Annotated in this window: 50 protein-coding genes and 3 pseudogenes; 33 read left to right on the top strand and 20 right to left on the bottom strand. The window is 43.9% G+C overall.

All coding sequences use genetic code 11. The annotated features are described in order from the left end of the window. Positions 1-16: 16 nt before the first annotated feature. Positions 17-451 carry a hypothetical protein gene (locus E3K36_14730; protein MCF6156457.1) on the top strand — a complete coding sequence of 145 codons (435 nt, stop codon included), beginning with the start codon at positions 17-19 and terminating at the stop codon, positions 449-451. A 5-nt stretch (positions 452-456) separates the two neighbouring features. Then, positions 457-645, top strand: a pseudogene (locus E3K36_14725) (restriction endonuclease subunit M). Between the two features lie 404 nt (positions 646-1,049). Here the strand turns inward: E3K36_14725 and E3K36_14720 are convergent. From E3K36_14720 to E3K36_14705, 4 genes are all read right to left on the bottom strand, one after another. Next, positions 1,050-1,490 (bottom strand): hypothetical protein, encoded by a 441-nt coding sequence (locus E3K36_14720; GenBank protein MCF6156456.1) that lies wholly within the window; start codon positions 1,488-1,490, stop codon positions 1,050-1,052. Positions 1,491-1,546: 56 nt separating this feature from the next. Next, complete coding sequence (locus tag E3K36_14715; protein MCF6156455.1) at positions 1,547-2,557, bottom strand: methyltransferase domain-containing protein; 1,011 nt, start codon at positions 2,555-2,557, stop codon at positions 1,547-1,549. 181 nt (positions 2,558-2,738) lie between these two features. Continuing rightward, a complete protein-coding gene (locus E3K36_14710) occupies positions 2,739-3,632 on the bottom strand; it encodes a complex I NDUFA9 subunit family protein (protein MCF6156454.1) in 894 nt (297 codons plus the stop codon). A 203-nt stretch (positions 3,633-3,835) separates the two neighbouring features. Continuing rightward, positions 3,836-6,433: a helicase gene (locus E3K36_14705; protein ID MCF6156453.1), complete on the bottom strand. Its 2,598-nt coding sequence runs from the start codon at positions 6,431-6,433 to the stop codon at positions 3,836-3,838. Positions 6,434-6,683: 250 nt separating this feature from the next. Here E3K36_14705 and E3K36_14700 point away from each other — a divergent pair, with 250 nt between their 5' ends. Continuing rightward, positions 6,684-7,829 carry an alanine--glyoxylate aminotransferase family protein gene (locus E3K36_14700; GenBank protein MCF6156452.1) on the top strand — a complete coding sequence of 382 codons (1,146 nt, stop codon included), beginning with the start codon at positions 6,684-6,686 and terminating at the stop codon, positions 7,827-7,829. Positions 7,830-8,070: 241 nt separating this feature from the next. Here E3K36_14700 and dprA read toward each other — a convergent pair whose 3' ends face one another. The 7 genes from dprA to E3K36_14665 all read right to left on the bottom strand — a co-directional run bounded on the left by dprA (position 8,071) and on the right by E3K36_14665 (position 14,055). After that, positions 8,071-9,171: a DNA-protecting protein DprA gene (gene dprA, locus E3K36_14695; protein ID MCF6156451.1), complete on the bottom strand. Its 1,101-nt coding sequence runs from the start codon at positions 9,169-9,171 to the stop codon at positions 8,071-8,073. A 282-nt stretch (positions 9,172-9,453) separates the two neighbouring features. Then, entirely contained in the window at positions 9,454-10,533 is a 1,080-nt protein-coding gene (locus E3K36_14690) for a 3-dehydroquinate synthase (protein ID MCF6156450.1), read from the bottom strand. Between the two features lie 215 nt (positions 10,534-10,748). Further along, complete coding sequence (locus E3K36_14685) at positions 10,749-11,258, bottom strand: hypothetical protein (GenBank protein ID MCF6156449.1); 510 nt, start codon at positions 11,256-11,258, stop codon at positions 10,749-10,751. Positions 11,259-11,546: 288 nt separating this feature from the next. Then, positions 11,547-11,771, bottom strand: coding sequence for a DUF433 domain-containing protein (locus E3K36_14680; protein ID MCF6156448.1), 225 nt, complete (start codon positions 11,769-11,771; stop codon positions 11,547-11,549). Between the two features lie 394 nt (positions 11,772-12,165). Next, positions 12,166-12,534, bottom strand: coding sequence for an ASCH domain-containing protein (locus tag E3K36_14675; GenBank protein ID MCF6156447.1), 369 nt, complete (start codon positions 12,532-12,534; stop codon positions 12,166-12,168). 48 nt (positions 12,535-12,582) lie between these two features. After that, positions 12,583-13,338 carry an HNH endonuclease gene (locus E3K36_14670; GenBank protein MCF6156446.1) on the bottom strand — a complete coding sequence of 252 codons (756 nt, stop codon included), beginning with the start codon at positions 13,336-13,338 and terminating at the stop codon, positions 12,583-12,585. A 207-nt stretch (positions 13,339-13,545) separates the two neighbouring features. Beyond that, positions 13,546-14,055 carry a hypothetical protein gene (locus tag E3K36_14665; GenBank protein MCF6156445.1) on the bottom strand — a complete coding sequence of 170 codons (510 nt, stop codon included), beginning with the start codon at positions 14,053-14,055 and terminating at the stop codon, positions 13,546-13,548. Positions 14,056-14,071: 16 nt separating this feature from the next. On the opposite strand from E3K36_14665, the gene E3K36_14660 reads away from it, so the two are divergent. Then, positions 14,072-14,365: a hypothetical protein gene (locus tag E3K36_14660; GenBank protein MCF6156444.1), complete on the top strand. Its 294-nt coding sequence runs from the start codon at positions 14,072-14,074 to the stop codon at positions 14,363-14,365. A 380-nt stretch (positions 14,366-14,745) separates the two neighbouring features. Here the strand turns inward: E3K36_14660 and E3K36_14655 are convergent, their stop codons facing one another. Further along, entirely contained in the window at positions 14,746-14,958 is a 213-nt protein-coding gene (locus E3K36_14655; protein MCF6156443.1) for a hypothetical protein, read from the bottom strand. Positions 14,959-15,156: 198 nt separating this feature from the next. Continuing rightward, complete coding sequence (locus tag E3K36_14650) at positions 15,157-15,471, bottom strand: hypothetical protein (GenBank protein ID MCF6156442.1); 315 nt, start codon at positions 15,469-15,471, stop codon at positions 15,157-15,159. Between the two features lie 26 nt (positions 15,472-15,497). Between E3K36_14650 and E3K36_14645 the strand changes: the two genes are divergently transcribed. The 16 genes from E3K36_14645 (at position 15,498) to E3K36_14570 (ending at position 34,231) form a co-directional block, all read left to right on the top strand. Then, positions 15,498-16,835 carry a glutamate--tRNA ligase gene (locus E3K36_14645; GenBank protein ID MCF6156441.1) on the top strand — a complete coding sequence of 446 codons (1,338 nt, stop codon included), beginning with the start codon at positions 15,498-15,500 and terminating at the stop codon, positions 16,833-16,835. Between the two features lie 113 nt (positions 16,836-16,948). After that, positions 16,949-17,512 carry an RNA 2',3'-cyclic phosphodiesterase gene (gene thpR / locus E3K36_14640; protein ID MCF6156440.1) on the top strand — a complete coding sequence of 188 codons (564 nt, stop codon included), beginning with the start codon at positions 16,949-16,951 and terminating at the stop codon, positions 17,510-17,512. Between the two features lie 28 nt (positions 17,513-17,540). Then, positions 17,541-18,632, top strand: coding sequence for a recombinase RecA (gene recA / locus E3K36_14635; protein ID MCF6156439.1), 1,092 nt, complete (start codon positions 17,541-17,543; stop codon positions 18,630-18,632). A 9-nt stretch (positions 18,633-18,641) separates the two neighbouring features. Next, positions 18,642-21,302, top strand: a complete 2,661-nt coding sequence (gene alaS / locus E3K36_14630; GenBank protein ID MCF6156438.1) for an alanine--tRNA ligase — start codon at positions 18,642-18,644, stop codon at positions 21,300-21,302. Positions 21,303-21,592: 290 nt separating this feature from the next. Further along, positions 21,593-21,820: a 50S ribosomal protein L32 gene (gene rpmF / locus E3K36_14625; GenBank protein MCF6156437.1), complete on the top strand. Its 228-nt coding sequence runs from the start codon at positions 21,593-21,595 to the stop codon at positions 21,818-21,820. Between the two features lie 4 nt (positions 21,821-21,824). Beyond that, entirely contained in the window at positions 21,825-22,841 is a 1,017-nt protein-coding gene (plsX, locus tag E3K36_14620) for a phosphate acyltransferase PlsX (protein MCF6156436.1), read from the top strand. A gap of 45 nt (positions 22,842-22,886) precedes the next feature. Then, entirely contained in the window at positions 22,887-23,876 is a 990-nt protein-coding gene (locus E3K36_14615; GenBank protein ID MCF6156435.1) for a ketoacyl-ACP synthase III, read from the top strand. Between the two features lie 5 nt (positions 23,877-23,881). Beyond that, positions 23,882-24,823: an ACP S-malonyltransferase gene (gene fabD / locus E3K36_14610; GenBank protein MCF6156434.1), complete on the top strand. Its 942-nt coding sequence runs from the start codon at positions 23,882-23,884 to the stop codon at positions 24,821-24,823. Between the two features lie 23 nt (positions 24,824-24,846). Beyond that, the gene (locus E3K36_14605) at positions 24,847-25,080 is read left to right on the top strand and encodes an acyl carrier protein (GenBank protein MCF6156433.1); all 234 of its coding nucleotides are present in this window, start codon (positions 24,847-24,849) and stop codon (positions 25,078-25,080) included. Continuing rightward, positions 25,081-26,325 carry a beta-ketoacyl-[acyl-carrier-protein] synthase II gene (fabF, locus tag E3K36_14600; protein MCF6156432.1) on the top strand — a complete coding sequence of 415 codons (1,245 nt, stop codon included), beginning with the start codon at positions 25,081-25,083 and terminating at the stop codon, positions 26,323-26,325. Positions 26,326-26,422: 97 nt separating this feature from the next. Then, positions 26,423-27,433, top strand: a complete 1,011-nt coding sequence (gene lpxD, locus E3K36_14595; GenBank protein MCF6156431.1) for a UDP-3-O-(3-hydroxymyristoyl)glucosamine N-acyltransferase — start codon at positions 26,423-26,425, stop codon at positions 27,431-27,433. A gap of 17 nt (positions 27,434-27,450) precedes the next feature. Continuing rightward, positions 27,451-29,277: a glutamine--fructose-6-phosphate transaminase (isomerizing) gene (glmS, locus tag E3K36_14590; GenBank protein ID MCF6156430.1), complete on the top strand. Its 1,827-nt coding sequence runs from the start codon at positions 27,451-27,453 to the stop codon at positions 29,275-29,277. Between the two features lie 5 nt (positions 29,278-29,282). Next, on the top strand, positions 29,283-30,653 hold the full coding sequence (locus tag E3K36_14585; GenBank protein MCF6156429.1) for a DNA recombination protein RmuC: 1,371 nt from the start codon (positions 29,283-29,285) through the stop codon (positions 30,651-30,653). A 206-nt stretch (positions 30,654-30,859) separates the two neighbouring features. Further along, positions 30,860-31,090 carry a hypothetical protein gene (locus E3K36_14580; protein MCF6156428.1) on the top strand — a complete coding sequence of 77 codons (231 nt, stop codon included), beginning with the start codon at positions 30,860-30,862 and terminating at the stop codon, positions 31,088-31,090. Positions 31,091-31,515: 425 nt separating this feature from the next. After that, the gene (locus E3K36_14575; protein ID MCF6156427.1) at positions 31,516-32,760 is read left to right on the top strand and encodes a hypothetical protein; all 1,245 of its coding nucleotides are present in this window, start codon (positions 31,516-31,518) and stop codon (positions 32,758-32,760) included. 289 nt (positions 32,761-33,049) lie between these two features. Further along, positions 33,050-34,231, top strand: coding sequence for a hypothetical protein (locus E3K36_14570; protein ID MCF6156426.1), 1,182 nt, complete (start codon positions 33,050-33,052; stop codon positions 34,229-34,231). A 494-nt stretch (positions 34,232-34,725) separates the two neighbouring features. Here E3K36_14570 and E3K36_14565 read toward each other — a convergent pair whose 3' ends face one another. Both E3K36_14565 and E3K36_14560 read right to left on the bottom strand, forming a co-directional pair. Then, positions 34,726-35,286 carry a hypothetical protein gene (locus E3K36_14565; GenBank protein ID MCF6156425.1) on the bottom strand — a complete coding sequence of 187 codons (561 nt, stop codon included), beginning with the start codon at positions 35,284-35,286 and terminating at the stop codon, positions 34,726-34,728. A gap of 130 nt (positions 35,287-35,416) precedes the next feature. Continuing rightward, entirely contained in the window at positions 35,417-35,869 is a 453-nt protein-coding gene (locus E3K36_14560; GenBank protein ID MCF6156424.1) for a hypothetical protein, read from the bottom strand. A gap of 328 nt (positions 35,870-36,197) precedes the next feature. On the opposite strand from E3K36_14560, the gene E3K36_14555 reads away from it, so the two are divergent. The 11 genes and pseudogenes from E3K36_14555 (at position 36,198) to E3K36_14505 (ending at position 45,600) form a co-directional block, all read left to right on the top strand. Beyond that, positions 36,198-37,061: a hypothetical protein gene (locus E3K36_14555; GenBank protein ID MCF6156423.1), complete on the top strand. Its 864-nt coding sequence runs from the start codon at positions 36,198-36,200 to the stop codon at positions 37,059-37,061. A gap of 258 nt (positions 37,062-37,319) precedes the next feature. After that, complete coding sequence (locus tag E3K36_14550; GenBank protein ID MCF6156422.1) at positions 37,320-37,961, top strand: hypothetical protein; 642 nt, start codon at positions 37,320-37,322, stop codon at positions 37,959-37,961. 611 nt (positions 37,962-38,572) lie between these two features. Then, complete coding sequence (locus E3K36_14545; protein ID MCF6156421.1) at positions 38,573-38,920, top strand: hypothetical protein; 348 nt, start codon at positions 38,573-38,575, stop codon at positions 38,918-38,920. A gap of 134 nt (positions 38,921-39,054) precedes the next feature. Next, positions 39,055-41,460 carry a tetratricopeptide repeat protein gene (locus E3K36_14540; protein ID MCF6156420.1) on the top strand — a complete coding sequence of 802 codons (2,406 nt, stop codon included), beginning with the start codon at positions 39,055-39,057 and terminating at the stop codon, positions 41,458-41,460. 142 nt (positions 41,461-41,602) lie between these two features. Next, positions 41,603-42,541, top strand: coding sequence for a bifunctional methylenetetrahydrofolate dehydrogenase/methenyltetrahydrofolate cyclohydrolase FolD (gene folD / locus E3K36_14535; GenBank protein MCF6156419.1), 939 nt, complete (start codon positions 41,603-41,605; stop codon positions 42,539-42,541). Between the two features lie 28 nt (positions 42,542-42,569). Next, positions 42,570-42,762, top strand: a pseudogene (locus tag E3K36_14530) (hypothetical protein). 1 nt (position 42,763) lies between these two features. Next, positions 42,764-43,035, top strand: a pseudogene (locus tag E3K36_14525) (type II toxin-antitoxin system RelE/ParE family toxin). A gap of 159 nt (positions 43,036-43,194) precedes the next feature. Further along, positions 43,195-43,371, top strand: a complete 177-nt coding sequence (locus tag E3K36_14520; GenBank protein ID MCF6156418.1) for an antitoxin — start codon at positions 43,195-43,197, stop codon at positions 43,369-43,371. Between the two features lie 167 nt (positions 43,372-43,538). Next, positions 43,539-43,805, top strand: a complete 267-nt coding sequence (locus E3K36_14515; protein ID MCF6156417.1) for a cytoplasmic protein — start codon at positions 43,539-43,541, stop codon at positions 43,803-43,805. A gap of 76 nt (positions 43,806-43,881) precedes the next feature. Continuing rightward, entirely contained in the window at positions 43,882-45,270 is a 1,389-nt protein-coding gene (locus E3K36_14510) for an FAD-binding oxidoreductase (protein MCF6156416.1), read from the top strand. A gap of 132 nt (positions 45,271-45,402) precedes the next feature. After that, the gene (locus E3K36_14505; protein ID MCF6156415.1) at positions 45,403-45,600 is read left to right on the top strand and encodes a hypothetical protein; all 198 of its coding nucleotides are present in this window, start codon (positions 45,403-45,405) and stop codon (positions 45,598-45,600) included. Positions 45,601-45,845: 245 nt separating this feature from the next. On the opposite strand, the gene E3K36_14500 is transcribed toward E3K36_14505, so the two are convergent. The 5 genes from E3K36_14500 to E3K36_14480 all read right to left on the bottom strand — a co-directional run bounded on the left by E3K36_14500 (position 45,846) and on the right by E3K36_14480 (position 51,331). Then, positions 45,846-46,028 (bottom strand): hypothetical protein, encoded by a 183-nt coding sequence (locus tag E3K36_14500; GenBank protein MCF6156414.1) that lies wholly within the window; start codon positions 46,026-46,028, stop codon positions 45,846-45,848. A gap of 371 nt (positions 46,029-46,399) precedes the next feature. Then, positions 46,400-48,190, bottom strand: coding sequence for a DUF4445 domain-containing protein (locus E3K36_14495; protein ID MCF6156413.1), 1,791 nt, complete (start codon positions 48,188-48,190; stop codon positions 46,400-46,402). A gap of 269 nt (positions 48,191-48,459) precedes the next feature. After that, positions 48,460-49,491 (bottom strand): MtaA/CmuA family methyltransferase, encoded by a 1,032-nt coding sequence (locus E3K36_14490; protein MCF6156412.1) that lies wholly within the window; start codon positions 49,489-49,491, stop codon positions 48,460-48,462. Positions 49,492-49,568: 77 nt separating this feature from the next. After that, on the bottom strand, positions 49,569-50,621 hold the full coding sequence (locus tag E3K36_14485) for a uroporphyrinogen decarboxylase (GenBank protein MCF6156411.1): 1,053 nt from the start codon (positions 50,619-50,621) through the stop codon (positions 49,569-49,571). After that, entirely contained in the window at positions 50,618-51,331 is a 714-nt protein-coding gene (locus E3K36_14480) for a cobalamin-binding protein (GenBank protein ID MCF6156410.1), read from the bottom strand. The genes E3K36_14485 and E3K36_14480 overlap by 4 nt, the downstream gene beginning before the upstream one ends. 1,402 nt (positions 51,332-52,733) lie before the next feature. On the opposite strand from E3K36_14480, the gene hutU reads away from it, so the two are divergent. Continuing rightward, entirely contained in the window at positions 52,734-54,407 is a 1,674-nt protein-coding gene (gene hutU, locus E3K36_14475) for a urocanate hydratase (protein MCF6156409.1), read from the top strand. Between the two features lie 136 nt (positions 54,408-54,543). Beyond that, positions 54,544-54,873 (top strand): 4a-hydroxytetrahydrobiopterin dehydratase, encoded by a 330-nt coding sequence (locus E3K36_14470; protein MCF6156408.1) that lies wholly within the window; start codon positions 54,544-54,546, stop codon positions 54,871-54,873. Positions 54,874-55,244 lie beyond the last annotated feature (371 nt).

Below are 55,244 nucleotides of genomic sequence, written 5' to 3'. Positions count from 1 at the left end.
CAAATCGGGAATGTAAATGCCAGCAATATCGGTACGACCGGTTTCAACAGCTGGCACGAGGCCTGTTCCAGGGATAACGAGCAGGTTGATCAGCTTTGCCAGCTCTGGGCTCTCCGCGTATTTGCGGGGCAAGCAAAAAGAGCATTTTTTGGCGCTCTATCTCAATGCCCGCAAGCAGTTGGTTCATAAAGAGACTATCTCCATTGGGACGCTAACAGAAACCCTGGCGTATCCGCGCGAGGTCTTTGAGCCGGCTATTCGTCACCTTGCATCCTCAGTTATCCTTGCGCATAACCATCCGTCAAAAAACATGGAGGTGTCAGAGGCAGACATGAAACTCACAGAAAAACTGATTCAATCAGGAACCATTCTTGATATTGAAGTGCTGGATCATATTATTACCGACAACGGCTATATCAGTTTTAAGGAGAAAGGAGTACTTTTTAGATAAAAACTATGCCACAGCTTGAAAACATTGAAGCAATAGAAAAAAGGCTCTGGAGCGCCGCGGATACCCTCAGGGCTAACTCCAATTACGCCAGCAATGAATATTTTATGCCGGTGATGGGTCTGGTATTTTTGCGTCATGCCTACAGCCGGTATCTGGTGGTAAAAGATGACATTGAAGCCAGTTTGCCGACCAAAAGGCCCCAGGGGCTTACCCTTGTACGGCATGTCGATATGGATGCTGCCACCCAATTCTTCATGAAACGCATTACCAGAACCGTTGACAGAACCTTTGCCGCCTTGTTCCTTATATCGTTTCAGCCACTTAGAAAGCCAAAATCTACTTCTTTGTACCATCCCGAGTATCTTATTGAAGCCGTAACCTTCTTCATACAACTGAATCGCCTTACACCGCTTCTCATATTCTTTTTGATCCTTCACCGCCGATTTCTCCTTCCAAAAGTTTTTGGAAGAAGTCTAGACGATTCTTACCGAGTTTTCGATGTTATGATATTTTTTAAGTTATCGATGTTATGACATAAACCCCGTAATCACCAACGATCGGTTTCATGAGTTGTGTCTGGTCAACTGTATCTTTTGAATCAGACTCCAGGATTAATGTCTTCTTGCTTTACACCGATAGCCGTGGCAACCTTCTCCAGGTTTTCTGCCTCGGCGACTGCATCAAAAACCTTTCCCCCAGCTAAAATAAGTTTACTTCCCGGTATTTCATTGTGGAGCCTTACGCCTTCTATCAGACGAACTAACGACGCATCAGAGATCTTGCTGGTAACAGGAATGTTTGGGTCGGAAGTGTGTCCTCCGCCCAAAACAACGATCCACTTTACTGAAGATATAAGGTCGCTGCCGGGTGTATCAGATGTTGCAGTTATGCCAAGTGGTAGATAATGATGCTCTAACGGTCTTAAAAGTATGTTTGGAATACCCCTGTAACTCAGGATTGCAAATAACAGTACTCCAACTGTAACGATAAATTTTCCAATCCTTTGTTTTCGGGAAAACAAAAGTAGAAATAATCCCACAATCAATATTCCCTGGCATAAAGGAACAGGACATAATAATTGTGCAATAATCTTTTTTAAGACAAACATTTCTTACCAATTATCAAGGTTGAATTGGATTCTAAATCTATCCTCTTTATATCCTTAAAGCCGCTCTTTACAAGCCATTCCCGATATTCAGACTCACTGTATGATGCCCCCTCCTGTGTACCAATGAGCATGTTAAGGCTGAAGAGGGCTGCAAATTGTGGATGTGTCCTGGTTTCGTCCAGCACAAATTCATGAATAATAACCTGACCGCCTTCTCTTAAGGCATCCCAGCATTTCCTGAGGATCATAGTGTTGTTTGCGGGATTGTATATATGTAAAAGGTTTGAGGCAAGGATCGCATCGTAGGTATTTTCCCCAAAGGTGTCCCCCAGGCAATTGCCCGCTTGTGTGCTAACACGGTCTTCCATATCTGCTGCCGTAATAAATTCCCGGGTGAGTTTGATCACGTGTCCTAGATCAAAGACAACGGCATGCAGATGCGGATTAGCCTTTGCAAGTGCAATGGCGTAAGTGCCGGGGCCACCGGCGATATCAAGCAGCTTCTTTGATCTTTTTAGATCAATTTTCCTGCAAAGTTCCTCAGCTTTTACAGAGGCTATATTATGCATTGCCGTAATAAAGTCCCTGAGGTCATGCGAGTCGACTTCTTCAGGCAAGTCCTTCAATGAAACAGGCTTCCCTGTTTCGATGGTTTCCCGAAGCATTGCCCAGTTGTCCGTCATGTTATGGAAATGGTGGATAAAATCTCCTAGATAATGTGGCTTTCCTTTGATCAGGTAAGGATCCGATAGGTGAGAATTTTTGTAAGAGTTTTCCTCTTTGGCCAGTATTTCAAGGGAAACGAGTGCGTTGAGGAGCATCTCGGTTGCCCGTTCATTGGTATGGATGGCCTGAGAAATTTCTTTGGCGGTAAGCCTGCCCTTGTTAATAAGCGTAAATATGTCAAATTCGACAGCCGTAAAGAGTATCTGGGATTTCCAGTAACCACAACTGAGTTGCAAGAGGTAATCAACATCTGAATAGTTCGGATGGGTCATTGTCGTATGAAATATCCTTTATCGTATTACTGTATAAAAACTTCTTTTTTTTAAGTCTTTTGGCAATAATCTCATTTGTTTACCCGGCAGGCAGTAGGCAGTTGCCAGTACGCAAAAGTGGTGAACTTTACCGCCAACTGCCTACTGTCTACTGCCTCTTTTTGATTGCATATCCGCTGGGCTAGACGGTAAGGTACCTGGTTATCCCTGGTTTAAAGCAAACGGGTTCGATCCCAAAGTGTTCGAAAAATGGTTTTTCGTCACAGGTATTACCCTCCAGTAACATAATAATTTGCTCTTTTGTAATGGGGAAGGAGGGTAACCAATCAAGCATTTCTGCTGTCAGGTTCATGATGAATACAGGGATGTGTAGCTTGTGCGGTGGTACACAGAGGACGTCACCAATGATATCAATGATTCGATTAAACTCAATCTTTTCTGGCCCGCCCACATTAAAAGTCTTGCCAATGGCATCTTTTTGTTCTATCGATTTGATAAAGCCCATCGAAACATTTTCCACTGCCACGGGTTGCATCTTATATCTTCCGTTGCCTATTACGGGCACAAATTGTTGGGTTTTTAGCATACCAGCAAACAGATTGACAAATTTATCTCCTGGCCCAAATATAATTGATGGACGAAAGATCGTGTAGTCAAGCCCACTGTTCCTTGCAAATTCTTCCGCACGAAACTTGGTTTGTTGATATTGGGTCTTGCCGTCCGGACGTGCCCCCAGTGCGCTCATCTGGATGAATCGCCTAACCCCCTGTTCTCGGGCTGCCCTGACAAGATTTGCCGTCCCCTCGTAATGCAATCTTTCAAAGGTAATCCCCTTTCCGGGGAACTCTCTGATAATTCCAACGAGGTTAATAACAGCATCACATCCGGCTAATTTGCCAATTAAACTGCTTGCATCTGTAATATCACCTTGTACACTCTCAACATCTTTGTAATGCGCAAGCTTTTGTTCGGAATCCTGTCGAACGATGCATCTGACCTGATATTTATTTTCGAGCAAATTCTGAAGTATTTGTTTTCCAACAAAACCTGTACTACCTGTTAAAAATATCTTCATTGTCTATTATTCCTTAATCTGGATAAAGCAAACCCAAACGAGTTTTTACAATAAAATTTAAATTCCAAATTCAAATCTCAAATAATTTCCAAATTTCAGTTCCTGAACTCTTGAGATTGTCAGAAGCAAGTTCTGCAGGAATGGATTTTCGAAATTTCAAACACCTTATGTATCACAGTCATTAGGAATTTGTTCATTCGAATTCATTCGATATTTGGCACTTTCCCTTCCTGATGGGAGGGAGTAACACTTTTACCTAAAAACAGTCTCATTTCTTTAAAAACAACATCGCCTTTATCCTTGATGTACCTAACGTCCGGAAGTGACTGAAGAAAAATATGTCCATACTTTTTGGTAACTACTCTGCGATCAAAGATTACCACAACCCCCTTGTCCTCGCAACTGCGTATAAGCCTTCCAAAGCCCTGTTTAAATTTAATTACTGCCATCGGTAAGGAATAATTGTAAAAGGCATCACCACCAGCCCTTTCAATGGCCTCCGCCCGTGCCTCAATAATAGGTTGCGTAGGCACCTTAAAGGGTAATCGGGTAAGAATGACACATTCCAGTGCATCACCCTTGACATCGATCCCCTCCCAAAAACTGTCCGTGGCGAAGAGCACTGACGTCTTGTCCTTCTTAAAGGTTTCTAGAAGGTTGTGACGGTTATCCATCCCCTGTTTCAAACAGGTATAACCGAGATGTGTAACCTGCGGTTCTAGCCTTCGGTAGAGGTTATCAAGAAGACTGTAAGATGTAAACAGGATTAATGCGCGTCCTTCTGAAATTTCTACGGTCTTCAAGATATTCTCTTCGAGGGTCGAAACATAACTCGGCTTGTCAGGTTCTGAAATGTCCGTGGGGATGCCAATCATAGATTGTCTCTTGTAGTCAAATGGAGAATCTAAGATTAATTCGGACAAGCGGTCTTCTGGAATTTGATGCAAACCAATACTGTCTTTAAAGAATTTAAAAGTCCTGCTGATCGCCAGGGTGGCCGATGTCAGTAATATCGAGGTATAATTATCATACAGGCATGCCTTCAAATCATGAGAAATAGAGAGTGGCGCTGCGCAAAACCGAATAACAGGCCCCCCTCCGTACTTTTTGATTTCCATCCATTTGCAAATCTTTTCGTCCCCCGTAATGAAAGAAGCAAGATCGCTTGCTACCAATTTCAGACGCGTCTTGCAGGATACAATATCTATCAGCACGGATGAAAGGATATCCTGTGACTTCCTGGAGAGTTCTCCGAACTCATCTAACAGCGCTCTTAATAATGAGACGAATTTAAGAATGCCCACGCTTAATGTCTTGAGCCCGGCCTCTATAACATCTTGCCACAGGGCGGTAGAAATCAGGCTTTCCGTGATACGTAATTTGGTCTCATTTTCTTTAGGATCCTCTCTGTGAAAATTTTTATTTCTCGTATACACGCTTATTGCCCTGGAGATGTTTTCAAAGATTTCTTGAACAGTATCATAGAGATGCTGCCTTGCCTCCAGGATTTCTGTATTGATTCTGTCGTTAATTTCCGCGGCAATAGACTTGTCGTGAATCGAACTCATTTCTTTGAGTTTGCTTTTAAGGTACTGCAAAAGGCCTTTTCTACTATCCTTTATGTTGATCAATCTTCCCAAAAGCTTTATTATTCGTAGCCTCGAGATTGTACAGCTCAGATTCGCTGTTGCCACATCTTCAAGGTGGTGTGCCTCGTCAATAATGATTTTCTTAAAGGGTGGCAGGATGGCTACCGTGTCGTAACCCTTTGTTTCCTTACGTACGATCAAATCAGCCATCAGGAGATAATGATTTACTACCAACACATCGGCGCTGGCCGCTTTTCTCCGGGCAATATAAAAAAAGCACTCATCATAAAACCGGCACTTTAATCGTGTGCACTGATCGGCCTCTGACTGTATTGCTTCCCAGACGTCGTCCTGTGGCACAAAATTGAGGTCTGCCTTGCTCCCATCCCGTGTCTTTGTTGTCCACTCTAACAGGTCGTTCAGTTGCTGCCGATCTTTGTCCTCAACCAATGTGCCGCCCTCAGAACGTAAAGTATACACCTTCCTCAGGCATAGGTAATTATTCCTGCCTTTCACCAACACACTCTTAAAATTGAGCCCGCAACATTTCTTGAGGACAGGGATGTCCTTTTCAATTAACTGTTCCTGAAGGTTTATTGTATGGGTAGAAACTACTACACGTTCCTGATTTTTTATACTCCAGAAAACGGCGGGGACAAGATATGCCAGGGATTTTCCCGTCCCTGTCCCCGCCTCAATCACGGCAATCTTGTCTGCATTAAAGGCATCAACTACCGACTTCAGCATCTCAACCTGGGGTTTGCGATATTCGTATTGAGATAAGTGTTGTGCGAAATTTCCTCCGGGCTGGAATTGTGCGGATAATTCTTTGAAGTTTAGCTGCTCACATACCCGCTCTTTCCTGACCTTTACCACCGGGTACAGATATTCTGCGCTGTTATCCACGATATAGCATCCCACCCCGAGTGATCCCATGTAGGATGCAATTTCAATGTCCGCATCGGAGGGAGCCAGGATACCGTCCGGATGATTGTGGATAATAACGTCCCCATATTTTGCCTCTTTGATGATAGCAGGCACAGCACCTCTGTTTCCCATGGCGTAAACATCCACATCGGTCACCAGATGCTCATCGTTCAGTCTGCCGACCAGAAATACCTCGTTTCCACCCGTCTTTTCAATGGCGTCACGGATAGATGAGATAGCATCAGGCGTTATAAATTCCCTGGCTAACCATTTAGTCGTTTTCATGACTCAAGTATAAAACAAAATATGCATATTATACAATTAAAAACAGGTTTATTTGACCACCAGGCACAAAGACACAATAATTGAAGAACGATTTTTCTGACATCATTTGTTCATTAAAGCTATCAGATTGTTAATCCCTTTGCGTCTGGTATCCTGGTGTCAAGATAATCACCTTTTGTTTTATCGCTTGACTCTTTTTCATGTTTGCATATAATAAATTTTTCTTTAATCTCTGAAAGGAAATAATACCATGAAAAAAAATTATCTGTTTACGCCCGGTCCAACAATGGTGCCATCTGAGGTCGCATTGGCCGAGGCGCAACCCATGATCCATCACAGGACACCACAGTTTTCACAAATCTTTTACGAGCTAAGTGAAGATTTAAAGTACTTATTCCAGACAAAGACAGGCGAGGTCTTTACTCTCATGTCATCGGGAACAGGCGCCATGGAGTCCTGTGTTGCGAATGTCTTGTCAAAAGGTAATAAGGCGCTGGTGGTGGTCAGCGGAAAATTCGGTGAGCGCTGGGCAGAGTTGTGTAAGTGTTTTGGCATTGAGACTATTACGATTGATGTTGAAAATGGCAAGTCCGTGAATCCGGCTGACATTGAGGCAGCACTCAAAAAGACACCGGGAATTTCCGCAGTATTTACAACCCAATGTGAGACCTCTACGGGTGTGGTACATGATATAAAGGCCATTTCGTCCATCGTGAAGAAATATGGGGCACTCATGGTCGTTGATTCCATTACGGGGATCGGTGTCCATGAATTTTTCATGGACGAATGGAATATTGATGTTGCTATTACTGGTTCTCAGAAGGGGTGCATGATGCCGCCTGGCCTGGCCTTTGTTTGTGTCAACAGCAGCGCCTGGGGTGTTATTGATAAGGCTGATTTGCCCAGATATTATTGGGATTTCAGGAAGATGCGAAAAGAGCTTAAGAACAAAACGACCCCTTTTACTCCGGCGGTTTCTCTGGTTCTGGCGATGAAGACAGCCATGGATATGATTAAAAAGGAAGGGATTGAGAATGTGTGGAAGAGGCACGCCCGCCTTGCCAATGCCACGAGGGAAGGCGCAAAGGCGCTTGGCCTGGAACTCTTTGCCGGCGAATATTCAAGCAATGTGCTGACCGCAATTAAGGCGCCCAAAGGGGTGGATGTTGATAAGATTATCAAAAAACTCCGGGATGAAACAGGGATAACCTTTACCGGTGGACAAGACGAATTGAAAGGAAAAATTATCAGGATTGGCCACATGGGTTATGTAAATGATTTCGACATCATTGTTGCCATTGCTGCGCTTGAAAAAGGATTTTACGAAGCTGGATATGCCCTGGCATTAGGGAAAGGGATCTCTGCGGTACAATCGTTACTGGTGGGCAAGAAATAACAAGATACTGTCTAATCGTTGGTGTTTCCGTAAGAAGCCGACCCCAGTTGGCGACTGTGTTTTTTGTACACCGTTATGGATTGCCGGTTGTCTTCAGGAGGTGGTTCCTGCCGTGATGTGCTATAATTCTTTGATGCTTATTGAATTTCCTCAGCAAGCCGACATAAGCAGTAAGATCTTGGGCAGTATAAGTGTGGCAAATTGTTGTTTTGCTGAGCCAACTCAATACCATTCTTTATAATTACGCCTTGACAAACCTTTTGCCAGAGAGCTGCTTTACCAGTTTCTTTATTTCGAGGATCATGAGGGTGCTCGAGACGACTGAGGTGGGGAGCCTGGCGATGCGTATAATTTCATCTATGTCTTTCGGGCTGCTGGATAAGAGTGAGAATATCTTTTTTTCCTGAGAGTTCAGCGACAGGCTTCTCGGGTCGTTTGTTGCAGACTCATCGGATGTCCTCAGGGTTTCTGCCAGTGGTCCTAGCTCCTGAATGATATCGGTAATATCCTCGACGAGTTTTGCGCCTTCCTTGATGAGTTTGTGTGTGCCCCGGCTGTAAATGTTGTCAATATTGCCTGGAATGGCAAAGACCTCTTTCCCCTGTTCCAGTGCCCATTGTGCGGTTATCAGAGAACCGCTGTTCAGCGCTGATTCAACCACAAGCACCCCCAGCGACAAGCCGCTTATCAGCCTGTTTCTCGGCGGGAAATTGCGAAAGTCTGGCGGTGTATTCATGGGAAACTCAGATACCAGAGCGCCGTGCCGGGCGATTTGTTCTGCCAGTTCGATATTTTCCCGGGGGTAAATAACCCCAAGACCACAGCCGAGCACGGCAATGGTACGTCCGTTGGATTTAATGGCGCCGCGGTGTGCAGCCGCATCTATCCCCCGTGCCATACCGCTTACAATACAAAGTCCCTTCTGGGCAAGGAGCCGGCTAAAGCGCTCTGCCTGCGAGAGACCATAATAGGTGCAACGTCGCGCACCTACAACAGCGAGGGCAAGGATGTCCATTTCAAGGATATTACCCTTTACGTAAAGGACAAGTGGCGGGTCGTAGATGGTCTTGAGGTGTTTCGGATACTGTTCGCTCGTGTAAGGCAGGATCTGAACGTCCTTTTCTTTGGCCAGATTCATTTCATTTGAAATGTCAATGTTTTTGGATTCCTCGACGATGGCGTTTGCTAACTTTGGACCGATGCCCGGTACTGCCTCTAATTCTGATTTGGTGGCACTGAGGATGGCCTCCGAAGAGCCGAACCTTTCTAAAAGTGTTTTGTATGTTCGTATCCCAATCCCCTTCGTCATGTTCAGACGTAAGAGGGCCTCAAATTCTGTCAATGTAGTTTCCTTAAAGTAGATCTTCGGCGGCTTTTATAACAGTAGTGGCAAGGCGCGCCTTGCCACTACATAGGTGATTTAAAAATTTCGTAATAGTTTAGTTTTTTGAAAATTTATGTTCCTAATATGTCACCAAAATACAAATCTTGTTAAAAACACGGTTTAGGAAAACACTGGTATAAATGCCTGAAGGGCAGAAAGTGTATAGCCAGGGGTATAAGCCCCTGGACAAAAAACTTTTTTCAAAAAAGCTAAATTGATACAAAATTTCTAAACAATACATTAAAGAGGCTTATTCAATACGAGGTATAAAATTTCCTCGGTTACCCGATCCGATATAATAACCTCACCTATTTTTATGGGTAGTATAAAACGCAGCCTGCCGGAAATAACCTTTTTATCGGTGTACAGTGCTTTTACAATATCCTCGGATTTTAATCCTGTATGAAGCGGCAATCCCAATCGTTGTATTAATGAAAGTTGTCGTTCCAGTACCACATGATCTGTCAATCCCATTTCAATGGCAATCCTCGTGGCGTAAAGCATGCCAATGGCTACTGCCTCCCCATGTCTGTATTTTTTGTAGTCGGTGACCGTTTCGATGGCATGGCCAATGGTATGTCCGTAGTTTAATATGGCGCGCAGGTGTGTTTCTTTTTCGTCTTCTTCCACGACATGTGCCTTGATCTGACATGACATGGCGATAATTTTGAGAAGGGCGGTATCGTTCAATTGCAATATGTCATAAAGGGACTTTTCTATGTATTCAAATAATTCAGCGTCTCTGATGACTCCGTACTTGATAACCTCCACAAGCCCTGCTACCAGTTCTGCCGCCGGTAATGTGGAGAGTGTATCGGTATCGATAAAAACAGCCCTGGGTTGATAAAAACTCCCGATCATATTTTTCCCTTTCGGGTGGTTCACGGCTACCTTGCCTCCAATACTGCTGTCAACCTGTGCGAGGAGTGTTGTCGGTACCTGAATAAAAGGGATACCCCGCATAAACGTTGCAGCCACAAAACCGCTGATGTCACCCACCACGCCTCCGCCTAATGCAACGATAAGGGAACTCCTGTCCAGCTTATGATCGAAACATGCATCGTAAAGTGCCAGTGCTGTTTCCATGGTTTTCTGCTCTTCACCGGGTTTCAGTGGGATAAGCCTGACATCAAATTTATTCCGCACCAGACTTTCCGATACGATATTGCCGTAAACCTTTTCTATGTTTTTGTCGGTAATCAGGAGTGTCTTGCACGGTTCTTTCTCTTTAACTAGGATGTCACCAATTTTCCCGAGGATGCCTTTGTCAATGGAGATATTGTAACTATTGGAGGATAAGTTAACACGTATAGTCTTCATAAGAGTTAATAGTTGGTTCCTAAATCATCAGTATAAAGGTGCACGAGTTTGCCACAAAAGCGGAAATCCATAAAAATAAAGTAGAACAGGAGAATACTGGATTCCAGCTTTCGCAGAGCCTGCCCCGTACCTGATACGGGTAATGACAATTTTTTTTAGTCGTCAATTATAGCAAGACCTGACTCCGATCGATTCTTCTCCTATCCCTTTTCCCATTAAGGTATATTAAGGCGTTTGCCCTGAAAGCTGCCACTAAACTCGCTGACAAAAGGTGCATCGTCCGGATCTGCCGGATTCACATCAGGTGCGTAACACTTGCCGGACACCGTTAAACTGATTTCCTCAAAATTGTTAGAAAATGTTATTACATGATCGGCTATACAGTTACCCACCACTTCTCCTGGGGAGGATTCAGTTGGAGGTAAAGCTGATATGGAGAATGTCTTTGCTATAATCTCATTCTTGCCGGTCCTTTTCCATGTGCCGACATCGTTAGTAAAGACAATTCCGGCTAACGTAGTATTCTGTATCCCAAACACCGTAGTATAAGAGCCATCTTTTCCGATTTGTACGATTACTGGGGTAGGTATTCCGTCTTCATTGCCTATCGTAAAGTACGTACCAACAAATCTGTTTTTCCCTGCCTCTGACTGACGCGACACGCCCATCAGAATTATTGCCATGCTGAAAAACATGAATGACCATGATAATCTTCTGCCCTTCATAACAAATCTCCTTTTTTAATTTTTCTGCTTTCAGATTGAGAGGAGCTTCACGATTCCCCTCCTCTAAAAATTACCGTACAAAAAGAGGGCTTAATGGGTCACCCAAACTTCTCCTCAATCAAAACCATAGTTACATAATTTCTGGGAGGTCTATAGAAATGAAGCAGCCTCCAGAGATTTTCTGGTGTTATCGTTAATGCGGGTATGGACACAAAAGAGGCTGAAGGAAAGGTCGTTTTGCCAAAGGGAGGATTTCCCCTTCGAGCCTCTTATCAAATCCAGAATAAATTATTTTTCAATCTCTTCTTTGTTGTCAAAATAATAGCTAAGGGCATCAAATAACTGCGCTGGAGTTAAATTTGGATAACCATCAAGTATCTCCTCTATGCCCATGCCCGAGCGGTAGTGATTTACAATTGATGCAACGGGGATCCTTGTGCCTTTAATAACGGCTTTACCCTCATATTTGCCGGGGTCTTTTTCGATATATAGATGTTGGGTGCTTACAAACATTCTACACCTCCTTAACGGATAAAATTGTTCTCAATAATAACAAAAAGGTTCTAAGGTTGCCACACCGAAACCGAAAAAAGAGGGACTTTTTTTGTGTTGTGGTTGATGCGGGTATAGGCGTAGAGAAGACCGGAAGAAAGGTCATTGTGTATTTTCAGCAAAGATTCGGAAATTTGTCATGTGAGGAATCCGTTTTGAACTTCGTTCCCTAATAATTTATCAAAAATTCACAAGCCAAGACACTGGCCCCACTTCTTCTTAAATGTGTAACAGTTGCTTTGGGAAAAACGCCTGAAAGTTAGCACTGCTTAATGAAATCTCATGGATGTTTCTTCGATCACCCCTTTATTATAAAACAGCAAATAGCAAGACCCGGCCCCAATCGCTAGAAAAATCATAAACGGCAGCGTCGCAGAATCTTAGGCGGAATCTCCCAAAATCCTAGCTTGCCCTTGCATGGCACTGGGGTGCGAAGTGATCGTGGGTTGGCGAGAACGAATCCAATCGGCCCACCGAACCACTTCGAGGGATGCTCCTTAACGACGTCGACGAGATCGACGAAACCGATGATAGCGCTCGTAACCAAGTCTTCTGGTTCTGGTTGCGGAGACCGTCGTGGGAGCTCGGCGTCTCGCATAATCTTGCCGGAAGCATGGACAGCGAAGGTGCCTCGAAAATGAGTATTCCAAGTTCGGTTCTCGATGTTCTTGCCTGCATGGATAATCGCCCATGCCCACGGTTGCTGAATGCTGAGTGCTTTCATTGTAAGTGTGCGCGAATGACGCCTAATGTTACGGATTGATTTATTTTCTTATTCGATTCCACTTGAATCAAAATGCTTTCTTAATGCTAATTTGCTTGGCCTGCTTGCCTCGTCTATTGGTTCACGCAATGTTTTCTCATTCAATTCCCAGTAAAGAGAATCTTTTAATGTTGGATTAATGTGTATTTTCAGGGTTTCTGGATGAACTGTGATTATGTGCAGATCAAACAGCGTATGAATATCAGATCGCAGCAAGAGACCGTTCGTAACGGTATTTGTCTCTTCGCCTTGATATGGATAGATATGGGCAGATTCTAAAACGTGGACAACATCACATTCCGTAATGGCACAACGTCCCCCGTATGCATCAAGCAATGACTTTCTAAATGCAGGTTGTCCTTGTCTTAAAACAATATCGTGAAGTGTTTTTCTCCTTTCATCAACAACTATATCTGGATCAAATTCATCTTTGTTAAATATGGTTTCTGCTATTTCCGACATTATTCTTTGATCATCAATGGGTTTGCAGTCGGAACATTCAGTTATATGGGTGATTCCATTTTGTGTTGCCCAATTATGAATTTCTTTCAAATTCTGTGAACAAACTTTCATTTGTTTTCCTAGATCGCCAGGTTGACCCGCCTGCCATTCTGTATTTCCAAGATGAGCACATATGGATCGATGAATCATTCCAGATGATTTTGATTTCACATTTAAAAGAAATCCTTCAGGATTTTCTTCACGCCATTTCTGGAATTCTTCATGTGCTTTTTCGGAGATTATCTTTTGAAATTGTTTTATCATTTCTTTTGACCTTTATTTGTACGTATTCAATACTTTCACCCCTAACATTTAAGAATACAGAAAAGAAAAATAAGGGTCAGCTCATATTTGGCAATTGAAATATGAAGGTATGATAATATGGCCCTATGACCTCTTTCGATCACCCCTTTATTATAAAACAGCAAATAGCAAGACCTGCCTCCAATCGATTTTCTGTTGAAGGCAAAGTTATTTTTCGATTTTCCTTAGCTTTTTAAACAATAGCTCAAGAATCTCTCCCGCTAATTTTATGGCTCCATCAAGTTTTTTATACGCGGCGTTTACTTCAGCATCGGAAACGGCGGTTCCTATGCCAACTCGTGCTCTGGAAAATTCCTCGAACTTTTCACTTAGATGGCTATCACCTAATCCCTTTATTCTGGCTTGTATGGAAGACAGCACAAAAACATGTTCCTTATCCAAGTCAAAGTTCGGTCTGCCTTCTTTTGAATTGAATACTAGCGCATAGGTTTTCTGCATTGACTTTAAATCCTTGTCAATGAAGGAAACTACTGGATCAATCAGGTATTTCTTTTCTAGCTCTATGGCTAAGTCCAGTCTCTTGATTTTCAGATTGTTTCTATGATCAATCCACCTAAAGAACAGGTTTGCCGCTTGTGTAATACCCACCCCAGAAATAGTACCAATGAAAGTTAAAAACGCCGTTTGGTTGTTATTTATCAAATCTTCGAGCGACATTTGTCGAGATGCCCCCATGCGAAAACTAATGATAAAAGTAACCGGCGGCCACTGCGTATCGGAAAAAAATCAACCCTGCTATTCTGCCGTCCGGTTCATTGAATGGTTAGCCCAGGGGTTCCCTCACGAGTTGCTAAAATGGATGGAACCAAACTGGCTGCGGATGGTTCTTCAGTTATTAGCGCCCGTGGTAACCGCTCAGGTTTTGCCAAGTGCCATTCATGATCGTCTCCCTCGCCAGTACAATCCACGATTTCAACTGTGCTGGCCAGGACATCTGTCGGAAGGTCGCCTGGATGCCTGTGCTTAGTGCTCTCATCTTTGTCATAGCTGCTATCTCCAGCGGCGTGAGCGGACTGATATTAATTATACAGAAATAATCCCTCAATACTTATCGAATTGCGAAAAAAATTCTCTATCTCACGATAATTTATTCCTGAGCTTTCCTGAAATTTTCTGCATTGTATCAAAAGCAATCTTGGAATCAATGGTAAAAGACGAAAATGGTTGTGTGGTGTCAAGTCTTGTTTTTTTGCTGTTTTTTATGATGTGGCTATTACTTCAACAGTATTTTTTCTATCTCATACAATACTTCTTTCAGAGAAGCCTCTTTTGGGGCTGCTACCTTGTTATTACCCACATGTTTGTGATGTGGAAATGTTTCAATATTTCTATAATGGGGAACGATGTCTATACCTGCAAATTTTTAAGATTTTTTTCCAGTTTCTTTAATGTCTCTATTTCTCCTGCCCACCTGATATACTCAAAATCATTCCCTACTTCTCCAGATACATATTGTTTATAAAATGTTTCGCTATCCATCTTGAATTTTTCTTCGTAATTTCTTAGATTTTCCCTTGTTTTTTTGAGTCCAATCATAATGAGCCTTATCTCATTTTCCAATGTGCCTTTTACCAGAGTTTTTAATTCTTCAGTACCATCAGGTTTTATTTATAATTATCTTTGACATAACTATCCCCTATAGTATTGGCACGAAAATACCCCTCACCCAGACCCTCTCCCACAAGGGGCGAGGGAACTTTCCATTCCTTCGCAGAGGCTAAGGGAGGGTGATATATTTTCATGCTTTTTCGTGAGCTATTATGGCTCATGGATGTTTATCTTGTAAAATCTTCTCTTTTTAGTAAGTTGTTTACCTCCCCTTGATCGTTCGACTGATCTCGCGACGAAGTCCCATCCTTGCGAAGGAGGGGATACAGGGGTGGTTAATTTGGTTGCGGTTACGCCGCTCGAAATGTATTGAAAATAGATAAGACTTTCCAGCAGGGTGGTGATAAGAAATCCCTTTTTAAAAACAATCCTCATACAGTTCTTACTCAGCCGTCCGTTACCAACCAATAAATCGCTTGACACTTTTATTCCAGATTCGTTATCATATTGTTTTATAAATTTCATTGAATTTTATAGTTAAGGAAGAAGATTTGAGTTCTCACGTTAAGGTTCGTTTTGCGCCCAGTCCTACGGGTTACCTCCATATCGGCGGGGCACGGACGGCGCTTTTTAACTGGCTTTTTGCACGGCATAATAAGGGTGTTTTCCTATTACGGATAGAAGATACCGACCAGCAGCGCTCCACCGAAGAGGCCACACAGGCCATCCTCGATAGCATGAAATGGCTGGGGTTAGACTGGGATGAAGGTCCGTACTTCCAAAGCCAACGACTACCTATCTATAAGCAATATGCAGAGAAATTGGTGGCAGAGGGGAAGGCGTTTTACGATGTCGATGCCGAGGGGCGTAAGGCGATTCGTTTTAAGATGCAGGATGGGGTAACGGAAATTAACGACCTTATCCACGGCACCATTACCTTTGATACATCCCTTATCGAAGATTTTGTCATACTCAAGGCCGATGGCTTTCCAACCTATAATTTTGCCTGTGTCGTGGATGATGCCGAGATGGGGATTACCCATATTCTCCGGGGAGATGACCACATATCGAATACCCCCAAACAGATCGCCCTTTACAAGGCATTTGGATTTAAAGTGCCGGAATTTGCACATATCCCAATGATACTGGGGGAAGACGGGTCGAGGTTGAGCAAACGTCATGGGGCAACCTCCGTTACTGAATATCGGGACAAGGGCTATTTGCCTCATGCCCTGGTAAATTTCCTTGCCCTCCTGGGATGGTCACCTGGAAACGATGTGGAGATTATATCGATACCGGAAATGATTGAGAAGTTTACCTTAAAGCGTGCAAATAAAACGAGCGCACAATTCAACAACATAAAACTGGATTGGATGAACGGCCAATATATCAAAAATACCCCTGTTGAACAGTTAATACCTGAGGTGAGGAAATTTTTTGAAAAATCGGGTATTGATATGGCAAAAATTACTCCAGAGTGGCTGCTCGATTTCGTAAAATTGTATCACGAACGCTTCAAGACCTTCCGGGATTTGCTAGACCAGACGAGGTTCTTCTTTACCGATACGATCGAATACGATCAGGCCGCTGTAAACAAATTCCTCAAGAAGGAAGGGGTTGGTGAGTTGTTAAAAGAGGTGCACTCGGCTATTTCCCGGGTAGATGCTTTTGATAAAAAAACGCTAGAAGACTCCCTGCGGGCTTTGACCGAAAGGCTTGGTGTTGGGTTTTCCAAGCTTGCACAACCCATGAGGGTAGCCATTACGGGAAAGAGTGTGAGCGCTGGTATTTTTGAAACCATGGAGCTATTGGGAAAGGAAAAAACCCTAAAAAGGCTCGACTACGCCATAAAAAATCGGTGCGAAACATCAGAAGCAATGAGGTTTTGATTTTAAAAGCAACCACAGATTATGCAGATCCACAGATTTTTTATATCCTACAATCTGTGTTGTCTGTGCAATCTGTGGTTTTATGTTTTTGAGTTATCAGGGTTGTTTATCATATGAACGTAAGGCTTTTTGTCGCAGTTGAAATTACCGGGGAAATCAGAAAAAAATTAGCGGAATTTCAGGATAAGCTCAAAAAAGTGGATGCAGACGTCAGTTGGGTGGCTCCTGAAAATCTCCATATTACTTTAAAGTTTATTGGCGCTATTGACGAAGAAAAAATTGAGGCAGTTACTAACATAATAAAAGATTCCGTGACTCATATAAGACCGTTTGATCTTGATTACAGAGGAATAGGTACTCTCCCAACGGAGAAAAATCCACGGGTCATCTTTGCAGATGTAATTGATCCAGGTGGAGTTTTGGCAAAGATCCACGAGAGACTGGACAATCAATTAATGGCGTTGGGTGTGGAGCATGAGGATCGTAACTTTGAAGCCCACCTGACGGTGGGACGGATAAAAACGCGCAGGAATGTAAGAAAGCTTATCGAGAATCTGAATTCGTACAATGGGTTTGATTTTGGTTCAGAACATGTGTCGCAGGTGGTTTTAATGAAGAGTGACCTTTCGCCGGAGGGACCCATATATACGAAGTTACATAGTGTTGATTTAATTTAATAGGTGTGACTTTTCGTATGGGTGAATTATGATATCGAAACCAGAGGATGCAGAAAAGGAAAAACGACAGCAAGCATTAGAAAGAGCAATTTCGCAGATCGAAAAACAGTACGGGAGAGGAACGATCATGAAGCTGGGAGGCGAGACGAGGGTGGACGTTCCTACCATCTCGACCGGGGCATTATCTCTCGACATTGCGCTCGGTGTGGGGGGTATCCCGCGCGGAAGAATCGTTGAAATATTTGGCCCGGAATCCTCGGGGAAAACCACCCTGACTCTCCATATTATTGCTAACGCCCAGAAGGGGGGTGGCACTGCTGCCTTTATTGATGCCGAACATGCGCTGGACCCTGACTATGCCAGGAAATTGGGGGTAGATTTAAACAATCTCATGGTTAATCAGCCCGATACCGGGGAGCAGGCGCTTGAGATTGCGGAATTGCTGGTGAGGAGTAATGCGGTAGATATCGTCGCGATTGATTCTGTGGCAGCCCTTGTCCCCCGCGCGGAGATTGAAGGGGAAATGGGCGATGCACACGTGGGGTTGCAGGCAAGGTTGATGTCGCAGGCATTGCGCAAGTTGACTGGTTGTATTTCAAAATCTCAGACCTGTGTTGTTTTTATTAATCAGATTCGGGAGAAGATCGGTGTTATGTATGGGGGGAACCCGGAGACAACCCCGGGTGGCAGGGCGTTGAAGTTTTACTCCTCCGTGCGTATCGATATCCGGAGAATCGGGAGCATAAAAGACGGTGACGTGACCATCGGGAATAGGGTTCGCGCTACCATCGCCAAAAATAAGGTCGCGGCACCGTTTAAAAGGGCGGAGTTTGATATCCTGTATAACACGGGCATATCGCGTGCCGGAGATATTATTGACCTTGGGGTCGAACATCAAATTATCGACAAGTCCGGTACCTGGTTTTCCTATGGTGAAATCCGGTTGGGGCAGGGCAGGGAAAATTCCAGGCAGTTTGTCGAAGGAAAGCCTGAATTGATGAAGGAAATTGAGCATGCTATCCTAAAAAAGATAAAACCGGAATTGATTACAGAAAAACCCCCTGAAAAAGCTTCCGAAAAGACGAAGGCAGAATCTGCCTCTAAAAAGGGTGAAAAGTAATTTAATTGTATGAAGACAAACGAGATTCGTAATAAATTTCTGAAATTTTTTGAAAAAAAGTCTCATGTAATCTGGCCCAGCGACTCATTGGTTCCGCAGAATGACCCGACACTTCTCTTTACCGGCGCGGGGATGAATCAGTTTAAAGATATGTTTTTGGGCAAAGGAAATTTAAACTTTAAAAAGGCAACTACCTGTCAGAAATGTCTCCGTACCGGGGATATTGATAATGTAGGTAAAACTGCTTCCCATCATACTTTTTTTGAGATGCTGGGGAATTTTTCCTTTGGAGATTATTTTAAGAAAGAAACGATTGAATGGGCATGGGAATTCCTGGTTCAGGAGTTAAAAATCGCAGAGGATCGTCTGTGTGTAAGCGTTTATAAAGACGATCAGGAGTCATACGAAATTTGGGAAAAACACATTGGTGTCCCCCGGTCAAAGATTTATCAATACGGTGAAAAGGACAACTTTTGGCCAGCAAACGCACCGCACTTGGGTCCTAATGGACCTTGTGGCCCATGTTCTGAGATATTTTTCGACCAGGGAGAAAAAATCGGTTGTGGGCGAAAAGAATGTGAGCCTGCCTGCGATTGTGACCGGTTCGTAGAAATATGGAACCTTGTATTCACACAATACGACCGCACAGAAGGAGGCAAGCTGGTACCTTTACCAAACAGAAACGTAGATACGGGTATGGGGCTGGAAAGAATGGCGCGTGTCATGCAAGGGGTACAAACCAACTTCGATATCGATATCTTCAGTCCTATTATCAAATCCCTGGAAGAAATCACACAGTTAAAATATAACGGACAACAAGGGTATGCCGTACTCATGCGCCGCATTGCTGATCATGTGAAGGCGTGTGTGTTTTGTATTTCTGACGGCGTCCTGCCTAGCAACGAAGGGCGTGGATATGTCGAGAGGCGGTTGTTGCGGCGCGCTATAAGGGATGGTACACAACTGGGTATAAAAGACTGCTTTTTGTACAAACTGGTACCAATTGTAAGCAATGTGATGCAGGAACATTATCCCGATATTAAGCAGCGCAGAGAGAATATTGCCCGGATTGTGAAAAGTGAAGAAGAGAAATTTCATGAGACCCTGGAACAGGGAACGACCAGACTGAAAGAACTCATGGACGCTTTGCAAAGGAACAACCAAAAAATCCTTTCTGGTCAGGAAGCCTTTAAATTGTACGACACCTATGGTTTTCCTTTAGATATGACTGAATCGATTCTCGGTGAGAAAGGATTCGTAGTGGATAAGGATGGCTTTGAGAACGAACTCAAAAGGCAGCGGTTGCAGGCAAGGACATCGTCTCAAATGACAGGCCAGGTCTTTGACACTGGTCCGCTGAGCAAGATTAAAGATATTTCGAAAGGTACGGAATTTCTTGGCTATGAGAAATGCGAATGTGAAGGAAGGGTAGTTGCCATTATCCAGGGTGACCAACTTGTTGATGCGGTCACAGCCGGAAGTGAAGTTACGGTGATTTTGGACCGAACACCATTTTACGGTGAATCGGGTGGACAAGTTGGTGATACAGGTGTTTTTGAAGCAGGAGGGAATCACATCCGTATTACCGATACAAAGAAGAATAATGAGTTTGTTCTGCACATAGGAAAGGTGACAAAAGGGGAACTCAGGACGGGTAGTTTGGTTCATGCCAGAATTGATGTCCAGCGAAGGAATTCCATTCGGAGGAACCACTCGACAACGCATATACTCCATTATGTCTTGCGAAAAGTGATCGGCCAGCACGCAGAACAGTCTGGTTCCCTGGTAGCCCCCGACCGCCTTCGCTTTGATTTTCACCATTTCTCCGGGTTGACAAGAGAAGAAATAGTACGGGTCGAAGATATGGTCAATGAGATAATTTTGGAGAATGTACCTGTGTCGGTAAAAGAATTACCTATCCAGGAGGCAAGGAATGCCGGTGCTATGGCCCTGTTTGGGGAAAAATATGGAGAACTTGTCAGGATGGCTTCTGTTGGTGATTTCAGCAAAGAGTTGTGCGGTGGGACACATGTAAATTATTCAGGGGAAATTGGATTGTTTAGAATCGTTGGTGAATCCTCCGTTGCGGCAGGAATCAGGCGTATTGAAGCAATTACAGGCATAGCTGCATTACACAGGGGTAGGGAAAAAGAAAGAGTTATTCAGGATATGTGTAGTATCCTGAATACCAATGAGGATAAGTTGCTGACAAAAGCGCAGGAATTGTTACACGAATTAAAGAATCTTCAAAAAGAGCTCCACAAGGTCAAACAAAAAGAGATACATGGCAAGGTTGAATCTTTTTTTGAAAACGCCAAAGAAGTTTCAGGGGTAAAAATTATTACAAGGAAAATAGAGGATGCAACCATAGACGATTTGAGAAAAACGGTGGATATATTAATGAGATCTGCCAAGGAGATGGCTATCGTACTGGGTGCCACACAAAATGGCCGTGTAACGATAGTTGCCGCCATGAGTCCTCTTTTGGTCAAGCGCGGTTTACACGCAGGGAATATCTCAAGGGAGGTGGCAAAGATAGTCGGTGGTGGAGGGGGAGGCAGACCTGATATGGCTCAGGCTGGCGGGCAATATGTGGAAAAATTAGATGAGGCGCTGGGCTTTGCAGTAGAGTTGATAAGCAAAAAAATACTCAATGGTGTTGACGCGTAATAGAACAAAAAGTACTGGCAGGTTAATTGTGAATGTCTATACGCTTCGCCACCTCTAAGTTTTCGCTTGACAATGAAGGTGTCTCTCTATAGAATTTTTGGTTTGAAAGTGATGTGTATATAATATATTATGGAATACTAATTGAAACAAAATAATATATTTACATCAGAAAGTAGAAGCAGTTTATGATGGAATACCAAGATGCCGGCCTTAAAAAAATGCTTCCGGTATTTTGCGTTTTCGATACACCTTTTTGTGAAATTTATATGGAACTTTTATAGAGGTGATAAATGCCTAATCCAAAGAGGAGGTTTTCAAACTCAAGAACTCGCAAAAGACGTACGCACGACAAGTTAACCCCGCCTGTTATTCCCCTTGCTGAAAACATAGGGAAAGGCACCGGTGTACGCTCAAAGCGTTATATTTGCTCACATTGCAAGCAGGTAAACCAACCCCACACGGTTTGTCACAACTGCGGCTATTACCGAGGTAAGCAAGTTATTTCTGTAGGAAAGTAGGTCTATGAGAGTTGCGGTAGATGCAATGGGCGGGGATAAGGCTCCTCACGAGGTTGTTAAGGGGTCGGTCCTTGCCGCACAGCAATTTCCGGATAGCGAGATTTTATTGGTCGGCGATGAAAAAGCGATACGCCACGAACTAGGCTCTTGCGGAATAACCCCGAAGAATATTACCATTCATCATGCATCTCAAGTAGTTGATATGGATGACCCTGCGACTTATTCCATACGTCAAAAGGTTAATTCATCAATTACACGAAGCGTCAAACTTGTTGCGAATGGAGAAGCTGCAGCCGTAGTTAGTGCAGGGCACACGGGTGCGACGGTTGCTGCATCGGCAATGCATTTGCGAACTCTTAAAGGGGTACGCCGCCCTGGTATTGCAGCTCCCTTTCCGACACGGCTTGGTACATGTCTGGTTATTGACGTGGGAGCAAATATTGCCTGTAAACCAATACATCTCTACCAATATGGTGTGATGGCAGCGATATTTAGTAAATATATCTTCGGTATCAAAGATCCGCGGGTAGGACTTCTGAATATCGGTGAAGAGAACGCAAAGGGGAATGATCTTGCGAAAGAAACGTTTATCCTTCTTTCCAATTCACAGTTAAATTTTGTGGGAAATGTAGAAGGTCGTGAAATATTTGATGGTAAGGCCGACATTGTTGTTTGCGAAGGATTTGTGGGAAATGTTCTGTTGAAATTCGGGGAAGGGCTTTCCATGAGCCTTCTATCGACGATTAAAGCAGAAGCAATGAAGAGCTTCTGGACGAAGTTGGGTTTATTTTTGTGCAAACCAGCCTTTGGTCCATTGAGGGCTAAAATGGACTTTACCGAATACGGCGGTGTTCCTTTGCTGGGTGTTAATGGTGTTTGTATTATATGCCATGGCAGGTCTGATTCCAAGGCTATCCAAAATGCCGTAAGAGTTGCATTGCAGTTATCAAAAAACAAAGTCAACGAGCATATTGTTTCCGAACTGGAAAAGGCCAATGCACCTGTGGCAAGTGTTACGTAACCGATTAGCCTCCAATTAACCTCCTCTGGGTAATTAAGAACTCACATGCAACAAAATCAAAGGGCATCTATTACAGGTATAGGATCCTATCTGCCAGGTAAGGTTTTGACCAATTATGATTTAGAAAAAATGGTTGATACCAGCGACGACTGGATTATCCAACGGACAGGTATTAGAGAACGCCGTATCGTTGAAAATGGTCAAATAACGTCTGATCTTGCTACCCAGGCATCCTTACGAGCAATGGAGGATGCCGGAGTTTCTCCCGAAGATTTAGACATGATTATCACATCGACAATTACACCCGATCATATCTTTCCTGCGACATCGTGTTATATACAACAGAAAATAGGGGCAAGCAGGGCTAGCGCTTTTGATATATTGGCGGCATGCGCCGGATTTATTTATGCAATGTCTATTGGACAAAGCTTTGTAAATTCAGGGGCAATGGAAACTGTCCTCGTGGTAGGAGCGGAGTGTTTGTCAAAGATTACAGACTATACTGATCGCTCAACGTGCGTGTTGTTTGGAGATGGTGCCGGTGCCGTTATTATACAAAAAAGCAGCACAAAACACGAAATTCTTTCTACGAACCTGGCTGCAGATGGGTCACAGGCAGATGTGCTGATCATGCCCGGAGGGGGGGCAAAGAACCCTGCTTCTTTAGAATCGGTTCAGGAAAGAACCCATTATATTCAATTTAAAGGTAAAGAAGTATTCAAACTGGCAATTAATAATATAACGAACTTGATTATAGAAACGGTAAATAAGAATGGCCTCTGCCTGGAAGATATCGACTTGATTATCCCCCATCAGAGCAATCTGAGAATCATTGAGGCGACCATGGAAAAACTTGGATTGCCTATGGAAAAGGCGTTTGTAAACATAGATAAATACGGAAACACATCCTCAGCCTCTATTCCCATCGCAATTGATGAGGCCAGAAAGGAAGGTCGTCTCTCCAAAGGCGATATTGTTATGCTGGTGGCGTTTGGAGGAGGATTAACGTGGGGATCCTCGGTCATCCGGTGGTAGAAAGCATGCGAAAGACGGCATTACTTTTTCCAGGTCAGGGCACTCAATATGTGGGAATGGGTAAGGATTTTTATACATGTTTCAAAGAGGCGCAAGAGATATTCAATCAGGCGAATGAGATTCTGGGATTTGATATAGCTGAACTTTGTTTCCACGGAAAACAGGAGGAATTAAACAAGACCTCAGTTTGTCAGCCGGCCATACTTGTGAATAGCCTGGCAATACTGGAAGTCTTAAAAAGAAATTCAGTAATTCAGGGAAACACCTGTTTTGCAGCAGCCGGGCTGAGTTTGGGAGAGTATACAGCCCATGTGTCTGCTGGCTCTATGGCCTTTAAAGATGCCGTGAGGCTGGTGTATAAGCGGGGTCTGTTTATGCAAGAGGCGTGTAATGCAAATCCTGGCGGAATGGTTTCTGTAATTGGATTGGCAGACGAAAAAGTAGAACAGCTTTGCGCAGAGATGAGTCCGTTGGGAGTTATCTGTGCTGCAAATTATAATAGTCCTGGACAGGTTGTTATCTCAGGCGAAAAGCCTTTGTTAGAAAAGGCATCCGTTCTTGCCAGGGAACGAGGCGCGAGAATGGTTGTACCTTTGAAGGTAGATGGGGCGTTTCATTCAGATTTAATGATCCCTGCAAGTGATAAGCTTTCGAAGGAACTGGAAGCAACACCAATTTCAAAACCAAATATCCCCGTTGTAGCAAATATCATTGCAACATATGTGAGAGAGCCCGACGAGATAAAAGTATCGTTGACAAAACAATTAAATAGTCCAGTGCGGTGGCATCAGTCGATCTCTATGCTGATACAAAACGGATTTAATCAGTTTTATGAGATCGGTCCAGGGAAAACTTTATCGGGGCTCATGAAAAGGATTGACTCTACTCAGGAAATCAAAAACATTGACACAGTAGAGGCCTTTGAAAATATAGGAAAATCGAATTAATTTTAGCATAAGGAGGTAAAACCGTGTCAGCAGTTGAAGATAAGGTTAAAGAGATTATTACAAAACAAATGGGGGTAAAAGCCGAACAGATTACAAAAGATACATCATTTATTAATGATCTGGGAGCTGATTCGCTGGATACCGTAGAGCTTATCATGGAATTTGAAGACGCATTCGATATGAATATTCCTGATGAAGATGCAGAAAAGATACGGACGGTGGGAGACGCTATTAAATACATCGAGGAACACAAATAAATGCAGAAACGGCGAAGGGTCGTTATTACCGGTGTTGGGGCGATTACCCCCCTAGGGCAGAAAATAAACCAAATCTGGTTGGCATTGTGCGAAGGGAAAAGTGGAATAAAACCCATCACCGCTTTTGATACCTCTGCTTTTGATGTCCATTTCGGGGGGGAAGTCAGCGATTTTGACCCTGTTCAGTGGTTTGATGTCAAAGAAGCGCGGCGACTCGATCGGTTCTCTCAGTTTGCTATAGTTGCTTCTATCCAGGCTGTGAAAGATGCCGAACTAAATACGGAAAGCTTCGACAAAACAAGGGGTGGGGTTGTAATTGGCTCAGGTATGGGTGGTTTGATAGAACTTGAAGCGCAGCATGAAATTCTTTTAAAAAAGGGGCCTTCAAGGATATCCCCTTTTCTGATTCCTAAATTGATGGTTAACGCTGCTTCTGCACAGATTGCAATACGATTCGGACTCAAGGGCCCCAATTATGCACTGGTTACAGCATGCACTACGGGAGTCAATGCCATAGGGGAGGCTGTCCGTATTATCCAAAGAGGGGATGCAGATATTATGCTTGCAGGAAGCTCAGAGGCCGTAATTACCCCTTTAGCCCTTGGTGGTTTTAGCTCTATGAAAGCCCTCTCTACCCGCAATAAGGAACCACAAAAGGCCAGCCGTCCTTTTGATAAAGACCGGGACGGTTTCGTTCTTTCCGAAGGGGCTGGTGTCGTTGTGCTTGAAGATTTTGAGATAGCAAAAAAACGAGGCGCTAATATTTATGCAGAAGTACTCGGTTACGGTCTCAATTCAGATGCGTACCATATCGCAGCGCCTGAACCCAACGGCGAAGGAGCAATGCGGTGTATGACAAGTGCCCTGAAAGACGCACAGTGCAATCCCGAAGAGATTGATTATATCAACGCCCATGCTACATCAACCCCTATTGGTGACAACATCGAAATGAAGGCCGTAAAGAATGTTTTTGGGCTCAACGCACCCAAAATCCCCGTTAGTTCTACAAAGTCTATGCTGGGGCATCAACTCGGAGCTTCGGGAAGTGTCGAAGTTATCATCTGCGCCTTAGTAATTAAGAAAGGGGTTCTTCCCCCAACGATCAATTATGAGGCACCGGATCCTGAATGCTCCGGATTGGATTTCATCCCCAACGTGGCCCGAGAAAGGAAGGTTGGGAAGTCCCTTTCCAATTCATTCGGTTTTGGCGGACACAATGCCAGCGTCATCCTTGGACGGGTATAGGCATACAAAATAAACACAATTATCATACGACAACAACTTTTTCATCATTTTAGAACTGCTTTTCCTGCCTCCCCTTTAAATTGAAGATTTACAGAACATGAAATTTACGCTTGATGAAATTCAATCTGTTATTGGCGGAAAAGTCATTGGCAATGGAGATACCTGCATCACGGGTATTGCCAGCGTTGAAGTCGCAAAAGAAGGGGATATAACATTCATCAAGAATGATACGCTAGCTCCCCAGGCCATGGCATCCAAGGCTTCCGCAATAATTTTACATCGCGAAATACAAGCACTTAAAAAACCACAAATCGTCATTGAAAATCCTTATCTTGCCTTCACGAAATTTATGGAAGTCGTGGCAAAAGAACGATATATGCGCCCTATCGGTATTCACCCTACGGCTGTTATCAGTAAGGCTGCTATCATTGGGAACGATGTTTCCATTGGTGCTCATGTTGTCATTGAAGATAACGTAAGGATAGGAAATTATGTTACGATTTATCCAAACACGTTTATTGGCAAGGAGAGTTACCTTGGAGACGATACCATCATCTATGCCAATGTATCTATAAGAGAAAATAGTATCATTGGCAAACGGGTTATTATCCATTGCAACAGCGTTATTGGAGACGATGGATTTGGCTATCTTCAAATAGAGAAAAGACACGTCAAGATACCGCAGATTGGAGCAGTGGAAATAGGAGACGATGTGGAAATTGGCTCCATGGTAACGATCTGCCGCGCTGCACTCGATAAAACGATTATTGGAAACGGCGTAAAGATAGACAATCATTCCCATATTGCCCACAATGTTACCATAGGGGACAACTCCATGCTCATTGCATATGCCAAGATTGCAGGAAGCACTAAAATTGGGAAGCATGTCCTGATTGCAGAAGATGTCGGCGTTACCGATCATGCATCTATAGGCGATAACTGTATTATTGGTGGGGGTTCTAATGTTTACAAGAGCCTGGAGGCCGGTTCTGTTGTGTGGGGTTCACCAGCCAAGCCCATTACTGAAGAAAAACGTATCCAGGTATTGATCAAAAAATTACCGGAAATATATAATACAATGAAAAGACTTGTGAAAACATCACAATAATTTTGAGGGACAAACGTATGTGTGGAATTGTAGGATATATTGGACATAACAAGGCTGTCAGGGTGCTATTAGACGGTATTAAAAGACTTGAATACCGTGGGTATGATTCTTCCGGGATTGCATTCGTTGAGAACGGTGTTCTGAAGTGCGAAAAGGCCGTTGGTAAGATCGCCGAATTAGAGAAGATACTTGATGGGAACAATTCCAATACCCATGCAGGAATTGTCCATACACGATGGGCAACGCATGGTGCGCCAACGATGGAGAATGCCCATCCTCATACGGATTGTCACCATGAGATTGCCGTGGTACATAATGGAATTATTGAAAATTTTGATTATTTAAAATCAAGATTAAAACGGGAAGGTCATACCTTCAAGAGTGAAACAGATACAGAAGTACTGGCGCATCTCATCGAAAAGTACTTTCAGGGTAATCTTGAAATGGCCGTTATGGAGGCGTTAAAAGAGGTCGAAGGAACCTATGGCATTGCAGTAATCTCTACGAAGGACCCGCAGAAAATTGTAGCGGCGAGAAAGGGATCGCCTCTTGTAATAGGAATTGGGAATCAGGAATATTTTATTACCTCAGATGTTTCTGCTTCGCTGGAGCATACGAGGGATGTGGTATATCTGGATGACAACGAGGTGGCTATTCTTACTTTGAACCATTACGAAACCAAGACCATGCAAAATATTCCCACATATAAAAAGGTGGAAGAGGTACTGTGGAATATTGATATGATCGAAAAGGGTGGCTATGAACATTTTATGCTCAAAGAGATCCATGAACAACCTCAAGCACTACGAAATGTAATGCGCGGAAGAATTGAAAGTAATAGCGGTTTAATAAAACTGGGTGGATTAATGAGTTGTGAAAAGGAACTCAGAGAGGCGAAACGCATCGTTATCGTCGCCTGTGGCACGTCCTGGCATGCAGGGCTTGTGGGTGAGTATATGCTGGAAGAGCTGGCACGCATACCCGTTGAGGTAGAATATGCCTCAGAATTTCGGTACCGGAATCCCGTTATTGAAGAAGGTACGGTAGTGATTGCCATAAGCCAGTCAGGTGAGACGGCAGATACCCTTGCAGCAATGCGCGAGGCTAAACACAAAGGCGCAAAGTTGCTTTCTGTCTGTAATGTCGTTGGCAGTACCATTGCCAGGGAGGCTGATTGCGGGATTTATTTACATATCGGCCCGGAGATAGGAGTTGCATCCACCAAGGCGTTTACCGCGCAGATTACCGTTTTATATCTGTTTACCATTTACATGATGAACCTGAAGTATCCCCACGCTCCGATACCTTCCGATATGATCAAGGTCATTCAATCAATACCGGATAAGGTTCAGACCATTCTCAGCATGGAAGAGAAGATTGTGGAACTTGCAAGGATATATAAGGATAGTGAAAACGCCCTCTATTTGGGGAGAGGATACAATTATCCGGTAGCGCTTGAAGGTGCGTTAAAACTCAAGGAAATATCCTATATCCATGCCGAGGGCTATCCGGCGGCAGAGATGAAGCATGGTCCCATTGCCCTCATTAACAAGAATATGCCCGTGGTCTTTATCGCTACAAAAGATAGCGTCTACGGAAAGATCTTAAGTAATATTGCAGAGGTCAGATCCAGGGGTGGAAGGCTGATTGCAATTGCAACTGAAGGTGATGAGCAGATTGTAGAGAAGGTCGACCATGTCTTTTACATACCCAAGACGTCCGACTGCCTGACGCCAATCCTTTCCGTAATACCGCTGCAATTAATGGCCTATCATATGGCAGTCATGCGGGGGTGTGATGTCGATAAACCCAGAAACCTCGCCAAAAGTGTGACGGTTGAATAATTCCTATGGAAATGCAGTGGTTGATTATTGCAATAATTGCCGGGATTTTTGCGGGAACTGCTATCACCTGGCTGTTTTGCAGGGTACGCATTGCTACGCTCAATGAACAATTCATCACAACCCAACAGGATCTGACGAATACACGGGCCGATCTTGACCTGAAGAATGAAACAGTTTCTCAGCTCAATCAGGAAATCGTGCGACTGGAGACCATTCTCGAACACGAGCGTAAGGCATCTTATGAAAAATTGGACATCCTTAATCATGCTACCCTGAAGCTGGGTGATGCCTTTAAGGCACTTTCATCTGAAGCGCTGAGGAGTAACAACCAATCCTTCCTGGAGCTGGCAAAAATTACCCTGGAAAAATATCAGACCGAGGCAAAGGGAGACCTCGAACAGAGACAGAAGGCCGTTGAACAACTCGTCACACCTATCAAGCAGTCCCTGGAGAAGGTAGATACCCAGATCCAGGAATTAGAAAAAGCCCGTCAGCAGGCGTACGGAAGTCTAACGGAGCAGGTGAAATCCTTAATTTATACGCAGGAGAAATTACAGTCTGAAACAGGCAATCTGGTCAAGGCCCTTCGGACACCGGCGGTTCGAGGCCACTGGGGAGAAATACAACTCAAGCGGGTAGTCGAGATTGCAGGTATGCTGGAATACTGCGATTTTTACCGGCAGCAAACGGTAACAACGGAAGATGGACGATTGCGGCCCGATATGCTCGTACGATTGCCCGGAGGAAAAAATATTGTTGTTGACGCAAAAACACCTCTTCAGGCTTATTTAGATGCATTAGAATCTGCAAGCGATGAACTGCGATTATCAAAGCTCAAGGGCCATGCACAACAGATTCGGTCTCACATGACAAAATTGAGCGCAAAATCTTACTGGGAACAATTTCAACCTACACCGGAATTTGTGGTTCTTTTTCTGCCTGGCGAAACCTTTTTCAGCGCGGCCCTCGAATTGGATCCCGCATTAATTGAAGAAGGAGCGAAGCAGCATGTCATCCTGGCAACGCCAACAACCCTGATCGCACTCCTGCGTGCCGTGTACTACGGCTGGCGGCAGGAACAGATGTCAGAGAATACCAGGAAGATTAGTGAACTCGGACAAGAACTCCATGAACGCGTTGCAACGATGGTTGAACATCTCACAAGGCTCGGTGGAACTCTTGGGAAGGCAGTGGAGGCATTCAACTCAGCTGTGGCATCATTCGAAGGACGTGTGCTCCCCTCCGTGCGAAAGTTCGAAGCGCTCGGTGCCGGGAGTAAGAAGGAAATCGAGGAGCTTGTTCCAATTGACAAAAGCGCCAGGATGCTTATGGAAATGCAAGGTGAACATTGCAAAACGGTAAATGACAATCCCTGATTGTCTTTGCCAAAGATGTCAGCACGACGATAATCTACGCCCCATGTTTTGAGCAAAAGAGGTCGCTGCGTCCGAAACCTGGTTGATGGATTATAGGCAGGATTATACATCCTGTATAATCCGGAATGGGCGATTGGCGAAAAATGCAGAAAGCCTGATATGAAAGTAGTTACAATGATTGAAATTAACTGTTAGGAGGAAACAACATGATGCTGAGTTTGGTTTTAATCGAAGGACAAAACGTGAGTGAAGAAACTCTCAGGAGCATTTCTCTGGGGAACGCCAAACAATTGGTGGTCGGAAACGCATATGGGTTTGGCGTGATTCTGCATATTAATGCGGAATCTCTTGTTGATCTTGACAATGCCCTCAGCGCATTTGCTCAAGTTCCGGGCGTTACCGGAGTTTTGACTCTGGCGCTTCGGACCCCGCAGTGATTCCCGGGTTACGTTGCGAATCGTTCTCTGGACAGGAACGCTTTTTGGCAAAGCACAAGATGGGAAAGAATCTCGGTATTCATTTAAATTCGCCGCCTTGCACAAACGGTTTTTTTTAAAGTTCAACGTCCGTCGTCATGATCACTTTATTTGGATCAAAAGTGCGAGGGTATCATGAAACGGCAATTTACGGAATGGCAAGATGTCAAAAAAGACAAAAAACCGGCCAACCGAATTTTGTTGAAAGAGCGGCCGGAGAAGAAAGACAGGCAAATAATTAAATACCTAAGTGCCCAGGCAAAAGAGGGGATTGCCCATTATAGAGTTTCCATCCTCACTAAACATGTCTCAATTATTTTGGAGAAGTTCTGCAACTCTGAAAATGCTGGTTCAGATGACCGACACGAAAAGAGAAGGAGGTTAAGATGTATACTCAGCAGAAAAGTTTTATTGTCTTGCTTTTTATTTTGCTCTTGTTTGCTTTATTTGTTCAAGAACATGCAGTAAAGGCAGACCTTACGCCTCAGAAATATATTAACATTCCCCCCTCTAATCCTGTTCTCATGTATGAATTTAACAAAATAGCACCTTTTAACAAAAAATCATTCAGGCTGGAAGATCAGCCTGAAAAGTGGAGAAGTGCAATGAGTGCTTTGGGACAGCAGTTAGAACTTGCTAAAGTACGTTCAGTTTATTTTGTGCACGGTACCTTTGTTGGCAACGATCCTGCCGAAACTATTTCATGGGTTAAACAATATGTTTATCCTGAATTAAGCCCTGAATATGAAAAAACGATAACCAATTTTATCAAAAAGGTTAATGATAAAACATATGCTGATGTGGGTAATTATACGGACGGGTATGTCGGTCTTTTTAAAAAGGCTATCGGTAATAAAATTCATTGTGAAAACTTTATATGGTCTTCAGCAAATTACCACCTGGCCCGCTTGGAAGGTGTTGTGTGTCTGACAAAAGCTCTAGCATGGGATATCAATCAAAGGGTGCCAACACCGGGAGAACGCATCTTGCTTATAGGACATAGTCATGCTGGGCAATTATTTGCTCTTCTGACAAATTTTCTGGCGCAGTCACCCGGAATAAAAGATCTTCGTAATATTATTAATTTTGATAAAGTTAATTGTCAGGATAATAAAGAAGATATTGCTAACTTTGATGAATGTTTGCAAAAAATTCGTCAGGTTCAATTAGATATTGTTACCTTTGGCACACCCCCTCGTTACGGCTGGGGAGATGGAAACTACCGTTTATTGAATATCATCAATCATCGTGGGAAAGAATATACTGGTGGTAGTCTTGAGGGCGTGCTTTGGACTAAAGACGGCGATTATATACAACAATGGGGAATTGCCGGCTCAGATAGTTTTGTTTTACAAAAAGAAGAAGAAAACAAAAAACTTGATATTTTATTGGGTGATGGTTGTAATATTAATTCCTGGAAAAAAAATGCAGAAGTAAAAATGCGTGTCCCTCACTATGGTAAAACCCTTTTGGTAGATTATAAAGACAACAGTTGGTTCTGGTGGAATGCTCATAAAACTCTTTTTGGGCACGGCGTATATACTCAATATGAGAAGATGCTTTTCAACACACAGCTTATAGTGGATGAACTCTATTTAGACTCCGGTGCTGGTGAACTTTCTACTAAATAAATTTGAAACAACACTTTTAAAGGAAAAAACAATTTATTATCATCTCTCTACGTTATTACAATAGCCGCACGGAACAGACTTATTGTCATTTGATCAAATGGAACAAGCTTCACTCACAAGAAAAAACCGGATGGAAGGGCAACTACCCTCTTGGCTGGAACCATAAAGGCGAAAGAGAAAAAGAGAGATGAAAGTATCTTGCCGCAGGCGCGCACCCGTACGTAAAATATTTGATTCAAATCGGATGTGCATCACATGATAACCAAATTGTAACTTAAGGAGAACAGTTATGAGTAAAGCTAAATCCTGGATACCTTTCAGGCCTAACTCAGAAGACCTGAGAGCTATTGCGGAAGATGTTTCTGAGGTGCAAGACATACAGAGAAAACTGCTCAACAACCATAAGGATCTTCACCTGCCTGACCGTGTGGCCCACCAATATCAAATAGCAGGTAGCAAGGTTGTGTTCAAGGTTGCTGACGTCCTTCCTTCGGAATTAGAAGGTGTCGGGCTCTTTGAGCCGAAAGCAGAGTATTTTGGCATTGGCCGGATTTCGACGGGGCTTGGCATGCCCCACATCGAAACGAACCCGGACTTCCTCGGTATTATGGTAGCGTTTCAAACGAAGGACGGCCATCGCGTCGACTTTCTTGGCATCAACGACCCAACTGCTCCGACGGACAACCACAGGGATTTCATAGATGTACTTCATGCCACCGCAGCGTCTGCCGGAGCAAAAATCCCGCTCATTGGTGACTGGGGAGAATACGACATCGGTAATCTCCTTGCTGAACAGAAAGAATTCGCTATCGCACTTAAAGAACGGATGGGATGGTTAAAAGCCGGAAAGACCCTTGCCCATATCGTCAAACAAACGATTCGCACGTTCAATTCTAGTACTGCTTATCAGACATACTGGACTGGCATTGAAGAGGTTAGTGGCAGAGCAGGCAAATTTACACTGGTGCCGACTCATGACGAAAACCGTCGCCCCGAATTCCGTCCTGGTGAGCGCCACTTCTCGGAGGACTGGAAGAAGAGACAAGGCGAAGGCGATATCGAATTTCTGCTCTACTGGATACCATTTCTGAGTGAGGACGAAACACCGACGCGCGAGCTTACCGACCGATGGGAAGAAGGGCATAAAAAGCTGGTTGGTACAATCACGTTTCCCAAAACGGGTGCAGATTCCGAAGAGGCAAGAATGTGGGCGATCCTTGCTTCCGAGATGGGGGCCAATCCCGGCAATTGGGTTCATGACAGGAAGAACAGCGTCAAGGAACCTGCTACCGAGTTTGGGACTGCCCGTAAGATCGCCTACGAGAGGAGCCAAAAGGGGCGCAACGCCCTTGAATCGAAGATGTATCAGTCGGTTTTCGAGACAGGACAAATTAGCCCTGACCTGGCCAGCGAATTAACAAGACGTCGCGATGAGAAAGAGAAGCTGGGGCACGTAAGCTGGGCTCATTAGTGAGGAAGTGCGGCGGGTTGGCAGCAGTGTAGAAAGGTGTGGCAAAATTTTCGACGTCAAAAAGGGGGAAGGTTGGTAAAAATAAGCCTGACAAGCGGCTGCTGTCGGACGCGCGCGGAGCGGGTATGAATTTGACGTTTGTACCTGTATCGAGCTTTTGTGGTGTTGCAAGGTATCTTACATGAAAGCGTGCGCCGCATAGCCGCAGCGTCTGCTGGAAATATATACTAATTTCAAACCTTCTCTTGTATACTCGCGTTATTGATAAAATAACACTCTTTCCTGTAATAGACACCCCCCCCTGTCTACACAACTGAAAAAGGCAATGGCAGAAGAAGGATAACAAATCACTTGTGTGGATAGGCCATTGCCTGCGGCATCGTTCAGACGTTATACTAAAAAAATTACAAACCTATTTCAATGAAAAATAAAGTTAATAACACGATAATGGCTTCCCATTTACTTCTTTTTGATTAAAATACTCATGTACTATTCTACTCAACCGTTACTTTCACTGATTTCTTGAGGCAGTCTGTCTTAAATTTGATCTTTGCATTCCCTTTCTTCTTCCCGGAAGTTATGGTAAATGTGGTCTGTCCATTAGAGTCTGTGATACCACTGGATGGTGAAACTGATATGCGCCTTTTTCCTTCCTTATTAACATTTGCCTTTACCTCTTTGCCTTCAACTGGGTAATCGTACTCGCCTGTCATGGTAATTATCACTTCGCTGCTCTCCTCCCGATTCAGGGACAGCCTATCAGGAGTCGCGGTCATCGATCCCAAACATTTCGAATCCCGAAACTGAGAAACAGTCAATTTGACCCTGGTTATTGAACGCGCGTTATCTGCGTCGTTTGTGCCAGTAACAAGTCCCAAATAAGATACGTCCGGATTAGAGAACTGACTGACCCTCGTCCAGCCGCTTATGGCCATAACCGACATATAGGGTGGAAACACGTGTCCCTTTGAATGATCGAACACGGCACCGCTTCCATCCTCATGGGCACAGCCTATATTGTGTCCCATTTCATGGGCAAGGTCTGGTCTGTGCAAAACTTAAAACCGCCCCCAAAACTAATTCTGCCTACTTGAACCACTGAATAAGCAAACCTTTCAAATGAACTGCTGAGTGATGTCATCTGCCATGCAAGACCACACACATCGTTCGTATCAGTAAAGGCCCTCAGCAAGGTAACGAGATCTGCGCATAAAGCTCATCTCCTGGATATGTCTCTGCAAAGCCCTTGGTATACAGGACAAGCACATCAAAGAATGTGCCGCCATCAATACCCTGAGAAACACCAGGTATGACGTCCATTTTTTTCTGTAGTTCATATTCAGGAGGTATAACGCCCCCCATAATCGATTGGTGCAGAAAATCGATTCGTATCCTGTACTGCTCCTCACTTTCCGTTTTCAAAAGGGCAGCGTTAACAATGATATCCTGATAACTCTCAGGAATTGCCGCAGTAACCACTGATTCGTTTTTTAAAGCAACCGGGGTAAACAGGGAGGCAATTTCTCTATCGTCGGCACGAGCATGTGAAACAAAAGCCAGGATAAAAATGACAAAATACCATACAATATATTTCCGAAGAACCTTGTTCTTGAAATAATATGTATTGATGTACTGCATTCACAGCCTCTTTGTTTGGGTTATCTAAAAACGAATATACCTGCGCAAATATATGTAGAGCGAAGAGGCTCTTCGCTCTATATTGAAAAGTATAGGAAATCTTCATTTTATTTATGCAGTTTTTCTGGCTATCTGGTAGCTGCGCGGATTTATTTAAATAATTTGTGGAAGACCTCCCCTTTATCGGAGGATAAAAAGATAAAAGTATGTGGTTTTTCCCCGTGTTCTCTGTGCCTTCTGCGGTGAACTATAACGAAAAAAAATAAAATATCTTGAATCATTATTTCCGTTCAGGTATGATTTTTCAACCTTTCATAACCATTATTCCATGAAGAACACATCCTTCACATTTAAGCACCATGGCTGGCTGGGTATTGGATTAATCTGCCTTGTGGAGTTCTGCTTACTCATCCAGCATCGCAGTTACTTTGCGTATAAAATCAGCATCTGGGCAACACCCTTGTGCTGGTTGGGCTACGTGATGCTTTTGGATGCGGTTATTTTCAAGCTCAAAGGGAATTCACTCCTCTGTAACCGGAGACGGGAGTTTTACATTCAGATGCCACTATCCATCGCCTTCTGGCTTTTATTTGAATTCTACAACCTTCATCTTGCAAACTGGGAATATCAGGGTTTGCCGAACAACAGGATAGAACTCTGTATCGGGATGGGACTGGCCTTTGCCATGATCATGCCGGGGATATTCCAGACCACAGAACTCATCGAAACCCTGAAATTTTTTGATCGGTTTCGAATTGCCAATCTCCACGTTTCAAACAGGATTATATACAGCAGTATTGTCCTGGGATTCTTTTTTATCATGGCTCCACTACTTATCAGCAGAGACTATGCCCGCTATCTTTTTGGGCTGGTCTGGACGGGATATGTCATGATATTCGATCCCATTGTATATTGCAGCAAAGGGGATTCGTTGTTAAAGGATTTGGAAGAAGGGAGACTTTCTCGCATATTAAGTCTCTTCATAGCAGGTTACATCTGCGGTTTCCTGTGGGAGTTCTGGAATTACTGGGCTGCATCAAAATGGGTGTACACCGCACCTTTTATGAAAGATGTAAAGATCTTCGAGATGCCGGTAGCTGGATTTCTGGGTTTTGGGCCCTTTGCGTGGGAGTACTTTTGCTTTTACCATTTCTGCAAACTCGTGGGGCGATCGATCCCGGCTAAACAATGAATAATATTACTGTGTAAAAACTTCTTTTTTGAAAAGTTTTTGCCCCTCTTGTATTTTCCCCTTGCGAAGGGGAGAAAGAGAGGGGTGGTTTGGTTGCGGCTATGCTGCATGCTTAGGAATTTCAATTACCACAGAGTCACAAAGAAAACCTTCGTGTCTTGGGGTCTTGGTGGTTGAAAAAAATTGTCGAAGACCTGATTTAATGACAAGAAATTAAAAGTTGCTGCCAAAGCAGCCTAATTTTAATAGGCTGAAAATATGTATCCATCAAAACCCCTTGACAAAAGATGGTGGGCGATCGTCTCGTTTATTATCGGCGCAAGTATTCTTTTTGTTATGGTCACATGGAATACAAAAAACACCAAACAGCCTGCGTTGGTTAACGAAATTAAACCAGGAGAACTAACTCCCCACGACCACCTGATGGAAGCAAAGCAGGCATTAATGGATGGATACAGACCGGATGAAGACCTGGCAAAAACTTCGTGGGGAAGGGTTTACGATGCACGGATACACCTTGAGGCAATCAAAGATGATTCCCCGGATTACGCCGAAGCACAAAGGTTATTGGCCGAAGTAACGCGGAGAGAGGCAGAAATCGAAAGAATATCGGCAATCCTGACCCACAGGTATTTGAAAAAGCAGCGTGAAGAGGTGGTAGGGAAACTTGAGAGGTATTTTGTGGGTAAAGATATGTACGTCCATGTGGAATTAGAGGGAGAGGAAAAGACGATTTTGCGGATGGAGTACATGTTCTGGTCGCGTCCCCTTGTATATCGGGTAGTGAATGGTACCGGTTTTCTCCCCACCTTGAAAAATATAGGATTCAAAAAGGTGATCTTCGATGCCACTCACGATTATTCCTGGACGTATGATTTAGAAGGTGATACCAGGGAATAAAAAACAAAGGAAAACCTTGGCATTGGTAACAATCGCCTCATACTTATACATGAGGCGGCGGCTCAAAGAGTGATTTTTGGCGTTTATCCTTTGATCTGACAGGGATAAGTTTTCGTATGACGATAAATCTCCGTTCCTTACCCTAAGCATCAGGGCGATAGTACACCGCGGCCAGATCAAAAGGTGTACCCTCGATATGGGTAAACTGTTCTTCAGGGATACGGGCAAAGTAATTATGCATCTTTGGATTTACCACTACCTTGAGGTAATACGTAATAGTTCCCTTTGCCTCAAAGAACAGGCAGGTATCTTCAGAGAAAAATCCCCTGTCTAACCGTACCCGGCTGAGCCAGCAGTTTTCAGGAAGCAGGGATATGGTTTTCGCGATGAAGGATTCGAAGTCTGTCTATGGGGTGGTCTTCCCACCGCAGAGTTGGAAATTTATTAATTTCTTTTTTATCTTTTGCGTCTGTAGGCAAGGATAAGACCTCCAAAATAAAGGATGTTTTCTGGTTTTTCTCCCGTGTCTTGGAAGGGTATCATAAAGCATAAAATAATCAAGTCTTATCCCGCTATTTTATTAACTTTTTTACCTTTTAACTTCTTATGTCTTGGGATTCAGGGTCAATTCAAACACTTATATTGTTGTGGCCACACGCGGTCATCGGTATGATGATTTAGCGCTGGCTGCTGCCATCCGAACTCCGGCCCGCTACAAAGGATTATTAGGGAGCAAGCGGAAAACGCTTGAGATCTATAAAAACCTTCTGAAGGAAAAGGTACCACCGGAACGTTTACGTGAAGTGTATGCCCCAATAGGACTGAACATCGGCGCTATTACACCGGAAGAACTTGCAGTCAGTATCATGGCAGAAATCATTCTGGTGCACAACTGTGGAACTGGAATGCCCATGAAAATGAATATAAAAAACTTACATATCTTTATGAAGACAGGTTAAAGAATCCGCCAGCCTTTATTTACTATGGAGAATGTGATGAATGCAAAATGGACGGATATTCATCCAACTCCTATCCTGAATTTGTTATAAAATGAACACTTATAATCTCCAAATAACAAGTAAAGGTTCTAAAAATGGAAAACCACTTTGAGGAACAGCTTCATTTGCAATCGGGTAACGCTTTTTTTCAACAGGGAAACTATAGCGAAGCAAAAAAGGAATTTGAAAGTGTATGTGAAATCAATCCAGATAATCACGAGGCACACAAGGGGTTGGGTCTTGTGGCACTGGTTCAGGTGCGATATGAAGATGCCGAAAAGTCGTTCCGCAAGGCCAGTGAACTCAAACCTGAGGAACCGGTCTATCATTACAACATAGGGTTGGCATTGCAAGCACTCAAACGTTACTCAGAAGCGGAAAGGGAGTTCCGCGCTGCACTTAACCTCAAGGAAAACTACTCCCCGGCGCACGCCGGCCTGGGAGGATTGTCCTTTGACCAGGGACACTACGAAGAGGCACAGACTGAGTTTGAAAAGGCCATTGCAATCAACCCAACTGATGCCGAGACCCATAACTGGCTGGGCCGTGTGGCAATGGTTCAGGAGCGATATGGAGATGCCGAAAAGTCATTCTGCAGGGCCAGTAAACTCAAACCTGAGGAACCGGTCTATCATTACAACATAGGGTTGGCATTGCAAGCACTCAAACGTTATTCAGAAGCGGAAAGGGAGTTCCGCGCTGCACTTAATCTCAAGGAAGACTACTCCCCGGCGCACGCCGGCCTGGGAGGATTGTCCTTTGACCAGGAACGCTATGAAGAGGCAAAAACTGAGTTTGAAAAGGCCATTGCAATCAACCCAACCGATGCCGAGACCCATAATTGGCTGGGTCGTGTGGCGCTGGTTCAGGCTCACTATGAGGATGCCGAGAAGTCATTCCGTAAGGCCAGTGAACTAAAACCTGAGGAACCGGCTTATCACAGCAATCTTGGACTGGTATTACTGAATCTCAAACGTTATTCAGAAGCGGAAAGGGAGTTCCGCGCTGCACTTAATCTCAAGGAAGACTACTCCCCGGCGCACGCCGGCCTGGGAGGGTTGTCCTTTGACCAGGAACGCTATGAAGAGGCAAAAACTGAGTTTGAAAAGGCCATTGCAATCAACCCAACCGATGCCGAGACCCATAATTGGCTGGGTCGTGTGGCACTGGTTCAGGCTCACTATGAGGATGCCGAGAAGTCATTCCGTAAGGCCAGTGAACTAAATACCCAGGAACCGGCTTATCATTACAACATAGGGCTGACACTGCAAGCACTCAAACGCTATTCAGAAGCGGAGAGGGAGTTTCGCACTGCACTCAACCTCAAGGAAGATTACTACCTGGCGCACGCTGGCCTGGGTGGATTATTCTATGACCAAGAAGATTATGACACAGCTAAGGCTGAGTTTGAAATGGCCATTGCAATTAATCCATCCGATGCCGAGACCAACAATTGGCTGGGCCTTATAGCAGCAGTTCAGGAAAGGTATGAGGACGCAGAACGGTTCTTTTGTAAAGCAATTGAGCTAAATAAAAAAGGGGCGTCTGCACACCGAAATCTTGGTTCGCTGCTAACATCATTGGAACTTTATAATCAAGCTGAAACTTCTCTTAAAGAAGCGGTAAAACTCGATCCTAAAGACGACGAAGGCTATAACGAGCTGGGACGATTTTATTATAGGCAAGGCAAATATGCTGAAGCCGTTCCTCAGTATCGGCAAGCTGTCCGAATAAATCCTAAAAATGTCAGAGCACAACAAGGACTTACACTCAGTCTGATGCGTTTAGAACAATTTGATGAAGCAGAACGTCTATTAAGATCCTTGGCAGAATCGAAAATGCACACAAAGATTGCCGCGCAAGACCTCTGGATCATTCACGAAACACTCGTAGACCTTTTTATCTGCTTAGGAAATAAACGAGGCGATAAGATTTATTATGATGAGGCATTAACAGCAGTCGACAAGGCGCTATCAGGAGCTCCTGATAGCCGTAAGGCTGAACTTTATTTTAAACGCGGGATCATTCACTCTTATATGAAACAATATGAAGCTTCAGAAAATGATTTTGAACATTGTGTTAATCTCAATAAGGAACACTGGGCAGCCAGACGAAATCTGGAACGGTTCCGAACCTTACTTTTGGGACGAAGAACCAAAACGCTGGAAAAAATGGGCAAAGTCCTTGCAGCCCTGGGGATCGTGCAAATGATTGGTTTATGGATGCTTTATGCAGCACCCTTGAAGTATGTAAAGACTAATATCAGCGAAACAACCTTTGCAGTTTTGGCTCCATTATTTTTTGCATTCACTCTGGTAAGTTTTCTCCTCCCTCAATTAACGAAACTTAAAGTTGGTGGATTGGAAGCGGATATTGAAAAAGCAACACTCGAACTTTTGGAGGGATCAAAAGGAATTCAGTTGGAAACGAGCGGAAGCCTTACCCCATCTTCCAATATAATACCTGAAAAAGGGATAGAGGAAGGCAGAAGTAAAAAGTAATTCCGGATTTTGTCTTGGGTTTATTCTGGCTTGACAAATAGTATTAATTCGGATAATTTGGCACAAATCTTAAATACAAGATATTTGTTACGTATATCTGAGTTTTCTTTAAGCATATTTTAGAAAGGAATATTGTAAGTTCATGGCTGCAAAATTAATCAAGGGAACTGAAATCGGAGAACAAATTCTCCAGGAAATCGCCACAGAAGTAGTACATATTAAAGGAAAATATGGCGTTGTGCCAGGACTGGTAACCATTCTGGTAGGTCAAAATCCTGCTTCAGTATCATATGTTACTTTAAAAATTAAAACTGCTCACAGGTTAGGTTTTAAAGAGATACAGGATAATCAGCCCGTCGATATTTCAGAGAAAGACCTTCTCGCACTTATTGATAAATACAACAAAGATGATTCAGTTCATGGTATCCTTGTACAGCTCCCCCTACCAAAACACATCGATGAAAAAAAGGTGCTCAATGCCATTGATCCTGATAAGGATGTCGACGGTTTTCATCCCGTCAATGTCGGACGCCTTATGATCGGCGGTGATGAGGTAAAATTCCCGCCTTGCACGCCAGCCGGCATTCAGGAACTGATTGTACGTTCCGGCATTGAAACAAGCGGGGCTGAGGCCGTCGTTGTTGGACGCTCAAATATCGTGGGAAAGCCGATTGCCAATATGCTGGTTCAGAAGGGAAGAGGAGCTGATGCAACGGTAACCGTTGTCCACACAAAAACCAAAAATCTAGCCGATCATTGCAAACGTGCAGACATCTTAATCGTTGCCGCGGGTGTTCCAGGCCTAGTAAAGCCGGAATGGATCAAGCCAGGTGCATGCGTCATTGATGTAGGTGTTAACAGAGTCGGTGAAAAGCCCAGTAAAGATGACCCCAAAAAGATGGTTCCCATTTTAAAAGGTGACGTTGATTTTGATGCGGCTAAAGAAATTGCCGGATACATAACCCCTGTTCCCGGTGGTGTTGGGCCCATGACTATTACCATGCTGATGAAAAACACTTTAAAATCCCTCAAATTCAGGTTGGGAATCCAAGAGAAGAAAAATACATTTTGTGATAAATAATATAAACAAATACCTTGTGGAGGTGTAAATGTTAAAAATTCACAAAAAAATAGTTATTGATGAAAATCAAAATCCTGTTGCTGTTCAAATACCAATTGAAATTTGTACGGTTAGAAGAGATAATAGAAAATTATGGATTATCAAAATTAATGGATGAGGCAAAAGATGATGAGCGATTTTCAATTGAGGATGCAAGAAAATATTATCAATCGTTAAAATAGCATGTGGAAAGTTGAATATACAAAACGTTTTCTTAAAGAACTCTCCAGGTTGCCCAAAGACATACAGGTTAAGGCTGAAAAGATAGTTTTTGATGAGTTGTTATCTTCCATCCATTTGAGCTCGGATATATTGAACGCATGACAGGTTACCCAGACAAATACAAAATCCATCTGGGAGATTATAGAATTGGAATAACCATTGATAAAAATAACCAAATACTTGTTTGTCAACGTGCCGCACATCGCAAAGATATATACAGGATATTTCCATAGGAGAACCGTGATGAAAACGAAAAGCTTGATGGCAGAAGCACTATCGCTGCCAGTTGAAGAAAGAGCAATAGTGGTTGATTCCATTCTAAGAAGTCTGAATCCAAATAAATGTCGGCTGAAATAATTAAAGTATGAAAGAGCTTAATCGCATGAAAAAAAATGACCACAACTGATATTCTTGATTTATTAATCCCGGAAAGGATTCAACTCGTTGAGAATATTTGGGATATCATAGCAGCTGAAGCGGACTCCGTTGAATTAATCGAGGAAGAGAAAAAGATAGTCGATGAACGACTGGAGGCATACCACAGAAACCCACGAAAAATTTCCTATTGATAAAGGTCATAGAAAATTGGGGGAAGAAAAACAATGATGGTAACGACGAAGTAATTGTGTTACATAAGAATATCCATTTTGGCAGGATTTACAGAATAAAACAGCTTCCATTACTTTAACACAAGTACTGCCATAGAATAAAAATAACTGTTCGTACTGACGGCACTATGACTAAACCCGATTACCTTAGTGCGCACAAACACTCGAACAATCACCGCGATAAAGCATTGGCAAGTAACCAATGCGGGTGCTTTTACTGCACAGCGGTTTTCCAACCACCAGAAATTGAGAAATGGATCGACAAAGACGAAAAAGGAGTTGGGCAAACCGCATTGTGTCCACGATGTGGAATTGATTCAGTAATTGGATCGAAATTAGGATATCCTATTACGGTTGAATTCCTGAGAGAAATGCAGAGACATTGGTTTTCGTGAACTTTACTATATACCCAATACCCAAACGGACATATAGTTTACATTGGGTATCGTTAAAGAAAGGGGGGCCTTCATTATGGCTGGAATTCAGAATGAAGTGATCGAAAAATTCAAATCGCAGGTAAGAGGTAAGGTCCTGCTGCCAGGCGAACCGGGATTTGATACCGCGCGCACGGTCTGGAACGCCATGATAGATCGCAAACCCGGCCTAATTGTATGGTGTGCAGGTGTAGCTGACGTGATTCGTTCAGTCGTACTGGCGCGCGATCACGACTTGCTGTTGTCTGTCCGGGGTGGAGGTCACAATATCGCCGGAAACGCGGTCTGCGACGATGGGTTGATGATCGATCTCTCCGCTATGAAATCAGTTCGGGTGAATCCGGAAACATGTCGCGCTTACGTCGAACCCGGGGCCACCCTTGCGGACTTCGACCACGAAGCACAGACCTTCGGGCTGGCAACCCCGCTGGGAATCAACTCGACTACGGGTGTGGCTGGACTTACCCTGGGCGGCGGTTTCGGTTGGCTTACCCGCAAATACGGATTGTCCATCGACAACCTTCTGTCTGCAGACGTAATCACAGCTGAAGGCAAGCTTGTGCGGGCAAATGCACAGGAGAATCCCGATTTGTTCTGGGCGATTCGCGGAGGAGGAGGAAACTTCGGCGTCGTTACCCTGTTCGAGTTTCAGTTGCATCCGGTAGGACCCGACGTGTTGAGCGGGATCATCGTTTTCCCCTTCACGCAAGCCAAGACCCTGCTCGTGAAGTACCGTGAGTTCGTGGATCAGATTTCCGAGGATTTGAACGTTTGGGTGATATTACGTCAGGCGCCGCCGTTGCCGTTCCTTCCCGCGGAGGTTCACGGGAAGGAAGTCGTTGTCTTTCCGTTTCTCTACGTCGGAGATATCGAGGCGGGAATGCGGGCGATCGAACCTCTGCGCAGTTTTGGTCAGCCGCATGGCGAACATATCGGGTCGCAGCCATACACGGCGTGGCAAAAAACATTCGACCCCTTGCTCATCGCCGGTGTGCGAAATTATTGGAAGTCGCACAACTTCTCGGAACTCAGCGACAATGCCATCGACTCAATGATCGAGTATGCAGCCAAGCTTCCGACATCTCAATGCGAGCTCTTTATCGGGCTTCTGAGTGGGCAAGCGAACCGCGTACCGAAGGATGCTACAGCGTACGCTCAGCGAGACACAAAGTTTGTCCTCAACGCGCATAGCCGCTGGGAGAAACGCGAAGATGATAAGACGTGTATTTCCTGGGCTCGTGAGTTCTCCAATGCAACTGCGCCATACGCGACAGGTGGCGTATACGTTAATTTTCTTACACAAGATGAGGCCAACCGCATTCCGGCGGCCTATGGGTCAAACTACCAACGGCTGGTTCAACTGAAGCGCAAATACGACCCCACGAACCTTTTCCGCTTGAATCAGAACATCAAGCCGGTCGCTTAGTCCGAATCCATGCACACCCTTTTCGTTCCAGTCTGTGCCTTGTAAGCAGCGCTTCGCTTACTCGCAAGATGCAGCCGGACTCAATCGTTGGGCGCAGGAACAATGAGAAATTGAGACGTTTTGAGAAATTCTATGTCTTACGACGATGTAAATTATGAATGGACAAAAAAGGGAGGCACTCTAAACGACAAAACTACTTTTGAAGAATTTGGATTGACACAAAATGATATCATGAAAGCAATTCATGTGGGAAAGCTTCAATTTAGAGAGGGCAGTATATACAGAATCCATATCTTAGATTGCCTTCGCTGGTTCAATCTTGCAGATTGAACCGAAATGTTTTTAGACTTCAACAGAATAAAACAGCAAAGGCTTTGAGAACACTCCAAATGTCCTGGTTCAGGCTACAAGCATGAACCAGCCGTTAGACATATTAGTATGACCGGATTATTCCTTATCAATCGTTTTATCACTAGCGTTTTGCAAGGCAACAAAAAGGGCATCCCGGTCAACCAAATCTCTGGCAATAAACCCGGCAATTGAGTTGGCATCTTCCGGCGCAGAAGGTGACCAAATTATTTTAACCACTTTTGTAAATTCCGTTTTGCCCCTTCGTGTGAAATACCTTTCCCTTCTCTTAATTCACGTTTACCGTGATCAAATTTTGTTCTTATATATAATGCATGCATAATATCATCCATAGTTACCTCATTTGGCAAATTATCGATTACCTGTTTGGCTATATCTTTTGTAATCATTTTGTTTCTCCTTATTAATGAAATACAAAAAATGTTTTATGTTGTCACCCTGCGAATGAGGGAAAGAAAGGAATTATTCGTTGCGGCTATACTGCGCCAGGTATGATGTGTATCTTATTTTTCATAAATACTATATATACAGTATCATAGTAAAATTATATCTCAAATCAATAAGGAAAATAGTAGTCTGCTATTTGATCTCGTAATATTTATTACCTAATGCAGACACAACATTGGTAGTAATATCACATGAAATGGGCAAATTAGTGGAAACCCACAGAAAATCCTCTGCTCATAAATGCCATAGTTGTGGAAGAAAGAATTAGAATAACAAGGAAAATACTTGTTCATTCGCTCGCAAAATATAACCCTTAGAAACGCATTTCGCTGATAAAAACACCTTCAAACTCCGGAATTTGAGAAAGTTCCACCACCTGAGCGGTCCTGGCAATTTGAACCGCATCATTCATTAATTTTTTATCTAAGAGCACCTTTACGGCACCTTCCAGGCTGGAATTACCCACAAAAGAAATTCTTGCATTTATTGCCTCAGGAAAAAGACCGATGCCGAAGAGGCTCTTTTCGTTCAGGTGGTAACCGAATCCCCCTGCAATGATAATTGTCTTTAGTTCCCCGGCTTTGATGTTACACCCGGCAAGTAAAATTTCAACCCCTGCCCTGATGGCGGCCTTTGCCAGTTGAACCTGCCGTATATCTTCTTGTGATATGGATACCGTATCCGTCAAACGAAAATGGCGCTTCCCGTCTTTCTCAAATAGATTTTTTTTATAATTTAGTATATTGCTGTGTAAAGGTTTCTCATTTGTGCAAGTATCTTTACACCCCCCTTCGCCCCCCTCGCTAAGGGGGATTAAATTGGGGATTGACAGGCGGGATACTGAATTGTCGCTAGGCAGGGAGGATTTTGTTGCGGTTTGCTGAATGACGCTATTTTCATTATCAGGAGACTGCAAACGTCCCCGGGAGTTCACAAGACCAATTCTGACGAGTTCCGATACCAAATCCAAAAGCCCGCTCCCACAGATACCTTTGGGCTGACCACCACCGATAACCTCCAAAGATAATTCATCCCCAAATCTGACACGCTCAATGGCACCTTCACCAGCCCTCATGCCAGAACTTATGGTCATTCCCTCAAAGCATGGACCTGCTGCCGTGGACGATGCAACGATGCTGTCGTTCAGGATAAGGGCAATCTCACCGTTGGTACCTATGTCAAGGAAAATGGCAGGTGCCTCTATGGATTTTATGTCAATGGCCAGAAGCCCGGAAACGATATCACCCCCCACATAGGCAGAAATGCACGGAAAGGTCATTACAGGGGTATTTGCAGCAACATCGATTGATAGTTCCTGTGCTGTAGTAGTACAGGCATCAAGGATTTCGGCCTGGTAGGGATACTCACCGATTCCCTTTATCTCCTTGTTTAAGAAGATATGCTGCATCGTTGTATTGCCAGCCCCTGCGATTTGATAGATATTCTCGGGTCTCACAGCTTTTTCAGAAGATAAAACCTGTATCAAAAGATTGACGGCGGAAATGAGTTCCCTGTGCATCCAGAGAAGGCCATCCTGTCGGGATGCAGAGTACTTTATCCGCGACATAACATCGTGACCATAATACACCAGAGGATTCAGCGTTGACGAACTGTTCAATACCTCGCCACTAGTAAGGTCAACCAGCGATGCAACCACCGTAGTTGTTCCGATGTCTATAGCTATCCCATAGATCTGGTCTTTTGTATTACCATTCTCTGCAAAAAGGAGATCATCGTTGGCATACACATTTGTAAAACAAAGGTTATGTTCATTGTGTATCAACTCTTTCCTTACAAAAGGGTCGATATCGCAAACCCGGCCACCCTTTGCGTAAAAGCCCTCAATAATCTTCAGCGCCTTCTTTTCATGTAACGGGAGAATAACCTCAATGTCCGTTTTTACTGGAGTTTTACAGGCAAGAACTGTGTGAAGGATTCCTTCTTTCCTTATCTGTACCAGATCCCTTCCACATTTACCGATGCCTCCGCATGGACCCTCAATATCAACACCAAGGCTCCTTGCAGCATCAAGTATGGTGATCCCTTTTGGTATTACGCCTGTAATCTTTGAAGGATAAAATGTTATCTTAACACCCTCTGTCATAAATTTATTGTATATGGATTTTTATTTTAATTAGGCTGCCTTTGGCAGCGACTTTTGACCGCTTGTTCCTAAACTCCGTTTGGGAACACCAGGCTACCATAAAACTCTGTTTCATGGATGTCTGCTTAGCTACCGGAAATTTTACCGGTTGATTTTTCGAAACAGGGTTTCTTACCCATGGCATTCCCAAACTCTGTTTGGGAATGCCATGGGTAAACTTTGAAATCAAACATCAAGTAGTCGCCACTTTTGAGAGTCTGAAACGCAGGTTAAAACATGCGGCTACCTGACGTCATTTTGACTTGGTCTGTCATGGCCTTGATATGTCGGACAGGCGTTTTGGCACTAAGACCGCATGCAGGGGCAAGGATATCGATACCGAAATCTAAAAGGTTTTTTGAGACCGTTTGTATTTTGCTAACAGGCCCGTTTTGCAGGAGTATGGTACTTACGTTACCCATCAGCTTTTTGTCTGGAAGAGAATCCTTTGCCTCTTTTATGTTTACTGCGGAATCCACACTGATGCATTCAGGGGTGAGCCTTTTGAGAGGTTCGTAGACAGAGCTTACATTCCCGCAGATATGCACAATGACCGGTTTGCCAAGCGCATGCACACGGGTTATCATTTTATTCAGATAGGGAAGTGCAAACTCATTGAACATATTCGGACCAAGTATTTCACCCGTTGCAGAGGGATCGGATATTACGATAAGATCGGCGCCACTCTTTATAAGCGCCTCGCCATACCTGATACCATTATCCGTTAAAAAACCAAGCATACCGTGAACTTCTTCAGGCATCTGTCTGAGCGCCTTAAAAAGTGTCGTCGCATCTATCAGGGAAGTGGCAAGACTTAAGGGGCCTACCAGGTTCCCGATTACGGGAATATCAGGATGCCTCTGGTTCAATAGGGAAGTACACGCAAGAATGACGGGAAGACGGCCATCTTTGTAAGGATTTAATTCTTTTAAACTCCTCCACTCTTCAATGGATTTCAATGGATAATTTATTATACGGGGCTCGGTAACCTCGTCACCATCCTCCACTTCTCCGCCCAGGGCCTCGGCCTCTACGGTCATACAGAAGGGGATGCCAAGGTTTTCAATTCCTGACTTATCGTGCATGGCAATCGAAAGTGCTGCCATCTTTTCTGCATCCCTGTGTACCGCCGGCCAGCGACAACCCGTCCGTTCCATAACCTCTCTGCTGGCCATAGTCATCATGCCACCAGGACTGATAACCGGCGGTCTATCAACCTTCTCACCACGAAGGACTTTTAACAATCTTTCTTTTTCCGTCATATTAGCATGTAAAAATAGCCATAAAGCCTGCGAGATACAAAGTTTTTCTTCGTGTCTTTGTGCCTTCGTGGTTAATATTAATTTAAATTAATGGGAAGGCGTGCAAACCTTCTCCCGGCATCAAGAAAGGCGATCAGATTTTCATGGGGTGTCTTAATAGGAACCTCACATCCCGTGGCCAGTACAAATCCCTTCGGGTTGTCGGATGCCTTAATCACACAATCCTTTACCATATTGGTTATAACCTCCGGATTTCCCTTGAGCATGCCTTCCGCAGGGCTTACATTCCCCATTAAACAGACCTTATCGCCTACCAGTGCCTTGGCCTCAAACAAATCAATGTTATCGATACTCAGGATATCAGCTCCGCTCTCAGCCATGCACTGTATTACCCTTTTTGTCTTACCGCAAATATGGAGCACACCCGGGAGACCATACGAATGAATATGAGCATACACCTCTTTGAGGTACGGAAAGACAAACTCCCGAAAGTGTTTTTCGCTTATCATAGAACCCGTGGCCACGGGTTCAACGGTAACCGGTACACCACCAGCCTTTACATAGGCATCGATTAGGTTTTTGACCGACTGGGTAGCAACCTTCATCACGGTATGAATCAGTTCCTGATCGGTATAAAGTTCTTTAATGAAGGTCTCCGTTCCACGTAAAGCAGCAGATGTCGTAAACGGGGCCCCGATGACAGGCACGATAAAGACCTCGTTTCCAATTGCGTCTACACATCGCTTCACTGCCTCCAGATAGACCGGAAGCCTCCCATCCTTCTCCGGATCAACTGGCCTTAATTTTTTAAGGTCTTCCCGCGTTTGTATAAATGGGGTTTCCACCTGGGGTGCGTCATCTTCGGGGAAATACATTTTCGTTCCCATAGCTTCTGCCAGGGTAGAGGTGGTAGAAAAAATATAAACGATATCGTGACGGTATTTTTTAAAGCAGGCGATATTGGCATCTCCCATGTTTTTGCCATTTGTGCAAAAACTTTTTACCGTGAGATTTAAACTTCTTGATGCAAAATTCAGGATCAGGGGACTTACCAGGAGTCTATCAACATCCTTCCCCTGCAGGATTGCCTGCATCCTCTCTTTGGGTGTCATTTCATCAGCACAATTCATCGCGCACCTCCCTGTTTTTTCCTCACGCTCACCAATTCCGGAGTTTTAAAAGTTCGCTGTACCGGGATAGTTTGGAACAAGCTCCTTGCAACCCTGACTGCCTCAGCAGCATTCTTTGCATAGCCATCGGCACCGATGTTCCTTGCAAATCCCGGGGATATGGGACCACCACCAATCATAATCCTGGAAGCTATCCCCGCTTTCTTAAGGTCTTCAATAACCACTTGCATACCGTCCATTGTTGTGGTCATGAGGGTTGAAAGGCAAACGAGGTCCGCGTTTAACTCTCCGGCAGTGTCAACAAACGTTGCATACGGGACATTTCTGCCAAGGTCGTGCATTTCAAACCCGGCGTTATCCAACATGATCTTTACGAGATTTTTCCCGATATCATGGGTATCACCCTTAACGACGCCAATAACCACCTTTTTCTTATTCCACGCATCCTCCTTTGAAAGATACGGTCTGAGCACTTCGATGCCGGCATACATGGCATCGGCACAGAGAAGTATTTCCGGAACAAAGTATTCCTCGTTCTCGAATAATTCGTTGACTTTTTCCATTCCCTTTGCAAGCCCGTCCATGATGGCTTCATAAGGATCGACTTTGCATCTTATTGCCTCTGCAGCCGCTCTGCTGGCACGGGCTGTATCCATATCAATTACAGCCTGAGACAGATCATGTAAAATATCCGGCTTTTCCATAAACACCTCCTGCTTGTTATTCAAAAAAACAAAAAACTAACCAATTAACTATTGGAAGAAGGACAGTGTCTTTCCTTACAGGATAATACTGAGATGGATAAAGGTTGGATTTCCTACCGAATGACAAATGAGTCGCAGGGCAAAAGATGCCTTGCTACCTTGAGAAACGCACTAGGGAATGATCATGGAGAGTCCGTACCTTATCCATCGAACCTGGAAATGGCACCGCCACTTCAGCATGCATGCTCACCCATACCTGAGTAACAGGTATTTTTCCCAGTTCATGGCTGGACTCCCAAAAATGTAACAGAAAATTAAACCAACAAGATTGCCCTGCAATCTTATATACTATAATTATACAAATGAGTCGATATTTTACAACGTCAAAAAGTTGGTTCGATCAGATACAAGACAATACCTGTTATCAAAGGAATTTTGATCTTTCATGATTCCCCTTTGGAAAGAGGGGATACAGGGGTGTGTAAATTTGCCGGAACACACCCCCGGCCCCTCTTTTTAGAGGGGAGCTTAAAAGTCGCTGCCAAAGGCAGCCCAACTTGATGCTTAGGAAATTCAAAGTTGCAGTTGTAGCGCGAACTTCAGTATGCCTGATTCAATGATAAGGAATTTCAACGCTGTGGTTGTAGAGCGACGAGCCTCGTCGCTCTATATTGAGAAAGTTGCTGAAGACGGGAGCATTCCCGATTTTTTGTAACTGTTCATGGGGTCAGGACGACACAACCCTGACAGGGTTCTAAACCCTGTCAGGGTTAACACTCTGCAACATTTCACCAAAACCAGCGGAAGTCACAAAAAATCGGGAATGCTCCCGCTGAAGACCTAATTTAATTGTATAGGAATTTTCATTTCATTTAAGCGGTATTCGGGGTGGCACGGACAAATTTGTTTGTCCGTGTCCTCAGGTAGGGGTGGGCATTGCCCACCCCTACCCGTATAACTTGATAGTCGTTATCGGATGGAAGGAAAACCTCACCGTTGTTGGTTGTTTTCATATCCAGTACTATACTTTTGTATTTTTTGCATTTTTATGGTTAAATATCCGCAGAAATACAAAAAACATTTTTCTATTTCCGGAGGAAATAATATATGGATATCCTGAAACAAGTTGCCGAGTTGAAAGAATTTTTAGGGAAGATTTATTGCTTTATTGAAGACAATGAAGACTCCTTCAAAGACGGAGTTGAGGCCGAAGAAATAAAGAACGAAACCTGGAAATGGATGCAGGAATTGGCTAAATTTCTACCCGAAGTATAAGTATTAAAAAATATAGTTATTTTGTACACAGATGACACAAACAACACAAATTATAAAAAAGTATTTATCTGCGTGTATCTGTGAAAAATCCGTGTCCTGATTTTATAAGGAATACATATCTATGACGCGACCAATGTTTTACGAATTCAAACCACAGACGCCTATCAAGGCACCAACGGGCGCTACCCTTGCTTGTAATAACTGGGATAGCGAGGCGGCCCTGCGCATGTTGATGAACAATCTCGACCCTGATGTGGCCATTCAGCCGGAAGAACTCATCGTCTATGGAGGTGCAGGCCGTGCCGCAAGGAATTGGAAGGAATATCAAAGAATTGTAAATATCCTGAAAATATTAAAAAAGGATGAGACCCTCTGCGTGCAATCAGGCAAGCCGGTATATGTTGCCAGAACTCATGAATGGGCCCCGCGTATTGTTATTGCCAATGCAAACCTTGTCCCTGCATGGGCCAAACAGGAGGTATTCGATAAATACGATGAGATGGGCCTTGCGATGTATGGCCAGATGACGGCAGGGAGCTGGATTTATATAGGCACGCAAGGCATTTTGCAAGGCACTTACGAAACCTTTGCAGCCCTCGCCAAAAAGGCATTTAATGCAGAAACCCTTAAGGGCAAATTTGTGCTTACAGCAGGTATGGGAGGTATGAGCGGCGCTCAGCCGTTGGCCGTAACCATGAACGAGGGAGTGGTTCTGTGCGTAGAAGTACGGAGGGAACGAATAGAAAAAAAAGTAAAAGAAGGCTATTGTGATAAGATGACGGATAACCTCGATGAAGCTCTTCAATGGATCTTCGATGCAAAAGCCAGACAATTACCCCTATCGGTAGGTTTGGTGGGAAATGCTGCTGAAGTACATCCTGAACTGTTGAAACGGAATATCGTACCTGATGTTGTCACAGATCAAACACCCGCACATGATCTGATGTCGTACGTACCGGTTGGTAATGTGGAGTATCTCGACAAACTGAAGGAAAGGAATAAACGGGCCTATAAAGAAAAGGTGTTGGATGCCATTATCGATCATGCAAAAGCCATTTTAGCAATGCAAAGGAATGGGGCCGTGTGTTTCGATTACGGCAACAATCTGAGGTCACAGGCAGAGATGGCGGGTGTTGCCATGAGGGACTCGAATGGGCGATACCGCTATCCGGGTTTTGTACCTGCATTTATACGACCATTATTTTGCCAGGGAAAAGGGCCATTCCGGTGGGTGGCTTTATCAGGTGACAAGGCAGATATTGAAAAGATTGATGATGCAGTCATTGAAAACTTTTCTGATGATACATCGCTTGTAAGGTGGATAAAGCTTGCCAAAGAAAAGGCGCCACAATTGGGACTACCGGCAAGGATTTGCTGGTTGGGATACGGTGACCGCGCGAAGATGGGTTTGATCATCAATGATATGGTGAGAAAGGGCTTTGTCAGAGCCCCAATAGTTATCGGCAGAGACCATCTCGACTGCGGGTCTGTGGCATCTCCGTATCGGGAGACCGAGGACATGAAAGACGGCAGCGATGCCATCGCCGATTGGCCATTGATAAACTTCGCCCTGAATGCCATAAATGGTGCCAGTTGGGTAAGTTTCCATCATGGGGGAGGTGTGGGAATCGGCAACTCCCTCCATGCGGGCATGGTTATCGTTGCCGACGGCACAAAGGAAAAAGATGCGAGACTTGAAAAGGTATTAACGGCAGACCCGGGGATTGGAATAGCGAGGCACGTGGATGCAGGCTACGAAGAGGCTATGCAGGTAGCAAAGGAAAAGGACGTACAGATACCTGAATAAATTTTGGAATTTTCACATTTTGATATGCATCTTTTACTTTTTATCTTTGATTTTTCTGAATACAAAGTAAATTTGTTGTTTCTCTCTCTATTTATCAAATCAAACACAGATAGAAACTTTTTTGGAGGGTTCTCATATGTCTGAACTGGCTTCTAAAAAATGCGTACCGTGTAAAGGTGGGGTGCCACCCTTAAAAGGTGAGGCGCTTCAAGCCTTGCAGAAGCAAGTAGAAGGGTGGGATATGGTGGAAGAACACCACTTGTTCAAGACCTTTAAATTCCCCGACTTTCGAAAGGCTCTGGATTTTGTGAATCGGGTAGGAGAGATTGCCGAACAGGAGGGACACCATCCCGTAATCACCCTAACCTGGGGAAAAGTAGATATTAAGATTTATACCCATAAGATCAATGGGCTGACAGAAAGCGATTTTATCCTGGCGGCAAAGATTGACACAATTAGTAAGTAATTCGCTCAGCGCTTCTTTGTCTTCCCTTTCAGCAACGAGATCTGACTCAGAAGACAAAGGGAAGGTTGATGAAACGGAGGAATTGTTTAAATGGATAAAAGGATTGTTCTTGAACGAGTAAAATAATACACCGAGGTTGTAATAAAAAACTTTCCAGTTTTGAAAAGTCGTTTATAAACAGAACCGTGAAAAAGGCAAAGGATATAGATATTTATCTGGCATCTGTAAATGATATAATAAAGATAGAAACAGTTTAGTTTTTTGAAAGATGAGTTGTGCTTTTTAAGTCCCTATAGGGACGTGAGGCAATAGGCAGGCAATTTATTGCCTGTATTTTTATCAAAGAGAAATACAGTCCCGTAGGGACGATT

Origin of the sequence: Candidatus Brocadia sp. (assembly GCA_021646415.1) — a bacterium.
GTDB lineage: Bacteria > Planctomycetota > Brocadiia > Brocadiales > Brocadiaceae > Brocadia.
This window is presented reverse-complemented; position numbering and strand designations above follow the sequence as displayed.

Coding starts and splice junctions, on each gene's coding strand:
- E3K36_14540 (MCF6156420.1), top strand. CDS start 39,055: ATGGAAAACCACTTTGAGGAACAGCTTCATTTGCAATCGGGTAACGCT.
- E3K36_14650 (MCF6156442.1), bottom strand. CDS start 15,471: ATGAAATTTATAAAACAATATGATAACGAATCTGGAATAAAAGTGTCA.
- E3K36_14715 (MCF6156455.1), bottom strand. CDS start 2,557: ATGACCCATCCGAACTATTCAGATGTTGATTACCTCTTGCAACTCAGT.
- E3K36_14495 (MCF6156413.1), bottom strand. CDS start 48,190: ATGACAGAGGGTGTTAAGATAACATTTTATCCTTCAAAGATTACAGGC.
- folD (MCF6156419.1), top strand. CDS start 41,603: ATGGCTGCAAAATTAATCAAGGGAACTGAAATCGGAGAACAAATTCTC.
- recA (MCF6156439.1), top strand. CDS start 17,541: ATGATATCGAAACCAGAGGATGCAGAAAAGGAAAAACGACAGCAAGCA.
- E3K36_14560 (MCF6156424.1), bottom strand. CDS start 35,869: ATGCAGTACATCAATACATATTATTTCAAGAACAAGGTTCTTCGGAAA.
- E3K36_14555 (MCF6156423.1), top strand. CDS start 36,198: ATGAAGAACACATCCTTCACATTTAAGCACCATGGCTGGCTGGGTATT.
- E3K36_14705 (MCF6156453.1), bottom strand. CDS start 6,433: ATGAAAACGACTAAATGGTTAGCCAGGGAATTTATAACGCCTGATGCT.
- hutU (MCF6156409.1), top strand. CDS start 52,734: ATGTTTTACGAATTCAAACCACAGACGCCTATCAAGGCACCAACGGGC.
- E3K36_14550 (MCF6156422.1), top strand. CDS start 37,320: ATGTATCCATCAAAACCCCTTGACAAAAGATGGTGGGCGATCGTCTCG.
- E3K36_14510 (MCF6156416.1), top strand. CDS start 43,882: ATGGCTGGAATTCAGAATGAAGTGATCGAAAAATTCAAATCGCAGGTA.
- E3K36_14680 (MCF6156448.1), bottom strand. CDS start 11,771: ATGTTTGTAAGCACCCAACATCTATATATCGAAAAAGACCCCGGCAAA.
- rpmF (MCF6156437.1), top strand. CDS start 21,593: ATGCCTAATCCAAAGAGGAGGTTTTCAAACTCAAGAACTCGCAAAAGA.
- E3K36_14690 (MCF6156450.1), bottom strand. CDS start 10,533: ATGAAGACTATACGTGTTAACTTATCCTCCAATAGTTACAATATCTCC.
- alaS (MCF6156438.1), top strand. CDS start 18,642: ATGAAGACAAACGAGATTCGTAATAAATTTCTGAAATTTTTTGAAAAA.
- E3K36_14675 (MCF6156447.1), bottom strand. CDS start 12,534: ATGAAAGCACTCAGCATTCAGCAACCGTGGGCATGGGCGATTATCCAT.
- E3K36_14470 (MCF6156408.1), top strand. CDS start 54,544: ATGTCTGAACTGGCTTCTAAAAAATGCGTACCGTGTAAAGGTGGGGTG.
- E3K36_14730 (MCF6156457.1), top strand. CDS start 17: ATGCCAGCAATATCGGTACGACCGGTTTCAACAGCTGGCACGAGGCCT.
- E3K36_14570 (MCF6156426.1), top strand. CDS start 33,050: ATGAGTAAAGCTAAATCCTGGATACCTTTCAGGCCTAACTCAGAAGAC.
- thpR (MCF6156440.1), top strand. CDS start 16,949: ATGAACGTAAGGCTTTTTGTCGCAGTTGAAATTACCGGGGAAATCAGA.
- E3K36_14505 (MCF6156415.1), top strand. CDS start 45,403: ATGTCTTACGACGATGTAAATTATGAATGGACAAAAAAGGGAGGCACT.
- E3K36_14485 (MCF6156411.1), bottom strand. CDS start 50,621: ATGAATTGTGCTGATGAAATGACACCCAAAGAGAGGATGCAGGCAATC.
- E3K36_14710 (MCF6156454.1), bottom strand. CDS start 3,632: ATGAAGATATTTTTAACAGGTAGTACAGGTTTTGTTGGAAAACAAATA.
- E3K36_14700 (MCF6156452.1), top strand. CDS start 6,684: ATGAAAAAAAATTATCTGTTTACGCCCGGTCCAACAATGGTGCCATCT.
- E3K36_14575 (MCF6156427.1), top strand. CDS start 31,516: ATGTATACTCAGCAGAAAAGTTTTATTGTCTTGCTTTTTATTTTGCTC.
- plsX (MCF6156436.1), top strand. CDS start 21,825: ATGAGAGTTGCGGTAGATGCAATGGGCGGGGATAAGGCTCCTCACGAG.
- lpxD (MCF6156431.1), top strand. CDS start 26,423: ATGAAATTTACGCTTGATGAAATTCAATCTGTTATTGGCGGAAAAGTC.
- fabD (MCF6156434.1), top strand. CDS start 23,882: ATGCGAAAGACGGCATTACTTTTTCCAGGTCAGGGCACTCAATATGTG.
- E3K36_14580 (MCF6156428.1), top strand. CDS start 30,860: ATGATGCTGAGTTTGGTTTTAATCGAAGGACAAAACGTGAGTGAAGAA.
- glmS (MCF6156430.1), top strand. CDS start 27,451: ATGTGTGGAATTGTAGGATATATTGGACATAACAAGGCTGTCAGGGTG.
- E3K36_14585 (MCF6156429.1), top strand. CDS start 29,283: ATGGAAATGCAGTGGTTGATTATTGCAATAATTGCCGGGATTTTTGCG.
- E3K36_14665 (MCF6156445.1), bottom strand. CDS start 14,055: ATGTCGCTCGAAGATTTGATAAATAACAACCAAACGGCGTTTTTAACT.
- E3K36_14515 (MCF6156417.1), top strand. CDS start 43,539: ATGACTAAACCCGATTACCTTAGTGCGCACAAACACTCGAACAATCAC.
- E3K36_14685 (MCF6156449.1), bottom strand. CDS start 11,258: ATGAAGGGCAGAAGATTATCATGGTCATTCATGTTTTTCAGCATGGCA.
- E3K36_14670 (MCF6156446.1), bottom strand. CDS start 13,338: ATGATAAAACAATTTCAAAAGATAATCTCCGAAAAAGCACATGAAGAA.
- E3K36_14660 (MCF6156444.1), top strand. CDS start 14,072: ATGCGAAAACTAATGATAAAAGTAACCGGCGGCCACTGCGTATCGGAA.
- E3K36_14500 (MCF6156414.1), bottom strand. CDS start 46,028: ATGATTACAAAAGATATAGCCAAACAGGTAATCGATAATTTGCCAAAT.
- E3K36_14615 (MCF6156435.1), top strand. CDS start 22,887: ATGCAACAAAATCAAAGGGCATCTATTACAGGTATAGGATCCTATCTG.
- E3K36_14490 (MCF6156412.1), bottom strand. CDS start 49,491: ATGACGGAAAAAGAAAGATTGTTAAAAGTCCTTCGTGGTGAGAAGGTT.
- E3K36_14520 (MCF6156418.1), top strand. CDS start 43,195: ATGACCACAACTGATATTCTTGATTTATTAATCCCGGAAAGGATTCAA.
- fabF (MCF6156432.1), top strand. CDS start 25,081: ATGCAGAAACGGCGAAGGGTCGTTATTACCGGTGTTGGGGCGATTACC.